This is a genomic window from Teichococcus globiformis (assembly GCF_042646265.1).
Taxonomy (GTDB): domain Bacteria; phylum Pseudomonadota; class Alphaproteobacteria; order Acetobacterales; family Acetobacteraceae; genus Pseudoroseomonas; species Pseudoroseomonas globiformis.
In genome coordinates this window covers 171,356-223,843 of sequence record NZ_JBHRTN010000003.1, presented here as the reverse complement: position 1 = coordinate 223,843, position 52,488 = coordinate 171,356, and the positions used below count along the sequence as shown (strand labels likewise).

The following is a 52,488-nucleotide window of genomic DNA, read 5'->3' as shown; positions in this document are numbered from 1 at the left end:
CCACCCAGCGGTCAGTGACCAACCAGCGGCGTGGGCGGGCTTATAACCACCACCACACACACCCGTCAAACCTAAACCTTCAATTAAATTGAAAGCGAAACGACGACAGCGGCCGAGCCAGAGCTGCCGCCACCTGAGCCCGGATCTCCGGAACCGCGGTCACCTCCCACAGCAAACCGCGCGTCAGAGGACCGATCGCCACCAGCCCTGGCACCGCCTCTCCCGTCGCTGAAAGCAATTGACCATCTGCCTCCGCCCGCAGGCCCAGGCCCACCGCATCCTCCGCCAGCAAGCCGCTCCGCAGCATACCGGCCACGGGTTCGCTGCCTCGCCAGGAAGAAGCGCCATCCGGGCCCACGCAACGGATAATGCGCGCTACCTGGCGTCGTTCCTCGCCGCCGCCACGCCGGCGGATCACCACCTCGGCGCCCTGGTCCTCCGGGTGCCAGTCGGCCAGGCGGCCAGGCATTACCTCGAAGCGCCCGGCATCGCGCTCGGCGGCAAGAAAGGCGCCGATCTCGGGCGCGACCCGATGGCGGTGCACCGCCCAGGCGGCCCGCAGATGACGCAGCACCCGGCGCTTCTCGGCAACGCTCCAGCCCCGCCACAAGCGCTGCACATGGGGACGCACCCCATCGAGAACGGCCTGCCATGGCACCCCTGACGGTAGCGCCTTGGCCAGTTCGGCACGGACAATGCGCAGCGCGGCCAGCGGTCCAGGTCCTTGCTCCAGCGGCACCGGCCAAGCCGGCGGCGGCGCGCCGGGCCGGTGCGCCAGCGGCGCCCAACCGTGCCGGGAAATGCCCAGCACGGGCCCTCGATGCCCCTGCCCTCGCAGCGACAACAGCATATCCACCGCCGTCAGCCCCAGCCCGACCAGCAGCACCGGTGCCTCGGGGTCGAGGTTCTGCACTGCCGCCGGATCCCAGGGATTACCGAAGAAGGGCGGCGTGGCGGGCTCCGCAACAGCGAAGCCGCCCACGGCCAGGGCGACGTGCGAGGCCAGGTGCTCGCCTGTCGCGGTCTGCAGGACGAAGCCTCCACCCGGGCGAGGCAGCAGCGCGGTCACTGCTTCATCCCGGTGTGTCAGCCCTGAACCGGCCTCCGCCAGCCGGTCGCGCAGATAGCGTCCGTAGAGGCAGCGCGGCGCGAAAACCGGCCCGCCCTCGGCCGGTGACGGCGGGGCGTCGGGCTGCGTCGCCAGCCAGTCGGTGAAGTCCGCCGGTTGATCCGGGAAAAGGCTCATGCTGCCCGCCGGCACGTTCAGCAGATGGCGTGGATCGGGCGTTGCGTAGGCGAGGCCAAGGCCCGGGTTCGCCGGCTCAAACATCACCACGGGCCGCTCGGGCATGGCGGCCAACGCCTGCAAAGCCAAGCAGGTGCCGGAAAAGCCGCCGCCAATAATGGCGAGAAGCGGCGGAGCTTCAGACATGCGGGTCTTCCTTGTGCGGAAAAGGCTCAGGGAGCGGGTCTCGCAGCGCCGTGCCGGGGATCGCGGGACAGGCCGCGCCCGGCCAGCGCCGCTTCGTAGGCCGCCCATCGGACCGACTGCTCACGGCCGAGCTGATAGAGGTAATCCCAGGTGTAGATGCCGGTGTCGTGCAGATCGTCGAAAATCAGGCGGATGGCGTAGTTGCCGATCGGCTCGATCTCCAGAATGCCGACCTCGCGCCGTCCCGACACCAGGCGGCGCGGCGCCTCGCCATGGCCGCGATCCTCGGCGGAGGGGCTTTCCACCCGCAGATACTCGGCTGGCAACGCGAAGGCTGCGCCGTCGTCGAAGCGCAGTTCCAAGACGCGCTCGGCCCGGCGTAGGCGGATGTCGGTGGGGAGCGGCATCAGCCCTCGAGCTGACGCGCCTCGTCGGGCAGCATGATCGGGATGCCGTCGCGGATGGGATAGGCGAGGCCTGCCTTCTCGCTCACCAGTTCACCCTTGTCGCGGTCATAGACCAGAGGGCCCTTGGTGACGGGGCAAACCAAGATCTCCAGCAGGCGGGGATCCACGGCGCCGCCGGCGGGAACGCCGGAGGCCGTGCCGGCAGAAGCAGGAGCAGCGGCCGCGGCGGCGCCGGATGCCTGGGAAGAAGCGGGGGCGGGATCGTTCGGGTTCGTCATTGCGGGCGATTCCTGCGCCGGGCGCGGGCGCGCGTCAACCGGGATGAGGCCCGGACCCTGCCCGCCTCATGCGGGCCTTGTAACGCTCCCCGGCCGCTCGATGCGGTCCCTTCCTGTTCCTCCGCGCCGCTGCGCGCCGGCCCGTGGGATGCCGCCGACCGGCTGCGGCCCAGGCCGTTAACTGGGCCTGCCGCCGGCCGCCGGGCCGGCACTGTCGATGCGCAACAGGGAGATCAGCAGTTCCGCCCGCTTCGCCGCATCGGGCGCGATCAGCAAGGTTTGCTTTTCAGCATCGGAGAACGGACAGATCATGCAAAGGGTGGTCACCAGCGCGTCGGGTGCGGCACGCTCCACCGCCGCCCAGTCCGCCTCGATGCCGTGGCGATGAAAATAGGGCCGCAGCGCCGCCATCAGCGCGGTCCTGTCCGGCTCCGCATGCGCGGGATTTTCATCCAGATCGGCCAGGTAGGGACCATAGCCGGGACGCACCCGCCGCACCTCGCGCGGGGTTTCGGGCAGTTCCTCCAGCAGGTCGAACCGCGCCAGCCCCCGCAATGTGATCAGGTAACGGCCATCCTCCGTTTCGGCGAAGGAAGCGATACGGCCAAGGCAGCCGGTACGATAGGGTATGGAGCGGTTGTTGAGGCGGGGCAGCGCCGGGTCCGGCAGCACCATGCCGATCAGCCGGCCACCAGCCAGCGCCTCCTCCACCATGGCGAGGAAGCGCGGCTCGAAGATGTTGAGCGGCAGTCGCGCACCGGGCAAAAGCAGCGCCCCGGCCAGCGGAAAGATCGGCAGCACCGTTGGCAGGGCATCGGGGCGGGGCCTGAACGGGTCCATCTCCGGCAGGCTCCCTCCCTGCCGCGTCAACGAAACAAGAAGGTGGAAAGGCCACGCCGGGCTTTCACCGTGGCCGGGTCCATCGGCCCCCAGGCCTCGAAGAACTTCAGAAGCTGCTTGCGGGCGGCTTCGTCGTTCCAGGCGCGGTCGCGCTTGATCGCCTCCAGCAGCGCGCTGGCGGCGCCGTCACGGTCCTCCATGGCGTTCAGCGCCACGGCCAGATCGATGCGCGCCTGGTGGTCGTCCGGGTCGGCGGCCAGGCGGCTCTCGAACTCGGCCGTGCGCTCGCGTGCGCGGCGGCCTTCGGCTGCCAGCTCCAGGGTCGAGCGCACGGCGGTGATCTCGGCGTGGTTGCGGATCTTCTCCGGCGCATTCTCGATCACGGCGAGCGCCTGGTCTTCCTGCTCCAGCGCGATCAGGCAACGGGCGAGCCCGGCCAGGGCCTCGGCATTCTCGGGCTCTGCCTGGGCCAGGGCGGCGAACAGTTCCAGCGCGCCCTGGTGGTCGCCTTCCTCCACCGCGGCCTTGGCCTCGGCCAGCAGGTCGGCGGCAGGCATCTGGCCACCGGCCACCTTGAGCAGCGCCTCGATGAACTTCTTCAGCTCGGATTCCGGCAGTGCTCCCTGGAACAGGTCGGCGATCTGGCCCTGCCAGAAGGCCACCACGGTGGGCACGGATTGCAGCGGCAGGCCCATCTGGCTGAGCTGCTGCACCAGGGCGCGGTTCTGGTCGATGTCGATCTTCACCAGCCGCACCCGGCCCTGCGCGGCAGTGACCACCTTCTCCAGCGCGGGGGTGAGCTGCTTGCAGGGGCCGCACCACGTGGCCCAGAAATCGACCAGGACGGGAACCTCGCGGCTCGCCTCCACCACATCCTTCATGAAGGATTTGGAGTCGCCGTCCTTGATGATGGCGGCGCCGCCACCGGCGGGCGCCTGCTTGTTCGGGTCGAGGATGGTTTCCATGAGATCTAAAGCACCGGTTCCGGGAATTCCTGCCTGCATAGATGCGTGCCGGACGCCGGTGCGCAAGGCGGTTTCCGCCGATGCTGTGGGGTCAGGCCGTCGCGGCCGGATCGAAAACCTCCGGCGCATGGCCGAGATCGCCCAGGAAGCGCAGCAGGTCAGCCGGCGCAATGCCGGTGCTGGCGGTGTTGGTCAGCGGGTGGAACCAGGCCGTCCCGGCCTCGGCCAGGTTGCGGTCGATGGCGACGCGAACCCGTCCGGGCAGGGTGTTCACCAGGGCGAAGGGTGTCACGGTGCCGGGCCACAGGCCGAGCTCGGCGAACATCTCGTGAGGTTCGGCGAACTGGCCTCGCCCGGCGCCCAGCAGCCGCGTCATGGCATTCACCGAAACCTGCCGCCCCTGTTCCAGGACCAGCAACAGAAAGGGTGCCGGGCCGGGATTGCGCAGCTTCAGGAACAGGTTCTTGGAATGGGCGCCGGGCATGGTGGCGCGCACCTCCCGCCCGTCGGCGGCGGTGAAATGCGCCGCATGCCCTACCGTGCGCGTCCCAATCCCGGCTGCTTCCATCCGCGCGAGCAGCCCTTCCCGTGTTTCGGGAGGGCGGGCGGCGGTGAGCGGAGGCGGGCTGTCCTGGTCCATGGCGACGTCATAGGCCGAATGGCCGGAAGGTGCACGGGGGGCGGCGAGAGCCTCGCTGCCCGGTATCGCGCGCCGGCCGGCGCGCGCACTTCGCTCAGCGCATCGGCAGGGCGTAGAGCAGCCCGCCATTGGTCCACAATTCGTTTGGGCCGCGCGCCAGGCCGACCGGTGTCTTCAGGCCCATGCTGCGCTCATACATCTCGCCGTAATTGCCCATCTTCCTGATGACGTTGGCGGCCCAGTCGGGGCTCAGTTTCAGTGCCTGGCCCAGTTCCGGCGTCACGCCCAGCAGGCGGCGGGTATTGGGGTTGGCGGCCGTGGCCTTCATCTCGTCCACGTTGGCCGAAGTGATCCCCTGCTCTTCCGCCTCGATCACGGCGTTGACGTACCAGCGCACCGTGTCGAACCATTCATCGTCGCCGCGCCGCACATAGGGCCCGTAGGGCTCCTTCGAGAAGCGCTCGCCCAGCACCGTCCAGTCATTGGGGTTGGGCATGGAGGCGCGTGTGGCGGCAAGCTGCGACGCGTCGGTGCCGAAGCTGTCGCAGCGAGCGGCCTGCAGGGCGGCAGCGGCCTGGTCGGTGCGCTCGAACAGCACGGGGGTGAATTGCAGCTTGTTGCTGCGGAAGTAGTCCGCCGTCACCTGCTCATTGGTGGTGCCCTGGATCAGGCAGATGGTGGCACCCGCCATTTCGGAAGCCTTGGTGACGCCGGAGTTCGCCTTCACCATGAAGCCGTGGCCATCGTAGAAGTAGGGGGTGATGGCGCGCAGGCCGAGCGTCACGTCGCGCAGCATCGTATGCGTCGAGGTGCGGAACAGCACGTCGATCTCGCCCGAGCCCAGCGCGGTGAAGCGGGTCGAGGAGGATAGCGGCTGGAAACGGACCTTCTCCGGGTCGTTGAACAGCGCCACCGCCAGGCCGCGGCACAGATCGACGTCCAGCCCCTGCCAGCGGCCCTGGCTGTCCGGCAGGGCGAAGCCGGCAATGCCGTTGTGGATGCCGCAGACCAGCTGCCCGCGCGCCTTGATGGCGTCGAGCGAAGCGCCGGCCTCGGCCGGACGCGGTGCACCCGCGAGGCTGGCCACCAGAGCGGCAGCAGCGAGGAATCCGTGTTTGATCATTGTTGTGATGCCTTCCCGTCAGCAGGCGGAGCGTGCTGAGGGCGGAGGCTTGGCGTCAACCAGGGAAACGGCTGTCACGCGGTTGGGAAACGCGGGAACAGGCCAAGGCGGAGGCAGAAGGGCGATAGGTTGCACAAGGAGTGCGCGGCTCGCCCGCTGCCTTCGGAGGCGGCCGGGACCGCCCATGTCGGGCTCGGAGATGGTCCGCTGGTTCCGCGATCTTTCATCACGCCATTTTCTTTCTTCAACACAGCCCTGAACATTGCCTTGGTTTCGCGGGAGCGCCCCGCTTGCTAAGGGATGGCGAGACGGAAACACCCAGGACCTGCCCTTATGCCTGCTTATCGCTCCCGCACTTCCACCCATGGCCGCAACATGGCCGGCGCGCGCGGCCTGTGGCGCGCCACCGGCATGAAGGACGGCGACTTCGGCAAGCCGATCATCGCCATTGCCAACTCCTTCACCCAGTTCGTACCGGGCCATGTGCATCTGAAGGATCTTGGGCAGCTGGTCGCCGGGGAGATCGCGGCGGCCGGCGGCGTGGCCAAGGAGTTCAACACCATCGCGGTGGATGACGGCATCGCCATGGGGCATGACGGCATGCTCTACAGCCTGCCCTCGCGCGAGCTGATCGCCGACAGCGTGGAGTACATGGTCAACGCGCACTGCGCCGACGCGCTGATCTGCATCTCCAACTGCGACAAGATCACGCCGGGCATGCTGATGGCCGCCATGCGGCTGAACATCCCGACGATCTTCGTTTCCGGCGGGCCGATGGAGGCGGGCAAGGTGGTGCTCTCCACCGGCGCCAGGAAGGTGGACCTGGTGGATGCCATGATCGCCGCCGCCGACACTCGCATCTCCGAGGCCGATGTCGCGGTGATCGAGCGATCGGCGTGCCCGACCTGCGGATCCTGCTCCGGCATGTTCACCGCCAATTCCATGAACTGCCTGACCGAGGCGATGGGGTTGGCGCTGCCGGGCAACGGCTCGATGCTGGCGACGCATGCCGACCGCGAGGGACTGTTCCGCGAGGCCGGGCGCCGCATCGTGGCACTCGCCAAGCAGTACTACGAAGGGGACGACGCCTCGGTGCTGCCGCGCTCCATTGGCAACTTCCAAGGCTTCGAGAACGCGATGACCTGCGACATCGCCATGGGCGGCTCCACCAACACGGTGCTGCACCTACTGGCGGCGGCGCAGGAGGCGGAGGTGGATTTCACCATGGCCGACATCGACCGGCTGTCGCGCCGCGTGCCCTGCCTGTGCAAGGTCGCGCCCAACACCGCCAACGTCCACATGGAGGACGTGCACCGCGCCGGCGGCATCATGGCCATCCTGGGCGAGCTGGACCGCGCCGGGTTGATCCACACCGGCCTGCCGACCGTGCACAGCGAAACCATCGGGGCCGCGCTGGACCAGTGGGACATCGCGCGCTCGCCCAGCGAGGCGGTGCGGGAGTTCTACCGCGCCGGGCCGGGCGGCGTCCCGACCCAAACGGCGTTCAGCCAGGATGCGCGCTACGACACGCTGGATACCGACCGCGATACCGGCTGCCTGCGCAGCGCCGCGCACGCATTCAGCAAGGATGGCGGGTTGGCCGTGCTGTACGGCAACCTGGCCGAGCAGGGCTGCATCGTGAAGACGGCCGGGGTGGACGAGAACATCCTGAAGTTCAACGGCACGGCACGGGTGTTCGAGAGCCAGGATGCCGCCGTGTCGGGCATCCTCGGCGGCGCGGTGGAGCCGGGCGACATCGTGCTGATCCGCTACGAGGGGCCGAAGGGTGGGCCGGGCATGCAGGAGATGCTTTACCCGACCAGCTACCTGAAGTCGAAGGGGCTGGGGAAGGTCTGCGCGCTGGTCACCGATGGGCGGTTTTCCGGCGGGTCGTCGGGGCTGTCGATCGGCCATGTCTCGCCCGAGGCGGCGGAAGGCGGGCTGATCGGGCTGGTGGAGAATGGCGACCGCATCGAGATCGACATTCCGGCACGCACCATCCACCTCGCCGTCGATCCGGCGGAGCTGGCCCGCCGGGCCGAGGCGATGGAGAAGAGCGACACGCCATTCCAACCTTCCGGCCGCAAGCGGCGGGTTTCGGCGGCGCTGCAGGCCTATGCGGCGCTGACCACCTCGGCGGCACGCGGTGCGGTGCGCGACGTGACGCAGGTGCAGCGCCGGCGGTGAAGGCGTCCGAGGGAGGGACGGAGCCCCCCTAACCCGCACCAGAGGATAGTGATGAATATCACCCCCCGCCTTTCCGCCCCGGCTGCCTTGCGCAACCGCGGCCCGATCCTGGACGTGCTGCGGCGTGTTCTGCCCGAGGCGGGGCTGGTGCTGGAGGTTGCCAGCGGCACAGGTGAGCATGTGGCGCATTTCGCCGCCGCCCTGCCCGGGCTGGACTGGCAGCCCACGGAGCCCACGCCCGAGGGCCGGGCCAGCATCGATTCCTGGGCCGAGGGCCTGCCCAATCTGCGCCGGGCCCTGCCGCTGGATGCCGCCGCGCCGGGCTGGCCCGTGGAACGCGCCGATGCCGTGCTGTGCAGCAACATGATCCATATCGCGCCCTGGGCTGCGGCCGAGGGGCTGTTTGCCGGCGCGGCGCGGCTGCTGCCGACGGGCGGGCTGCTGGCGCTCTACGGGCCGTTCCGCTTCGCCGGGCACGTGCTGGAGCGGGGCAATGCGGACTTCGACGCCAGCCTGCGGGCGAGAAACCCGGAATGGGGGCTCAGGCTGGCGGAGGATGTGGCGGCGCTGGGTGCACGGTGCGGCTTCGGCGCGCCGGAGGTTGTCGCCATGCCGGCCAGCAACCGCATGCTACTGTTCCGTCGCGCGCCCTGAACGGGGGTGGTCCAGGAGACCTTGTAAAGTAAAACGATCGCTTTACATGATCGCTATGGACAAGCGCAGCGACATGATCGCCGGGGCGATGCTCGCCTTCGAGGCGGAGGGCTTCAGAGGCATCGGGGTGGACGCAGTGCTTGCCGCCTCCGGCGCCTCGACGCGCACCCTCTACAAGCATTTCGGCTCACGCGACGGGCTGGTGCTCGCGGTGCTGGAACACCGGCACCGCATCTTCATGGACTGCATCGCGGGCAGTGTGGCCGATCCGGTCGGTGCCCTGTTCGAGACGCTGGAACAATGGCTCACCGAGCGCGGGGCACGGGGCTGCATGCTGCTGCGCGCCCGCAGCGAGTATGCCGGCGCCAATGCCGAAGTGGTCGCCCTGGTGCGGCGGCAGAAGGAGGAGTTCGGGGCCGAGATCGCACGGCGGGTCGCGGCGGCACTGGGCCGCGCCGACGCCGCCCTTGCAACCCAGATCTGGCTCTTGTTCGAGGGTGCGACGGCTGCGGCCAGCGTGTCGGGGATGTCGGCCGTGGACGCCGCCCGGGCTGCCGCCGCCACCCTTCTGGCCGCCGCGCGGGGGTCGGCGGCATGAGCAGGCGGATCAACCTCGTCGCGGCCGCCTTCGCGCTGACCGCGCTGACCTACGGTCTGGCGCGCTTTGCCTTCGGCCTCCTGCTGCCCGCCATCCGGGAGGAGCTTTCCCTGCCGGCCACGGCGGCGGGCTGGATCGGCGGCGGCGCCTTCGCGGCCTATTGCATCGGCATCGTGTTCGCCTTCACCGCCGGGGAATGGCTCGGCGAGCGCCGCACCACCCTGGCCGCCGGTGCTGCGGCGAGCTGTGGCTTGGCTCTGGCGGCCCTGGCATCCTCGGGCTGGGGGCTGGGCCTCGCGATGGCCCTGGCCGGGCTGAGCACGGGCCTGACCTCGCCCCCCCTGGCCGCCGTAGTGGCGCGCTGCCTCGACGGATCAGCGCGGGCCAAGGCAAACGGGGCCATCAATGCCGGCACGGCCGCCGGCATCATCCTGTCCGGCATCGCCGTCATGGTCTTTGCTGACGGCTGGCGCGTGCTGTACGGACTGTTCGCCATCACGGGCGCGGCGGTGACATTGTGGGTGTGGCTCGCCGTGCCGCCGAGCACCCGGCGGGATGCGCCCGGCGCGCTGCGCCTGGCCGATCTGGCCCGCCCCGGCGCCCTGGGGCTCTGCGCCAGTGGCTGGCTGATGGGCGCAGCCAGCACGGCGATCTGGACCTTCGGAGCCAACATCATGCGCGAGGAGCTGGGGGCCGGAGAGGGGCGGATCGCCCTCGCCTGGATCGTTCTGGGCCTGGCTGGCATCGCAGGCGCCGCGACCGGCCTCCTCACCACCCGCTTCGGGACCGGCGCGGTGCACCGCGCCGCCCTGCTGGCCATGGCCGCCGCCCTGATCGGATTCGCCGCCGCGAAGCTGGCGCCGGCAGCCACCCTTCCGGTGATGGCACTGTTCGGCCTGGCCTACATCGTGTCCAGTGGGGTCCTGCTGCTGTGGGGCATTGAGTTGTTCCCCGACCGGCCCGATGCCGGGCTTGGCCTGCCCTTTCTGATGGTTGCGCTGGGGCAGACAGCGGGCGCGCCCTTCTTCGGCTTCGCTTGGGAAGCAGCGGGCAGCACGGCGGCGCTCGGCTGTTTCGCCGCCCTGCTGGCAGGCGCCGCGGGATGGGGTCCGGCGACCGCGCCGGAACAGGCAGGCGGCGTCGCCTCAGGACCGGGCTGCGGCTCGGCGCCGCAGCAGGTCTGATGGCGGCTGGCATTCGCCGTGGCATGGCTACGCTTGCGGCCTTTCCTTGTGCCCGGCTTCCGCACTATATGCTTCATATACGGATCGTATAGTATGGAGCTTGCCATGGGCATCGTGAACATCGAGGATGAGCTGCACGAGCAGCTTCGCCGGGCCAGCCGCGCGTCCTGCCGGTCGATCAACGCCCAGGCGGCGTTCTGGATCAGGATCGGCATGCTGTGCGAGCTGAACCCAGGCCTCAGCTTCCAGGAACTCGTGGCGCGCGAGTTGCGGGAAGCCGGTGTCGAGCCCCGCGCCTTGACGGCCACGGCGGCATGACCAAGACACCGGCCGAGCTTGATCTGATGGCGGAGGCGGGGCGCCTGCTGGCATCGGTGTTCGCCCACCTGGACGGGCTCCCGCTCGCCGGGATGAGCACCTTGCAGGTGAACGACCTGGTGGAGGCCTTCATCGTGGACCGCTTGGGGGCACGGCCCGCCAGCAAGGGCCAGTACGGCTTTGGCTTCGTGTTGAACAGTTCGCGCAACGAGGTGGTCTGCCATGGCGTGCCGTCGAAAGACGACATCCTGCGGGATGGCGACATCGTCAATCTGGACATCACGCTCGAGAAGGGCGGCTTCATCGCCGATTCCAGCAAGACCTTCCTGATCGGCAACGTGCCCCCCGCCGCGCAGAGGCTGGTCCGCACGGCCTATGAGGCCTTGTGGAAGGGCATCCATGCCGTGCGTCCGGGAACAAGGCTGGGCGATATCGGCTTCGCCATCGAGCGGCACGCCAGGCGAAACGGTTATTCCGTGGTGCGGGAATTCTGCGGCCACGGGATCGGGCGCGAAATGCACGAGGCGCCGCAGGTGCTGCATTTCGGCAGGCCGGGAACGGGCCTCAGGTTGCGGGAAGGCATGGTCTTCACCATCGAGCCCATGCTGAACCAGGGCCACCGGGCGGTGCGGACGGAAGATGACGGCTGGACCGTGGTCACGGCCGACCGCAAGCTGTCCGCGCAGTTCGAGCACACCGTCGCGGTCACCGGCAACGGGGTGCGGGTATTGACGCTGCGTCCGGACGAGGCAGGGTGGGTGCCCGGCGCCTAGCACCCGCCGCGGGTGCTTGGCCGGTAGCCTCCCCGGAATGCGGGGCCGCCTCAGCCGAAGGGCAGGCGCAGCCCAGCCTCCTGCCAGGGCATCTGCGCCAGCTTCCCGGTGGAGGACAGGGTGATCCAGGCCGTGCGCAGGTCTGGCCCACCGAAGCAGATGTTGGTGGGCCACGGATCGGGCATGGTCACCACATCCAGGATCTCGCCTTCGGGCGAAACGGTGGTGATCTCGCCCGCCACCAGCGTGGCCACCACGATGTTGCCTGAGGCGGCGATGGCCAGGCTGTCGAGCCTCCGGTAGCCGGGAAACTGGCAGAGCATGCGGCCGCCATGCGGGCTGGGCCAGGGCGCCTTGCGCAACGTGCCGCTGCCGGTGACATCCCAGGCCCAAAGGCGGCCGGTCTCGGTTTCGGCCACGTAGACGGTGCGGCCATCGGGCGAAACGCCGACGCCGTTGGCCCCGCCGGGAATAGGGTGCGCCGCCTCCACGATGCGGGAGCCATCTGCGGCGGCCCAGTACAGCCCGCCATGGTCGCGGTCACGGGGGCGGGACTTGCCAAGATCGCTGAACCAGAAGCCTTCCTGGCCATCGAACATCAGGTCGTTGGGGCCCTTCAGCGGGTGGTCGCCGACACGGTCGTAGAGGCGACGGACCTGGCCGCTGTGCGGGTCCAGTGTTTCGATGCGGCCCGTCTGGTAGTCGGCGGCCTGGCCGGTCGGGCGGAGAAAGCCGCCATCCTCGGTGAAGGCGAAGCCGCCATTGTTGCAAAGGAAGAACAGCCCGTCCGGCCCGAGGGCCAGCCCGTTGGGCCCACCGGGCACGGTGGCGATGGTGGAACGCCCGCCATCGGGGCCGATGCGAGTGACGCGGCGTGCCTCGATCTCCACGAGGGCGACGCTGCCGTCAGGCAGGGCCACGGGGCCTTCGGGGAAGCGCAGGTCCTCTGCCAGGATCACCAGGCGGCTCTCGTCCATGCGGGTATTCCCTCGGTGTTCTCGCTGATTGCCGCATGAAAACGCTGCCGGCTCAAGCGGCGGCTATCGGCCTGGCGCCAGGCCGATCAGCCGAGCCGCCTCCATGGCGGCGCCGCGGGTGGGAGGCAGGATGGCCTCGGCCCGCACCGTCATCAGCACCACGCTGACCACCTGGGCGATCCATTCCACATGCATCTCGCGCGCGAACCAGAAGGGTTCATCGGGCTGGCCTGCGGCGACGGCAGCGGCGGCGCGGGCCTCGGCCAGCAATGCGCGCATGGCGGCCGCCATGCCGTCGCCGCGTAGCGCCTCGCGGCATTCCTCCACGGCACGCTCGGCTCCCGCGAAGGCCAGTGCGCCACCGCCGCGCGCCTGGCGTAGCCGCGCTTCTTCCAGCGTGTCGTCGAGAAGGATGTTGAGGAAGTCGCGAATCAGCATGGGCCTCGCCTCCATCCAGTGGGGACGAGGCTGGACCCGGGCCGGTGCGGAAGGCAAGCCTTCCGCACCGGCCCGGGGCCGGATCAACCCAGCGTGGCGCTCAGGCTGATCTCGGCATTCAGCACCTTGGAGACGGGGCAGCCGGCCTTGGCGGCGGCGGCGATCTCCTGGAACTTCGCGTCGTCGATGCCAGGCACGGTGGCCTTCAGCGTCAGCTTCGAACTGGTGATGGCGAAGCCGCCATCCTTCTGCTCCAGCGACACCTCCGCCGAGCTATCGAGCTTCTCGGCGGTGAAACCGGCATCGCCCAGCGCCTTCGAAAGCGCCATGCTGAAGCAGGCGGCATGGGCGGCGGCGATCAGCTCCTCCGGGTTAGTGCCGGGCTTGCCTTCGAAGCGGGTGCCGAAGCCATAGGCCTGATCCTTGAGCACGCCGCTCTTGGTCGAGATGGCGCCCTTGCCGTCCTTGATGCCGCCCTGCCAGACGGCGCTGCCGGTGCTCTTCATGCGTCTTCTCCTCCATGGGGGGCCATCGCGGCCCGGAAGGGGAGAATGCCCGAGGATGCCCGGGGTTGTCAGCCGCTGGACCCTCGCAAGATCAGCCGGCCCCGCAGGGCGATGGTTTCGTCCGGTGCAACGGCGCCGGCGATGCGGGCCTGCAGCAGGTCCAATGCTCGGCCGATCATTGCTGGCAGCGGCTGTTCGACCGTGGTGAGGTCATAGATCGGCCAAGCCGCCTGGGGCAGGCCGTCGAAGCCCACCACCGCCACCTCCCCCGGCACGGCGATGCCGGCCAGCCGCAGCGCGTCCAGCAGTCCCATCGCCATGATGTCGCTGACAGAGAAGACGGCACCCGGGCGCTCCGCCACCGGCAAGGCTGCCAGGGCGCGCCCGGCCTCGAAGCCGCCTTCGTAGGTGGAGCGACCGTCAAACAGCAGCGGCGGCTCGATCCCCGCCGCGGCCAGTCGCTGTGCGAAGCCGCGATGCCGCTCCTCCCCCGTGGAAGAGGAGGCGGAGGTTCGCATCAGGGCGAAGCGGCGGTGGCCGCGCGCCAGCAGCAGCTCGGCCAGTTCGGCGGCGCCGGCGATGTTGTCGGCAGTGACGGCCGAAGAGTGCATGCGCGGCCGCCGGTTGACCATGACCACCGGCACACCGTTGGCTCGGCAGATCTCCGCCACATGCGAGGGCAGCTCGACCGAGGTCATCAGGCAGCCATCCACCTGGTACTGCAGGAGGGCGTGGGCGGTGCTGTCCTCGACCGGTCCGGCGCCGGCATGGATCACCAGCAGCCGCATGCCACGTGGCGCCACCTGCCGCGCCGCCTCGTGCAGCAGCTCCGTGTAGAAGGGGTTGGCGGAGGCGCCGACCACGATGCCGATCAGTCCGGAGCGACCGGAGGAGAGGGTGCGGGCGGACGCGTGCGGCGTGTAGCCCAGCTCCTTGGCCAGCCGGGCGATGCGCGCGCGCGTCTCCGACGAGATGCGCGGATCACCCTTCAGCGCACGGGAAATGGTGGACGGCGCGACGCCGGCCACGCGCGACAGGGTCACGATGGTGGCGCGGCGCGGGGCCGCCAGCAGCTCGGACTCGCTCATGCAAACATTATAGCATGAAAATGGATGCGCAAATGTTTGCGCTAAATTGCAGCCGGGTTGGCGATCCCACACTTCAGTGAGAGGCAGCTTCCAGCTTGACACACCGCGGGAGAACTGCGCTAGATCGGATCAGGAAGCGCCAACGTTTGCGCATCTAGCAGATGGCGCCCGAGGAAACACAGGCCAGCCCCGCCCCGCATCCGCCTCACGCGGCGGGCGGCGCCGTGCCCAGAGAAAGGTCAGCCCCATGAGCGGCACCCAACGCCAGATGAAGATGGTGGGCTTTCTGCAGGCGCAGAACTGCTCCATCGCGCCCGGCTCCTGGCGCCACCCCGCCAACCCGATGGACTTCACCACCGCGAAGTATTTCCAGCGGATCGGCCGCGCGCTGGAGGACGGCAAGTTCCACCTCGCCTTCTTCGACGACCGGCTGGCGATGCCCGACATCTACAAGAATGACCATCGCGACGCGGTGGAGAACGGCGTGCGGGTCGTGAAGATGGACCCGGCCACCATCATCACCGCCATCGGCATGGCGACAGAGAAGCTCGGCCTCGGCGTCACCTACTCCACGACCTACTACGAGCCGTTCCACGTGGCGCGGCTGTTCGGCACGCTGGACCTGATGAGCGGCGGGCGCGCGGCCTGGAACGTCGTCACCTCGCTGAACTCATCCGAGGCCGCCAATTTCGGCCGCACCGAGCACCTGGCGCACGACCTGCGCTACGAGCGCGCCGACGAGTTCATGGAAGTGGTGATGGGGCTGTGGGACAGCTGGGAGGATGGCGCCATCATCGGCGACAAGGCTTCCGGCCGCTTCGCCGACGGCACCAAGGTCCACAAGCTGAACCACCAGGGGAAGTACTTCTCCTCCGCCGGGCCACTGCCGGTGCCGCGCTCGCCGCAGGGCCACCCGGTGCTGATCCAGGCCGGGCAAAGCGGGCGCGGGCGGCAGTTCGCCGGCCGCTGGGGCGAGCTGATCTTCGTGGTCTACCCGAACATGGCGATGGGCCAGAAGCAGTATGGCGAGCTGAAGGCCGCCGTCGCCGCTGAGGGGCGCGACCCCGACAGCGTCGCCGTCTGCCCCGCCTGCTACGTCTGTGTCGGCGAAACCCAGGCCATCGCCGAGGAGAAGCGCGAATACATCCGGGCGCTCGCCAAGCCGATCGACGCCATGGTGCTGCTGTCCGAGGCGCTGAACTTCGATTTCGGCTCCAAGGACCCAGACAGCGAGTTCACCGACGAGGAGCTGAAGAAGATCTCCTGGACCGGCTTCAAGGAGCGCGTGGTCAACCTGTCCGGCAAGCCGAACCCGACCGTGCGCGACTTCGTGCATTTCTCCGGCCGCGGCACCATCGGCGAGTTCCCCATCTTCTGCGGCACGCCCACGCAGGTTGCCGATCAGATGGAGGAATGGTTCAGCGCCCGTGCCTGCGACGGCTTCGTGCTGGCGGCGACGCACATGTCCGGCGCGTTCGAGGAGTTCAGCCGCTACGTGGTGCCCGAGCTGCAGCGGCGCGGCCTGTACCACAAGGATTACGCCGGCAGCACGCTGCGCGAGAACCTTGGCCTGCAGCGCCCCGAGGTCGGCGCTTGGCGCAAGGGCGCGATGCGCCAGGCCTCCTGAGAAGCCCGCTCACCCGAAAAAACGTCCAGGGAACAACCAGATCATGCTCACCACCCGCCGCGTTTTGCTGGGCGCTGCCCTTGCTGCCCCTGCCCTGCGCCCGGCCCGGGCGCAGGACAAGTGGCCGAGCCGCCCGGTGCGCATCGTCGTGCCCTACGCGCCCGGCGGCGGCACGGATGTGACCACGCGCGCCATCGCCGACATCCTGTCCAAGAAGCTCGGCCAGAACTTCGTGATCGAGAACCGCGCCGGAGCCAACGGCATTGTCGGGACCGAGGGGGTCGCGCGGGAACGGCCGGATGGCTACAGCTTCGTGGCCGCCACCAGCACCCATGTGATGAACCGTCACATCATGCCGAGCCTGCCTTACCACCCGATCAACGATTTCACCCCCATCGCCATGCTGGCGCGCTACCCGCTGGTGCTGATGACCGGCAAGGACAGCAAGTACCATACGCTGGCCGAACTGATCGCCGACGCCAAGGCGCAGAAGGGGCAGATCGCGCAGGGAACCTCGGACGCGCAGTCTTCCTTTGCTGCCAACAACTTCGCCCGGCAGGCCGGCGTGGAGCTGGTGGAGGTGCCCTATCGTGGCTCCGGCGCCTATCTGGCCGAGCTGACGGGCGGGCACCTGCCGGTCGCCTGGGGCAGCACGGCGACGGCCATGCCGCTGCTCGCCTCCGGCACGGTCCGGGTGCTCGCCGTCAGCTCGCCGGAGCGGTCGCGCTTCCTGCCCGACATCCCGACCCTGCAGGAAGGCGGCGTTTCCGGTGCCGAGATGATCGGCTGGTTCGGGCTGTTCGCGCCCGCCAAGCTGCCGGACGGCATCGCCGACCGGCTCAACACGGCGATCAACGAGGCCTTCGATGAACCGGTGCTGAAGCAGCGCATGCAGACCCTGGCGGTGGACCCGGCGCCTACCCCGCGCGCCGAACTGTCCGCGCTGATGTTGCGCGAGGACCAGCGCTGGGAAGACGCGGCGCGCAACAACCTGCTGCCGCGCGGCTGAGCACCGTCCAGCACCGCCTCCATCGGGCATGGCGCATTGACGCGCCGTGCCGTCCCGATCCCCTCCAGCCCGGGCGCGAGCCGCCCAGGAGCGAGCCTTGAACGAATACCGGATGCTCTCGACCAGCGGCATTCTCGGCTATGGATACGCCGAGGAGTCGCTCAAGATCGGCATGTCGTGGGAGCCGCATCTGATCGGCTGTGACGGCGGCAGCACCGATCCTGGACCGTATTACCTCGGTGCGGGCAAGTCCTTCGTTTCGCGCCTGTCGGCCAAGCGCGACCTGCGGCTGATGCTGATGGCAGCCGTGGCGGCGAAGATTCCGTGCATCATCGGCACCTCCGGCGGGGCCGGGGGCGAGCCGCACCTGCAGGACACCGCCGCCCTGGTGCGCGAGATCGCCCGCGAGGAAGGCCTGTCCTTCAAGATGGCGCTGATCCATTCGGAGCAGAGCAAGCCATCGCTGATCGAGCGGGTTCGCGCCGGGCAAACCCGACCGCTGGGCAAAATGCCGCCGCTGGACGAGGCCCGCATCGAGCGCGCCGAGCGCATTGTCGGCATGATGGGGCCCGAGCCCTTCCAGAAGGCACTGGATGGCGGCGCGCAGGTGATCCTGGCTGGCCGGTCGAGCGACCCGGCGCAATGGGCCGGTCCCGCCATGCGGGCCGGCATCCCGCCCGCCCCGGCTTGGTATGCGGGCAAGATGCTGGAATGCGGTGCCGAGCCTTCTGTGCCGAAGGAGCCGGACAACATCTTCCTGCGGGTGCGCGACGATCACCTGATCTGCGAGCCGCCGAATCCGATCCGCCGCTCCACGCCGTTGGCGGTGGCGAACTTCGCGCTGCACGAGAATTCCAGCCCGATCCACCATACCGAGCCGGGCGGGCTGCTGGACACCAGCGACTGCGTGTTCGAGGCGATCAGCGACCGCGCCGTCAAAGTCAGCGGCATGAGCTGGACCGCGGCCGAGCAGTATACGGTCAAGCTGGAGGGGGTGGAACGCGCCGGCTACCGCGCCATCACCATCTGCGGCACGCGCGACCCGGTGCTGATCGGCCAGATCGACAGCTACCTGGCGACGCACCGCGAGAAGGTGGCGGCCAAAGCCGCGTCCTTCGGCGTCCCGCCGGAGGACTACACCATGGTCGTCCGCACCTATGGCAAGGACGGCGTCATGGCAGGGTGGGAGCCGGTGAAGCAGATCATGTCCCACGAGCTTGGCTTCGTGGTGGAGATCGTGGCCCGCACACAGGACATCGCCAACGCCGTGGTGGCCATGGCACGCACCTCGATGCTGCATGCCGACTTCCCTGGGCGCCTGTGCAAGGAGGGCAACATGGCCTTTCCGTTCAGCCCGTCCGACATCGAGCTGGGCCCGATGTTCCGCTTCAGCATCTTTCACGTGGTCGCACCGAACGATCCGTACGAGATGTTCCCGATCGAATACGAGACCGTGTGAGGACCCCGCCATGCCCCGCATCCGCGACATCGCGCAGATCTGCAAGAGCAAGAATGCCGGCCCCTTCATGGTCACCATCGACGTGTTGTTCGAGGACCATGATGTCTACCGGCAGGTCAAGGCGACGGGGGTGCTGAACGCCGCCCTGTTCGCACGCCTCTACGGCGTCGAGGAGCAGGACGTGCTCTTCACTCCCTACGACACGGCGGCCGCCTTCAAGGCCACCCTGCCGCGCCTGGTGCCGGCGGGCGACATCGGTGACACGGATGTGTACGGCGCGCAGCAGCACGCACCGCTGCTGGATGTGGAGATCCCGGTCAACATCGTGCCACGGTGATCGAGCCAGCCAGGGCGCAGCCGGCGGGTTCCATCGGCCCGTAGCGTCCTGGTTGAGAAAACATCGAAAACTCTCTCCCGATCACGTCTTCGCGTTCCAGTCCGTGAGACGAAGGCATTTGCGGCGGTCTTCATCTTTTCGTGCTGGAATACTCTCGCTGTTTGTGAAGCTTCCGCTGTTGTCAGCGCGTTTGACGACAGAGGAAAGACCGATGGCGGGACCAGGATGATGACAAGGCCAAGCTCGGAGCGACTGGACTGGCTGGCCGATGCCGGCTGGACCATTGGTGAACGCCATCCGCTGCGCCGCCAGGGCGAGCCGGGCGCCTTCATGGCCCTGGCGCCGGATGGCCGTTGGTGCGTGGTGGGCGACGACCTTGCGCCCTTGGTCGAACAGGCCTGGGACCACCAGTATCCCGCGCCGCGTCCGCATGCCCCGCGACCTGCCCGGCCTTCCCTGCTGGGAGACCTGCTTTCGGGTCTGCTGCGCCGGGCTTGAGCTGACGCTTCCGGTCAGGCTGAAAGCCCGGCCGGATACTTTTGGCCCTTGATCGGGGCCGGATGCCTCTCGGCGATCCGGCCGCCTCTCTCCGAAAGCAGCGGTGTCGAGACTCAGCCCGGAGGCGTCGCGAGGCCTGCCGGAACACGCCAGATTTCTTCCGCATAGTCGCGGATGGTGCGGTCTGAGGAGAACCAGCCCACATTGGCCGTGTTCAGCACCGCGCTGCGCCACCAGTCGGCAGGGTGCTGCCAGCGGGAGGCCACCTGGCGCTGGGTGCGCAGATAGCTGTCGAAGTCAGCGGTGACCAGGAAGTCGTCCCGCGCCAGCAATGCCTCGACCAAGCCCTTGTAGCGGTCCGGCTCCTCCGGCGAGAAGACGCCGGAGGCGATGGCATCCAGCGCCGCATCGAGCTCGTCGGAGGCGGCAACGGCGGCGCGGGCGTCGAAGCCGTCACGCCGCAGCGGCACCGCCACCGAGGCATCGAGGCCGAAGATGAAGATGTTCTCCAGCCCGACCCGCTCGCTGATCTCGATGTTGGCGCCGTCCATGGTGCCGATGGTCAGGGCGCCATTGAGGGCGAACTTCATGTTGCCAGTGCCGGACGCCTCCAGCCCGGCGGTGGAGATCTGCTCGGACAGGTCCGCGGCGGGGATGATGTTCTCGGCCAGGGTGACGTTGTAGTTCGGCAGGAACACCACCTTCAGCAGGTTGCGCACCGTGGGATCGCGGTTGACCACGCGCGCCACGTCATTGGCGAGGCGGATGATCAGCTTGGCGCGGTGGTAGCTGGGCGCCGCCTTGCCGGCGAAGAGCTTGACCCGCGGCACCCAATTGCCCATGGGCTGGGCGCGCATGGCGTTGTACAGCGCGACCGTGTGCAGGATGTTCAGCAGCTGCCGCTTATACTCGTGGATGCGCTTGATCTGGACGTCGAACAATGCGTGTGGATCGATCTGCACGCCGGTGCGCAGGTGCACGATGCGCGCCAGGTTCTGCTTGGCCTCCAGGCGCTGGCGCGCAAAGGATTCCTGAAAGCCGGCGTCGCGGGCATGGGGAATGAGGTCGGCCAAACGCTCGGGATCGTCCAGCACGCGGGGGCCGATGGTGTCGGTGATGAGGCGCGTCAGCGGCGCATTGGCTCTCAGCAGCCAGCGGCGGAAGGTGATGCCGTTGGTCTTGTTGGTGATGCGGCCGGGACAGACACGATCTAGCTCGGCGAAGACGGTGGATTTCATCAGCCCGGTGTGCAGGGCCGAAACACCGTTCACCTTGTGCGAGCCGATAAAGGCCAGATGTCCCATGCGCACGCGACGGCCATGGTGCTCGTCGATCAGCGAGGCGGCGGAAAGCAGGCTGTCGCTGGCTCCGGCGGCGCGCGCCGCCTCCAGGTGGCGGGCGTTGATCATGTAGATGATCTGCATGTTGCGCGGCAGCAGGCGCTCCATCAGCGAGACCGGCCAGCTTTCCAGCGCCTCGGGCATCAGGGTGTGGTTGGTGTAGGAGAAGGTGGCGCGGCCGATCTCCCAGGCCTCGTCCCAATCCATGCCATGCACATCGACCAGCAGCCGCATCAGCTCCGCCACGCCGATGGCCGGATGGGTGTCATTGAGCTGGACGGAGTACTTCTCGGGCAGCGTCGAAAGGTCGCCATGGAGCCGCAGGTGCCGCCGGATCAGGTCCTGCAGCGAGGCGGAGGCGAAGAAGTATTCCTGCCGCAGCCGCAGCTCCTGGCCCGCCGGGCTCTCGTCGCCGGGATAGAGCACGCGGGAGATGGCCTCGGCCTTGACCCGCCCGGCCAGCGCGCCGACATGGTCGCCGCTGTTGAAGGCGTCGAGCCGCAGCGGGTCGGTGGCACGGGCCGACCACAGCCGCAACGTGTTGACCCACCGGCCGCGCCAGCCGACCACTGGGATGTCGTAGGCGATGGCCCGCACCACCTCGCCAGGCTGCCAGATCATGCGCTCATCCGGCCCGACGGTGACATGACCACCGAAGCCGATGTCATAGGTGATGCCGGAACGCTCGAACTCCCACGGGTTACCGAGCGACAGCCAGTCCTCCGGCACTTCCTGCTGCTGCCCGTCGCGGATCAACTGGCGGAACAGGCCGTTCTCGTAGCGGATGCCGTAGCCGATGGCGGGAACGGACAGGCTGGCCATGCTTTCCATGAAGCAGGCGGCGAGCCGCCCCAGGCCGCCATTGCCCAGCGCCGCGTCCGGCTCCTGCGCGAAGACTTCTTCCAGATCGGCGCCAAGGCCATGCAACACGCGCCGCATCTGCTCGGTCATGCCGAGATTGCCCAGCGCGTCGGACAGCAGGCGGCCGATCAGGAACTCCAGGGAAAGGTAGCAGACCTGCTTTCGGCCGCTGCTCGCCACCTCGTTGTTGGAGCGGCGCCAGCGATCAACGATGCCGTCGCGGGCGGCAAGCGTTGAGGCCAGGAACCAGTCGCGCGGCGAGGCGCGCTCCTCCCGCCCGCCAACATCGTAGATCATCTTGGACAGGATGGCGTCGCGCAGTGCGGCATCGTCCTGGGCCGGAGCGGGGGTGCAGTCTTGGTTCAAGCGGCGGGCCCTTCCAGTCGGTGGGGAAGCGCCACGGACGATAGAAGACGCCGCACCGCAACGCCAAGTTGTCTTTCTGCCCGGAGGCCGGAAACCGCCCCCTCCCCGGAACAAGAAAACCCCGGAGCGGTATCCTGTGCCTCTCCAAGCCGGAGGGCCGCGTGCTCAGCGGCCTGACAGGATCTCGCGGTAGAGGGTAGCGTAGTGCGCGGCCGGGCGGTTCCAGGACACGTCGCTGTGCATGGCGTTGCTCTGGATCAGGGTCCAGGCGGCCCGATCGCGCCAAAGCGATGCGAGCCGGCGAAGGGCCGCCACCAGGGCGTCCGGCGTCGCGGCAGCGAATTGCACGCCAGTGGCGCAGCCTGCCGCCACCGCCATTTCATTGGCGTCGATCACCGTGTCGGCCAGCCCCCCCACTCGTGCCACCACCGGCACAGCGCCGTAACGCAGCGCGCAGAGTTGGGTCAGGCCGCAGGGCTCGAAGCGGGATGGCACCAGCAGCGCATCGGCGCCGCCCTGGATCAGGTGGGCCAGCCCCTCGTCATAGCCCAGATGCAGGCCGATGCGGCCGGGATGCATCCCGGCAGCGGCCTCCAGCCCGTTCTCGATGGCGCGATCTCCCGTGCCAAGCACCACCAGCCGCATGTTCAGGTCGATCAGCGCGGGCATGGCGGCGAGCAGGGCGTCCATGCCTTTCTGCCAGGACAGGCGGCTGACGACGCCGACGGTGAGGGCTTCCGGGTCGTCCTGCAATCCGAAGTGATCGCGCAGGGCGCGGCGGCTATTTTCCCGCGCCCGGAGGTCGGCTACGGAGAAAGGCGACGGCAGGTTGGGATCGTTCGCCGGGTTCCACACTGCGGTGTCGATGCCGTTGAGAATGCCGGAAAGTTCGGCTGCGCGGTCGCGCAGCAGCCCGGCCAGACCCATGCCGCCCTCCTCCGTGCGGATCTCGGCGGCGTAGGTGGGGGACACGGTGGTGATGCGATCGGCCAGCTTCAACCCGGCCTTCAGAAAACCGATGGCGCCGTAATACTCGACCCCGTGAATCGACCAGGCTTCCCCAGGCAGGCCCAGCTCGGCCAGCAGGGACGCGTCGCACTGGCCCTGGAAGGCCAGGTTGTGGACCGTGAACACGGTGCCCGGGCGGGGTGCGCCGGAATAATGCAGGTAGGCGGGCACGAGCCCGGCCTGCCAGTCATGCGCATGGACGATGTCGGGGCGAAAGCCCGGCAAGGCGCCCTGCCCGATGCGCGCCGCCACCTGGGCCAGAGCCGCGAAGCGCTGCGGATTGTCGGGCCAGTCGCCATCCGGCCCGGCATAGGGATTGCCTTCCCGGCCATAAAGGTGCGGCGCCTCGATCACGAACAGGTCCAACCCGGCGGCGCGGCCCGCCAGCAGCCGCGCCAGCCCGCCGAAGATCGTGCCAAGATCGAGCACCGGCTCGGCATCCTGCATTTGCCGCAGCACGGCCGGGTAGCCCGGCAGCAGGCTGCGCACGGCAATCCCCTGCTCTGCCAGGGCGGCGGGCAGCGCGCCCGCCACATCGGCCAGCCCCCCCGTCTTGATCAGCGGGTACAATTCGGAGGCGACGGAGAGAACCGTCAGGGGCTGCTGGTATTCGGCGGGCATCGGGGACTCGGGGCAGATGGCAGGGCCAATCAGGTGGGCAGGGCGTCGAGCATCGCCTGGGTGATCAGGGTGACGCCCTTCTCGGTCCGGCGGAAGCGACGCGCATCCTCGGCCGCATCCTCGCCCACCACAAGGCCCGGCGGCAGCTCGACGCCGCTATCCACCACCACGTTGCGCAGGCGGGAGTTGCGATTGACCGCCGCCCCGGGCAGCAGCACGGCGCCGCTCAGTTGGCAGAACGAATGCACCCGGACGTTGGTGCAGAGCACGGAGCGGTTGACGGAGGAACCCGAGACGATGCAGCCGCCGGACACCAGGCTGTCCACCGCAGAGCCGCGCCGGCCATCGTCGTTGAACACGAACTTCGCCGGCGGGGTGATCTCGCTATAGGTCCAGATGGGCCAGTTATGGTCGTAGAGATCGAGGGCGGGCACCACGTCGGTCAGGTCGATATTGGCCTGCCAGTAGGCATCCACCGTGCCGACATCGCGCCAGTAATGCTCGGCCTCGGCACCGGATGTGACGCAGCTCTCGGTGAAGCGATGCGCCATCGCCTTGCCCTGGGCGACCAGATGGGGAACGATGTTCTTGCCGAAATCATGCTCCGATTCCGGGTCGGCGGCGTCGCGCCGCAGTTCCTGTGCCAGCAACCTGGTGTCGAAGATGTAGATGCCCATGCTGGCCAGTGCCACATCCGGCCGGCCCGGCATGGCTGGCGGGTCCTTGGGCTTTTCCAGAAAGGCACTGATGCGGCCGTCGGCGTCGGTGTGCATGACGCCGAAGCCGGTGGCCTCCATGCGCGGCACCTCGATGCAGCCCACGGTGACATCGGCACCCGAGGCCTCATGCTGCTGCAGCATGACCTCGTAGTCCATCTTGTACACGTGGTCGCCGGCCAGGATGACCATGTAGCGCGGAGCATAAGCCTCGATGATGTCGAGGTTCTGGTACACCGCGTCCGCCGTGCCGGAATACCAGCCCGCACCTTCCACCCGCTGGCTGGCGGGCAGGATGTCGAAGCTCTCATTGCGCTCGGGGCGGAGGAAGTTCCAGCCGCGCTGCATGTGGCGGATCAGGCTGTGCGCCTTGTACTGGGTGGCGACGCCGATGCGGCGGATGCCGGAATTGATCGCGTTGGACAGGGCGAAGTCGATGATGCGCGACTTGGCGCCAAAGAACACGGCCGGCTTCACGCGCCGCTCGGTCAGCTCCATCAGGCGGGTGCCGCGACCGCCGGCCAGAACATAGGCCATGGCGTGGCGCGCCAGTGGCGCATTGGCAAGCGGACTCATCGGGCGGAGCCCGGATTCGGGCAGGCCTGCAGGCTGAATGACACGTCGTTTCCTCCCCACGGGCCCCTCAGCCACGCGGAATGTGGCGGGCGGAACCGGATCGGAACCACCCTAGTTCAGAGACGATGGGAAATGGCGGAAAGTTGCGGCGCCGAGGCATGCCGGCCGCAGATGTGATCGGCCAAGCTCGCGCCCGGCCCAGATCCGCCCCTCTGGCACCGATTTCGTATCGACTTAAAAACGGACTAGACGGGGCGGCGTGGCGCTGCCGAGATGGTGGGCAGAGGCGGCGAGCCTCCCCGGCGGCGTTCGCGCCTCGTCCGGAGAACAGGGAAGAGATGAAGTCCATGCAGAATGCAGGCAGGCTGATGGGCCTGGGCCTTGGATGCGCACTGGCGCTGGCAGGCGCGGCGCGGGCGGAGATCGCCGTCTCGGGCAACGACAACAAGCGTGCGCTGGTGAACGGCGTGAACACGGTGGTGCGCGATCCCCGGCCCGACACGCTGGCGGTGATCGACCTGTCGGGCGCCGAGCCGCGAATCACCGGCACCGTCCAGGCGCCGCATTCGGTGGTCGGCCCGCCCAATTCCATTGCGGTGACGCCGGATGAGGGCTTGGCGCTGGCCAGCTCGGCCGAAAAGATCGATCCCAACGACCCGACCAAGACCGTGCCCGACAACCGGGTGTCGGTGGTCGACCTGAAGAGCACGCCGCCGCGCGTTGTCGCGACGCTGGAGGTGGGTGCCGGGCCGTCGGGCATCTCGATCAACCCGGAGGGCACGCTGGCGCTGGTGGCCAACCGGAATGCCGGCACCGTTTCCGTGTTGCGCATCGCGGGCGGTCAGGTGAGCGTCGCCGGCGCGGTCACAATCGGCGCCGCCAATACGGGGCCGAGCCATGCGCAGTTCACGCCCGACGGGCGCCACGCCCTGGTGACGCGCGACAATGACAGCATCGTTTCCGTGCTGCGGGTGGAAGGACAGAACGTCACCAAGCTGGAACGCGACATGACGGCGGGAGTGCGGCCTTATTCCGTCAGCGTCTCGCCCGGTGGCTGGGCGGTGGTGGGCAATGTCGGGCGTAGCGCCAACAACACCGGCGACATGGATACGGTGACCCTGATCGACCTGTCGCGCGAGCCGTTCCGCACATTGGACACAGTGACGGTAGGGCCGACGCCCGAGGGCGTGATGGCCAGCCCGGACGGGGTGCATGCCGTGGTGGTGGTGCATAACGGATCGAGCCGCGCCCCCGGCGACCCGTTGCGCGACCGCGCCATGGTGAAGCTGTTGAAGGTGGAGGCCGGGCGCCTCAGCGTCGTGGCCGAGGCGCCGGCGGGCGACTGGGTGCAGGGCATGGCGTTTTCCCGCGACGGGCGGACCCTGCTGATCGGCAACATGGCGGATCGGCAAATCGGACTTTACCGTGTGGAGGGTGACACGCTGACGGCAACGGGACGCAACCTGCCGGTCGATGGCGGACCCGCGGCACTGGGCATGGCACCGGTGGTGCAGGCGGCGCAGCGGCCCTGATCATAAGGCCAATGGTCAAGCCAAAGCGATTCGAAGTTGCCGCCGCCAGATCCATCTCCGATTCGCATTAGGCTTATCTTGATGTTTCCGCCTGATGATCGTGGCCTCCGAAGAACCTTGGACGGTCAGGATGGCTGCGATCTTCTCGCCTGCGGCGCTGTGCCGGCCGCGTGGCCTGCGTGCGCATCTGGCGGCGCTGGCCTCGTTGATCATGATCCCCGCCCTGGGCACGGGCCTGGTGGGGGTCTGGCTGGCCATGGACAATCATCGCGGCGCCACGGAAGCCCGGCTGCGTGAGGCAGCGCGCATCGTCGCATTGCTGGTGAACCGGGAGATCGGCACGCATCTGGCAGCGCTGGAGGCGCTTGCCGCCTCCCCCTTGTTGGACGAACCGGAACACCAGACCTCCGGGTTGCGGCTCCACCTGATACGCGCCGCCAACACTCTGGGCACGCCGCTGTGGCTGTTCGGCGCCGACCTTGTGCCGCTTCTCGATACCGGCTCAACGCCGCAGAGCGGTTTGGCCCGCGAAGATGCTGCCCGTGCTGCCGTGGCCGGTGGCCATCCGGCGCTGGGTCCACTGGAGGGCAGCCCGCAGGCGGCGCCAAGCGGGATCGCGATCGCGGTTCCGGTGCGGCGTGGCGGCCGGAGCCGCGCCATGCTGGCGCTTCACCTTCCGCCTGAACGCATCTCCGGCCTGCTGGCCGCGCCCGAGCTGTTCAACGACACGGTGATCGCGATCGCGAATGGCGCCGGACAGCTTGTCGCCCAATCGCGGGAAGCGGAAGGATCTTTGGGAAGCACCATCCCCGCCTGGGCCGCGACGGCGCACGCAGGCCATCGAAGCGGCCTGGTTTCAGGTCATGGCCCGGAGCGGGTGCGGGTGACAATGGCCTTTCACGCGATCGACGGCACGGCCACCGCCGGGAGCCAAGCCTGGAGCGTCATGGTGATGCAGCCGGCCGGCGGGCACGCCGCCGTCTGGTGGCGGGCCGTCGGGGTTCTGGGCGGCGGCGGGCTGGTTGCGCTGGCCGCGGCACTGGCCCTCGCCTTCTGGTTTGGCAACCGAATCCTGGCGCCACTGGGCCAGCTGAAGCGCGAAGCCGAGGCAGTGGCTTTGGCCGCCGGGGAATTTGCCGAGCCGCCCCAGGTGCCGCCCCCCTCCTCTGGCCCGCTGATCCGGGAGTTCGAGATGCTGCGCCGCGTGCTGGAGCAGGCGCTTTCGGTGCTGAGGACGAGCGAGCGTCGCTACAGCGCGCTGGCCGAGGCGGGCGCCGCCGGCCTGTGGTGGGCGACCGCCCGCGGGTCGATCCTGCGCAGCCGGGGATGGGAGTTGCTCACCGGGCAGGCGGAGGCGGAGATGCGGGGCAATGGCTGGCTGCGTGCCCTTCATCCTGAGGATGTGGCGCCAACCATGACCGCATGGCGCGGTGCCATGGAGGACCGGCGGCCAGTGGATGTGGAATACCGCGTGCGCCTGCGCAGCGGCGCCTGGCGCTGGCACCGGGCTCGTGGCGTGCCGATCCTGGACGGTGCGGGGCAGATTTCCGAATGGTTCGGGGTGGTGGAGGATATCCATGACCGGCGCGCCGCGGAGGCGGAGCTGGCCGCCAGCGAGGCCGGGCTGCGCGCCCTCGTGGAAGCCGCCCCCGACGCCATCGTCGTGATGGATGAGGACAGCATCATCCGCGCCTTCAACCAGGGCGCCGAGAGGATCTTCGGCTATGCCGCCGCCGAGGTGATAGGGCACGACATCGCTGTGCTGATGCCCGGGCCGCTGGCGGCACGCCATGCCGCAGGCATGCGGCGCTTTCTGCAAACTGGCGAGCGGCGGGTGATCGGCGTGGGCGCCGAATTGGAAGGGCTGCACCGCGACGGCCACGCCGTGCCGCTGGAGGCCTCGATCGGCGAATGGCGGGATGCGGGCGGAGCACGCTTCTTTACCGGAGTGCTGCGCGACATCACCGAACGCCGCGCCGCCGAGGAGCGGCAGGTGCTGCTGGCGCGCGAGGTCGATCATCGCGCCAAGAACGCGTTGGCCGTGGTGCAATCGGTGCTGCGTCTCACCCCCATGGAAGAGCCACGCGCGTTTGTGGCAGCGGTGGAGGCGCGGATCGGGGCGCTCGCTCGCGCGCATTCGCTGCTGGCCCAGCAGGGCTGGATGGCTGCCGACCTGGCCGGCGTCGCCGCGCGTGAACTGGCGCCTTACGGCCGTGACGAAGCCGGCGTGCGACAAGGCGTAGTGCTGGAAGGCCCTTGCCTGTCGCTCGCCCCCTCCGCGGTGCAGGCGGTGGCCATGGCTCTGCACGAGTTGGCTACTAACGCGGCCAAGCATGGCGGCTTCTCGGTTCCAGGCGGTCAGGTGACGCTGCGCTGGACGGTGGAGCAGGATGTGCTGCGCATCATCTGGACCGAAAGTGGCGGGCCGCCGGTGCAGCCACCGACGCGCAGTGGCTTCGGCTCGCGGCTCATCCGGACGACATTGCGAGGCCAGCTTGGCGGTTCGGTGGACTGGGACTGGCGACCGGAGGGCATGGTCTGCAGCATGACCCTGCCATTGTCCCGCATCTCGCCACGGCCGCCCCCCGCGGCATCCTTGGGTTCACCGGACGTGGAAACCAGCCAGGCCGGTTGCATACCCCAGGCCATGCCGACGCCGAACCTGGCGGCACAGCAGGCCTGACAGGCTGGCCAAGTGCTGCGTCTCCTGCAAGGCGAACGGGAAGCCTGAAAAAGAAAGCCCCGGGGATCGCTCCCCGGGGCTCACATTGTCTGGTGGCGCTTCCGCAGCCTCAAACCAGGACGGTCGTGGTCGTCGAGGCGGTCCAGCTGGCGGCATGCACCTGAAGCAAACAATGAGACACTGGATCACCTCCTTTCGGTTGTTGCACCTGTCCTGAGCATGGCCGAGGGACAGTGCTGATTGCAAGGGAAATGCGCGTCACGGATGCGGGTCGCGCCGGCAACAGCCGCGTCCAGCAGCAGCAGCACGGGTTCAGGGTAACGGCCGGCGCACAGCGCCGCCTGCAGAACATTGTTCACCTCAGTGGCCTTGGAGTGCCGGCACCTCGCTCGGCTACCTCGTCTATCCAGGACGAGCACCATTATCCGGCACCCAGACGCGCTTGTCGGAATGTTCGATGCCCAGCGCACCGAGACGGTTCGCTCCGCTTTGAAGATGTCCGTGAGTGCGGCGAAGGGCGAGTCCGCGGCCGAATGGCCCCTGCCAGTGGTCGCCTCGGCGCGTCAGGAAGCGAAAACGAGAAGGGAGTTTGGGACGGGAACGGGTTCCACAAGCAGGAAGAACCAGATCCGGCCCCGTTGCGGCACACCTTTTTCTTCCGGGATGGAAAATTTCCAGCGCCTTCAAAGGCAGCATAGGCCGCAGCCGTCCCGTTCGCGGCACCCTCCCATCCGCATCCCCAGGAACGGCGCTCATCCGAGCCCTAAGCTTCGCGAAGGAAGATGCAGGCGTTCAGCAAGCGGAAGGCTCCGCAACCTGATCACCTCGCTCGATCATCTCAAATTCGGGACAATTCTTTTGCGTCGGGCAGAGCTTTTCGTCGAAGGCTGCAGAGAATGGCACCGCTTGCCCGAATTCAATCTCAAGTTGCTGTTTCTCCTGACGAATCTTCGCACATGCGTAAAAGCAGCGCTTCAGCAAGCCGCTGCTGCGAAGGATCCGATCCAGCGGAATCGGCAAGCGGAAACTTTGCTGAACAGCTGGAAGAATTCTCCGAGCTGGCAGTTGCCGCACAAAGAAGCTGCTTGGTGCGCTCCCGAATCGAAGACGGGATTGTTTGGCAATAATTGCACTGCGAGAGGCTTAGCAAACGATACAAATGCGCGGGTGCCGGATACCCCGGCCGATCCCGTCTCTATTATTGAATCCAGGAGAAATTGGCATGAAAATTGCCGCCATTCCGTCCCCTCGCGAGACGAACTTCCAGTCTGTGCGCATGGATCCACGCTCGGAAATGGCCGCGCGCCTGCCTGCCTGGCTGCAGCCATTCCTGACCTGGGTGACCGCGAAACCCGCACCGGGGGAAGAAGTGCGCGAAGTGCCACCCCTGCGGTTCGTTGTCGGCGGCATTGCAGCCATGACCGGAGGTTGCATGTTGAGCGCCGCGGCCGTGCTGGTTGCCATGCCCTGGATGTTGGCCGGGTTGCTGCTGTTCACCGGGCTTCTGGCCACCAGCTCAGGTCTTGGGCTGTATCAGGTGGTGATCTTCCATCACTGCTCGCATGGCACCGTGTTCCGTTCGCGCGAACGAAATCGGCAGGTCGGACGTCTGGTTTCCGCGCTGCTGCTGTTCACGCGATTCGAGAAGTACCAGCATGACCACATGTTGCATCACTCGGCCAACAAGCTGCTGACGGAGGAGGATGAATTCACCGACTTCGTGTTCGGCGTCTGCGGGCTGGAGCCAGGGCTAGAGAAGCGCGAGCTGTGGCGACGGATCATCGTCAAGCTGATCTCGCCCGCCTTCCACGCCACGTTCTTCTATCGGCGCATGAAGGCCGCCATGTTCAGCGGAGACCGGCAGCATGACTGGATGGCCCGTGCCGGTTTCGCTCTCCCCCTGGCCGCGGCGGCCGCGACCGGTGGCTGGGCCGTCTACCTTCTGGCCTGGCTGCTGCCGCTGTCGATCCTGCTGCAGGTGGCCACCGTGTTCCGCATCCTGTGCGAGCACCGCTTCCCCGAGGTTCATCTGATCGAAGCTCGCGGCAAGGCTTTTGTGTGTGCCTCGACCGTCGGCGTTTTTCTGGGCGCCATGCCGCCCGACGCCAGCGCCCGCAGCCCGCGTGGCATCCTGGCCTGGACCGGCTGGTGGGCCGTGATGCTGACCGGTGCGCTGTTCGCCCGTGTCTTCGTGATGGTGGGCGACGCACCCTGCCATGATTTCCACCATCGTCGGCCGGCCACCCGCAAATGGACCGACTATTCCCGTGCGCGTCAGCATGACCAGGATGCGGGATCGCCAGGCTTTCCGGCCAACTACACCGAGAACTGGGGCCTGATCCACGCGGTGGACGCCAATCTCGCGACCCTGTCGGCAACCCCGCCGGGCGTTGTGGCCTGATGACCGGACGGAGGTGAAGATCGGCACAGCGCGTGTTTTCGCTGGTGCTTCCGCCGCTGGAACCCCCAACCTCCAGCATGCCTGTTCTGTCCGGCCTCGCCCTGAGCTGAGACCGGCATGCCTGCCCAGCCGGCCCGAAAAAACACGGGCCGTAAGGCTCTCTCCCTCCCCGCACCCCACGCTGTGTCGAGGATCCTGCCCGAGGGCCGCTCCTCAGCCGGCGGGATTGCCCCCCGGTGGCGCGCCACCCTGATGCACGGCTTCCCCCGGCAGGGTGACGATGGCGGAGGTGCCGACATTCGGCTCGCTTTCCACCACCAGGCTTCCGCCATGGGCCAGTGCCAGGCCGCGGGAGATCGGCAGGCCAAGCCCGGTGCCGGAGGAAGAGCGGCTAAGCCGGTTGTCGATCTGCTGGAAGGGCTCCAACGCGCGGGGGATGTCCTCCGGACGCATGCCGATGCCGGTGTCGCGGATCTCGATCCGGAGACCGCCACCTTGTTCCACCGACACATGGATCGCCACCTCACCGCCGGAATCGGTGAAGCGGATGGCGTTGCTGAGCAGGTTGTCGACGATCTGCCGGAAGCGCGTTCGATCCACGCGGATCCAGACCGGCCCAGGCGGAGGCACGATGGCCAGCCGCACGCCGCGTTCCGTTGCCGTGGCGGAGGCGGCACCGAAGCTGGCCGACACCAACTCCATGGCACCGGTCCAGCGCAGCGTCAGCGGCACCCGGCCGCGCGCCAGCGAGGAGTAATCCAGGATCTCGTTGATCAGCGACAGCAGGTGGCTGGCCGAGGTGTGGACATGGGTGTTGTACTCGCCCACCTGATGCGGCGTCAGCTCATAGCGAGAGCCGGTGGCCATCATCTCCGAAAAGCCGATGATGGCGTTGAGGGGCGTGCGGAGCTCATGCGTCAGCGTTGCCAGGAAGCGCGAGCGGGTGGAGCTGGCCTCCTCGGCCAGGATGCGGGCCTCCCGCATCTCCATCTCGGCCCGCTTGCGCAGCAGGATGTCGATGTAGACCGAGAGCGCGCCTTCCACGACCTCCTGGTCGGCCGTCTCAAAGGGGCGGCTGACATTGCTTTCAGACTGGTTGCCGATGATCAGCGCCGTGCCGCAGGTCTCGTCATAGGCCCAGAGGATATAGGGCACGCGGAGGATGGCGGTGAGCTGGTAGGCCGGCGGCTCGATGCGGGTGCGCGAGGTGGTGAAGAAGAAGGGTGGCACCACGGGCAGCTGCACCGGGCCTGGCGGATCACCGGGCAGGCCGATGCAGTGGGTCACCAAGAAGTTGCCGCTGCCGCGAGGGTGTTCCTGCAGCAGGGCGGCGCGGTCGTGCAGGGTGTTGTCGAGCAGGGTGGCCAGCATGGGCCGGCCCAATTCCTCGGGCGAGCCGCTCTGGTCGATCAGGCGATAGGCTTCGCGGATCAGCTTGGCCACGGTGCGCGAACGGCGCGCCTCGCGGAAGGCCTGGCTCTGCTCCTCCTGCAGCCGCAACAGGGCTGCACCGAGCACGTTGCATTCCCGCCGGTAATAGGCGAGCTCGCGCTCCATCTGACCGTCGCTGCTGACGGCCGGCATGATCTGGGTGTGGTTCATGCGCGGCGCCGCCGCCGCAGCACGGCAAGCACGCCGGTCCAGTCCAGCGGACGGGAATAGCCTTGGAAGGGCGCGATCTCGACACCTGAATAGAAGCCCGCGAAGGGCATGGTCGGGGTGAACCCTTGCAGGACCATCTCGGCCTCCTCCGTCAGTGCGCCGCTGCGGGCACTGGCACGGCCGGCACAGTCGATATACAGCGCCAGCAGGTTGTCGCCGCCTTCCACAAGCCCATTAAGACGCGCCACGCCGTTGCGGGCGGAGTCCAGCATCAGGGCATTGTCGCGCGCCATGATCTGCACCCGGGCGCCCAGGAAGAAGTCGGGCTCGAACAGGGTGACGGAGCCGGTGTCGGGCGAGGCGCGCAGGATCAGCCGGTTCACGTAGGCGTTCTCGTCATAGGGGGCGAAGGGATCGCCCTGCTTCTGCCCCAGCGTCGCGATCAACGACAACTCCTGCCGCTCGGTCTGGCCCAGCGGCAGGCCCAGCATGCGCTCGATCACGGTAAGCGCGGGCTCGCCGTCCAGCTCATACACCTCCATCCCGTCGATGCGGGTGATCTCCATGAAGGTGCTGATCGGGCGGCAGCCATGCAGGATGGCTGTCTCGGCCTCCATGCCCGGCGGGAACACCAGCGCCACGGCCATGTGGTGGCGGATGTCTCGCCCATCGAAGACGAAGCTGTCGGATAGGTTCATGTCGGTCAGCATGCCGCCGCCGAGCAGGGTGACGCGGTGGCCGTTCAGCCCCTTGTGGAACCCCTCGACGATGCGGCTCGCGGGATGCAGGCGCAGCGGCATCTGGCTCGCCACGCTGTCGAACAGCAACAGCACCACGGCGCCCTCGGTCGCGACCTCCCGCACCCGGGCACCGAGCGCCTCACCGCCGCCGACATCGCCGGGCGAAAGATCGCCGAGCACCACCTGTGGCACCACCTCGGCGCCGCTGAAGCCCACCGTGACCAATTCCAGCCCGCTATAGCCGTGGCCGGCACGGGTGATTCCTCCGGCCGAGGCGCCGCCCACCACGGTCACCTCGCCCAGCTCTTGCCGCAGCGTACCCATCACCGTTTCCGGCTGCAGCTTGCCACCGCAAAACGCCAGGATCAGATCCGGCTTCCCGTTGGCGCCGACGGCGCGGGCGCAGGCGCGTGCCGCCATGGCCGCGTCCACGTCACGGGCGTATCCAACTTCGATCAAGGCGCGCGTTTCCAGGGCGAGGGTCATTCAGGCACAACCATACGGCAGCCGAGCAGGGATGACGCAACGCTGTTCTGGCGAAAAGCAGGGATAACGCGTTCGTGTGGCCGCCGCGCCGCAGCGGGCGGCCGGGGCATGCCTGGCTTGCCGTGCAAGGGGGGGTCCGCAGTGATCAGGTTGGCGCCAAGTCCGGTGGCCCGTGGCCGGGAACCGATGGGGTCAGGAGCCGAGGCGGTAGAAGCGGGCGGCGTTCCCACCCAGCACCGCTTCACGTTCGGCGGCACCGAGGCCATCCAGCATGTCCAGGCTGGCCTCTCGCCAGGCGTTGTAGCCCCCTGCAAGATCAACCACTGGCCAGTCGCTGCCCCACAGCACGCGGCCTGGCCCGAAGCAGTCAAGAAGATGGGCGACCCAGGGGCGCAGCACGGCCGTCGTCCAGCCCGGTGCGGCTTCCGTGACCAGCCCGGACATTTTCACATGGATGCGCGGACCGAGAGCGGCGGCGAGCGCCAGATCATCGGCCCAGGGCTGCCAGCTCCCCTCCCGGATGGGCGGCTTGGCGCCGTGGTCGATCACCATCCGGAGGGCGGGATGGCGGGCCGCCAGTTCCGGCACCAGCGGAAGTTGATGCGCCAGGATCAGCAGATCGAGCGGCAGATCCAGCCGCTCCATGGCCGCCAGGGCAGGCGCTACCTCCGGCCTGAGGATCCAGCGCGGGTCCGGCAGATCCTGCAGCATCGGCCGCAATCCGACGAGGCCAGGCGTGCTGGCGCGGGTGGCGATGCGGGCAGATGCGTCCGGCGCCGCCAGATCCACCCAGCCCACCACGCCGAGCACCAGTCCGGCCGAGCCCGCCGCCACTTCCAGCATGAAATCCGTTTCGGCCTCGGTGGCATCCGCCTGCACCAGCACGGTGCCGCCGACCCCGTCCAGCAGTGGCCGCAGGTCATCCAAACCGTAGTCGTGGTGGATCGTCATGTCCGGCGTCATCCAGCCATAGCCGCCGCGGGCGAGTTGCCAGACATGGTGGTGTGCGTCGATCATCACGGGCGGATCACCCCTTTGGTCAGGATGAGGTTGCCGTAGAGGCGGCGCTCGCCGGTCTGCACGATGGCGAAGGCGCGGGCCGCCTCGGCATAAAAGGCGAAGCGGTCCAGCGGAGCCGGCGCGGGTAGCCCGCGGGAGGCCAGAATGGCGGTGAAGGCGGCCACCGCCTCGGGCGGCGGAGCATCCGGCGCGGCATCCACTACCGCCATGCAGCGGATCGGCGCCTCGATGAAGTCGTCGATGGGCAGCAAGGTCAACACCGCCTCAAGCACCGCATCGGCAGCAAGCCCCGCGAGGCGCAGCACTGGACGTGTGCCGGCCGATGAAGCAGCCAGGGCGGCCGCGGGGAAATTGGCGTCCGCCAGGACCAGTGTGTCGCCGTGGCCCATCTCGGCCATGCTGCGAAGCAGATCAGGCGTCAGGAAGGGGTGGATGCCCTTCAACATGGCACGGCTCCTCCGTCAGCCTCTGTGGTGGCCTCGTTGCGCCGGGCGCAGCATGCGCGGGCGGAGAGCGACACCGCAAGGCTGGCAGCGGCGCTTCGATCCGCCCGCGGAAAGATTCGACTTTTTTTGGAACGCCCCACTTCAGGGGACTTGCGAAGGCGCCGACGCCGTGACATATCGCCGCCCACGCCGAACGGAGCGCGGGCGTAGCTCAGGGGTAGAGCACAACCTTGCCAAGGTTGGGGTCGAGGGTTCGAATCCCTTCGCCCGCTCCAGTTTCTTCAACGCAATGCCGTTGCGGGAAACAAGCAGAGGCTCAAGCAGCCTTCTTTAGGCACCATCCCGCCGCAGCCATGGTACAATCTTCTAGCGGGCGCAGTCACGCGCAGGCCTCGTCGGCTCTCGGTTTGCGCCGCCCGCTGTCAGATGCTCCGTCGAGTGCGATCAGGCCGTAGGCGGTGTGACTTCTCGCGATCTGGGCCGGCGAAGAGTTGCCGCCAGCCTGACCACTGCATGAAGCCCCTGCCCTGGCGCCATGATCCGGGCCCTAGCCTTGAGCAATCCGGATAGGCGAGGATCAGGCATGGACCCTATCCTGCGCCTCACCTTCTTCATGTCCCGTCTGTGGCGCAACCCGCCTTCGCGCCGTACGGCGCTGGTCATGCTCCTGGCACTGGGCGTATCGGTCATCCTGGTGCTGGTGGAGCACTGGGGATGGTGGCCGGAAGGCTGGCGGGTGAACCCGCGCGTCACGCAGCCGGGCCTGAGCCGGATGTAGGACGCGGCGCTCCCAGCCGGCAGCGCGACAGATGCAGCGGCGGTCAGAACCGCGTTGCACCAAGCAAGGCGCCCGTGCCGGCAGGACATTCCCCGCCTTCTTCCCGTTCCCGCCCCGATCCGCGCCGCAATGGTGTGCCGCACTGGTGCGCCGCACCGGGCCGCAGCACAATACCCCCGGCGGGCTCCCCCAGCCCGGAACACGGGAGAAAGCGATGCTGCTCGAACAACGCCCCTTCGGCCCCGAAGGCCATTCCGTTTCCCAGCTCGGTTTCGGCTGCGGCGGCGTCGGCGGCCTCATGGTACGCGGAGCGCGTCAGGATCAGGAGCGCGCAATTGCCCTCGCACTCGAAGCCGGCATCACCTATTTCGACACCGCCGTTCAATATGGCAACGGCGCGTCGGAAGAAAATCTGGGTGCGGTGCTGCGCAGGCTCGCCGCGAAGGATGCGCTGGTCGGCACCAAGGTACGCCTGCATTCCAGTGAGTTCGGCAACATCCGCCAGGCGGTCACCGCCTCGCTGGACGGCAGCCTGAAGCGACTGCAGCGCGACCGGGCCGACATCTTCTACCTGCACAACGAGGTCACGCTGGAAGGCGGCGGCGAGGATCTCAGCCTGCGTCAGGTGCTGGAGGAAGTGGTGCCGGCCTTCGAGGCGCTGCGGGCCGCGGGCAAGTTCCGCCTGCCCGCCTTCACCGCGGTGGGCGAGACGGCCGCGCTGCATGGCGTGATCGATGCCGGTTTCTTCAGCGGAGCGCAGGTCATCTACAACATGCTGAACCCTTCGGCCGGCGCGCCGCCGCCGTCCGGCCATGCGGCACAGGATTATGGGCTGCTGCTGGACCGGATGCGGGCTGCCCGCATGGGTGCGGTCGGCATCCGCGTGCTGGCAGGGGGAGCCCTCAGCGGCTCGGCCGAGCGGCATCCCGTGGCCAGCCCCGCCCCAGCGCCGATGGGCTCCGGCACCTCCTACGACGCGGATCTGGCGCAGGCGCGGAAGCTGATGCCGCTGGTCCGGGAAGGCTTCGCCGCTTCCTTGCCGGAAGCCGCCATCCGCTTCGCCATGGCGCATCCGGGCATGAGCACGATCCTGGTAGGCATGGCCAGCGTCGAGGAGTTCGAGGGCTCGCTGGCAGCCGTGCTGAAGGGTCCGCTGCCCGAAGCGGCATTGCGCCGGGTGGCGGAACTGGCAGCGGGCGGCTGAGTCTTGCTTGTCGCAGCTGCCTAGCCCGTCAGCAGGACCATCAGCGGGCTGGACAACAATGCCAGCCCGCCCAGCGCCAGCGAAAGGCGTGGCGCGTAGGTGAGCAGCAGGGCGACCGTCAGTGCCGCGGCATGCAGCGCGCCCGCCCACAGAACCAGCCCGAAGCCCCATCCCAAGGCATTCACCAGCGCCACGGCCGAAGCGCCGAGCAGCAGCCAGCCCGCGATGCCGCAAAGGCGCCGCCGCAGCGGCGGGATGCGCCTGGTGCCGAGGAGCTGCTCATGATGGCGCTCCATGGCCAGCGACAGGGCCAGGAACCCGGCATAGGCCAGGGCAAAGCCGGGCAAGGTCACAGCGCCTTCCCCCCCGTCGCCCGGTCCCCGGGCAGGGCCGGCCTGGCGGGTTGCCGCTCGGCCGGGCGCCGCGCCAGCTTCCACGCAATGGTGCCCAGCAGAGCGGCGCAGCCCAGCAGACCGAGGTCGAAGCCGGCGCGCAGCATGTCGCCCGCGGCAAGGCTGTTGCCAAGGTGTCGCCCGGTCAATGCGCCATCCAGCAGCGGCAGCAGGGCAAACAGGGCCGCCCCGGTGGCAAACTGATCCACCCAGGCGCGTCGCCCCCGACGCAGCAGCGGATGCAGCAGGCAGGCGCCCCAGGCGATGAAGAAGGCGTGCACCTCCCATTCCGCCCGGCTCGCCATCTCCAGCGGCAGCAGGCGGTTGGCCCAGAAAAAAACGGCCATGGCGAGCGGCAGGCCTGCGATGGCGGCAATGTTGAGGTGCTCCACCAGATGCGTGCCAAGGCCGACGTGCCCGCGCCTGGACGCCTGCTGGCGTTGCTTCACCGCCCAGTGGATGCAGCCCGTGGCGATCATGGCGGTGCCGGCGAGCCCGGCCAGGATCAACAGCGCCCGCAGCAGCGGTCCCGCGAAGCGGCCGATATGCAGACCATAAAGCACTCCACGCGTTTCCGACGCGCCGCCTCCCGGGCCGCGCGCCGAGATCACCTGGCCGGTCTGGCCGTCAAAGACGATGCTTTGCGGGTCGTAGGAGATGCGCTCGGCCTCGGCGCGGACGATCTGCACGGTGGCCGCCGCGTCCCCGGGATTGTTGACGGTGAGCCGCCCCGCGCGGCCGCCCTGCCATTGCCGCCCCGCCTCCTCTAGCATCGGCCCAACGGAAGCGAGCGGTGCCTTCCGCCCGGAGGCCGGGCGTGTCGGGGCGGTGCCGAAGACCTCCTGGTTGAAGGCGGCGCGCCCCTCCGGGTAAGCGCGGTCGATGCCCCAGGGCATCAGCATCACCATCAGCAGCACGAGCCCCGTATAGGTGATCATCAGGTGGAAAGGCAGCGCGAGAACGGCGGAAAGGTTGTGTGCGTCGAGCCAGGAGCGCTGTCCCTTGGCGGGCCGGAAGGTGAAGAAATCGGCGAAGATGCGGCGGTGGGTGATGACACCGCTGAGAATCGCCACCAGCATGAACATCGTGCAGATGCTGACGATCCAGCGCCCCCACAGCACGCTGACGTAGTGCAGTTGGAAGTGGAAGCGGTAGAAGAATTCGCCGCCGCGCGTGGCGCGGGCAGTGAGCGGCTCCCCCGTGAGAGGGTCAAGCACCGCGTCGCGGAACCGCCGCCCGCCCGCCCCGGCCTCGCGCCAGAAGACGCGGATGGTTGGCTCGCGCGCATCCGGCAGGGTGATGAACCAGACCGGCGATTCCGGTGCCAGGCGGCTCATGGCCGCGACCGCCACCTCGGCATCCCGCGGTGCGGGCGCCGTCACCGGCAGTTCGGGCCGCATCCAGGCGGAAATCTCGGGGCGCAAATAGGCCGCCGTGCCGGTCAGGAAGATGGCATAGAGCATCCAGCCGACCAGCAGGCCCGACCAGGTATGCAACCAGGCCATGCTCTGGCGCAGGCCATCCTTCATCGGGTGTGCCCGCCTGCCAGCAGGATGATGCCGAGCGTCAGTGCCGGCAGCGCGATGCCGGCCCAGGCGCGCAGCACGGTGCGGGTGCCAAACGCCCAGAGGATCGCCGTGGCATGCACGGCAAAGCTCGCCATGGTCGCGGTGAGCACCGCCTCGGCCCGCGGCAAGGGCAGCAGCGGCGGCAGCGCGGCGGCGAACAGCGCGGCGAGGCCATAGCCACCCCCTGCCCCGGCCAGCAGCCGGAGCAGGATAGACGCCACCCGGCGGAACTCGGCGCCGGAAGGCCGGACGGCGCGCAGGAAGACCCCGCCCACCATGCCGCTCAGAACCGGTAGCGCAGGCCGCCGGTCACGGTGCGGCCATAGCCGTACCAGCACCAGGCGTAGGAGTAGCAGCTGGCGACGTAACGCGTGTCGGCCAGGTTGTTGATGTTGAGCGTCGCCTGCATGCCCTCGAAATTCTGGCCGAGCTGGCCAAGGTCGTAGCGCAGGGCGGCATCGAACAGCGTGGCAGAGCCGACCTTCAGGGTGTTGGCGTCGTCACCCCAGGAAGAGCCGATGTAGCGCACGCCGCCGGCGATGCCCAGGCCGGCCATCGGCCCCTTGGCCGGACTGTAGTCCAGCCAGGCGGAGGCGGCATGGCGCGGGATGGCATAGGGGGTCTTGCCCTGCAGCGGCACGTCGGGGCCGGTCGCGGCGCCCTCGATGCCGGGATCGAAGCGGGTGACGTTGTTGCTCTTGCTGTACTCCACGTCGAGATAGGTATAGGCGGCGGTCAGGCTCAGCCCATCGGCCAGGGTTGCCTTGGCTTCCAGTTCGACGCCGCGCGTATGCGTCTCGCCCGCCTGGATGCTGAACTGGCGGTTGACCGGGTCGGTGGTCAGCACGTTCTGTCGCAGCAGGTCGAAGACCGCCGCGCTGAGCAGCAGGTTGGTGCCGGGTGGCTGGAAGCGCAGACCAGCTTCGTACTGGCGCCCCGTGGTCGGGTCGAAGGGGCTAAGGAAGCGGTCGGTGCCGCTCTGCGGCTCGAAGCTCTCGCTGTAGCTGACATAGGGCGCCAAGCCGTTGTCGAAGAGGTAGACGGCACCGACCCGGCCGGTGAAGGCGTGGGCGGTGTTGCGGGGCGTGCCGGTTGGCGTGAAATCGCCGGCGCGGCGGTTCTCAGTGGTGTTGTCGTACCAGTCGAGGCGTCCGCCGGCGAGCAGCACAAGCCCGCCGAACCTGGCCTGCTCCTGGAAGTAAACGCCGGTCTGGTTGGTGCGCTGGCTGCTGTAGGTGCTGAAGCCCGGCCATGTCGTGCCCTGGTTCGCGTAGTGCGGGCGGAACAGGCTCTGGCGCAGGTTCGACCGTCCGATGGGCGAGGTGTTGAGTGCCGAGCCGGTGTAGGTGTCGGTCAAGGTGCGGGTGTAGTCGAGACCTACCAGCACGGTGTGGCTGACCGGACCGGTGGTGAAGTTGGCCTGTGCCTGGTTGTCCACCGTGAAGACGTCAAAATCGGCGTCGGTGCCGTAGATCGAGCGGACGCTGTCCTGCAGGTTGGCGGAAATGATCGAGTGATAGAAGCTGCGGTACTCGCCTTGCGTGTGCAGGTAGCGGAAGTTCTGCCGCAGGGTCAGCCAGCTGGTCGCCCGATGCTCGGCGGCATAGCCGATCATGTAGTGTTCGCGATCCAGCTTCTCGAAATTGGCGTCGCCGTCGAACCAGCGCATGCCGATGCGGCCGTTAGGGTTGTTCAGCACCGATCCCCAGGCGGGCACCGCGCCGTAGGAGCCTGCTTCCGGATCGCGCTGATAGTGGCCAAGCAGAGTGATGCTGGTGTCCGCGCTGGGCCGCCAGGTCAGCGAGGGCGAGATGAAGTAGCGACGCTGCCGCACTTCATCCAGCTCACCGTCGCTTTCCCAGTAGGAGCCGACGACGCGGCCGAGCCATTGGCCGTTCTCGTCGAGCCGGCCGCTGAAATCCCCTGCCGCCCGGTAATGCGCGCGGGTGCCGGCTTCCAGCAGTACCTCGCGGATACGCTCCTGCGTCGGGCGCTTGCTGACGGCGTTGATGAGGCCGCCGGGCGGGGACGAGCCGTAGAGGACCGAGGCCGGGCCGCGCAGCACCTCGACCCGCTCCAGCCGGTAGGCGTCGAGGCTGGGGTTGGCGTCGCGGCCGCCGGCCAGGCGCATGCCGTCGAGATACTGGGCGGGCGAGTAGCCGCGAATGGTCATCTGGTCCAGGCGGACCGCGGCGGCGCCGCGGGATTCGGGGATGACTCCGGGCGTGTAGCGCAGGATCTGGTTGAGGTTCTGCGCGCTGCGCGCGGCGATCTCGTCGGCGGTGACAATGGAAATCGATTGCGGTGTCTCGATGATTGGCGTGTCGGTCTTGGTGCCGGCAGCACTGACCCCCGCGACGAAGCCCTGCACCGGGCTGTGGCCACGGATGGCGCCGGCCTGCACGCTTACCTCGGGCAGCTGCACCGCGCCGGCCGACGCCTCCTGGGCCTGGGCGGCACCCGTGGCAAACATTCCGGGGGTCGCCGCCACCGCCGCCGTGAGCGCGGCCATGAGGCCGGCTCTGCGCTGTGCGGGGCTCAGTCGTCTCGACATACGCGTATCCATCCTGAGGTGCTAATGCGAAGCGTTCGCATATTGCCTTTCGCAGGATGGCTCAAGCCGCGAAGTGACCTTGCAAGCAGAATTCCTGGCGCAGCGTCGCGGATTTCTGCCCTGCCGCGCCGGAGATCGTTAGGCCTGAATGGCGGTGCCGAGGCCGCGCAGCGCCGCGAGGAGCAGCCCCAGATCGGCCGCATCCTGCATGCGCGCGACGAGGCCGGGGATAGCCTCCGCCCCCAACCGCCCGGCGGCGGCATCCAGGAACTTCGCATGGAGGTCGCGGGCACCTCGCACCCTGGTCGCGGTGCGGCCGATCTCGCGCCCGTCGCGCAGGCGCAGATCCACCCGGGCGAAGCGCTTCTGCGGCGCCTCGGACACCGAGGGCGCATCCATGTCGTGCCGGCGGTGCATGCGCGGCAGCAGGGCCGCGATATCCGCGCGCACCGGCCTGTCGGCAAAGGTGGCAATGCCGAGCCGCCCGTCCGTCAGTGCGGCGGCCACCACGTATTCCACGCTGAATCGCCCGTCGAGGCCGGTGGCCGGCTGCTGCACCACCAGCGCCGCGTCACCGCCGCGGGGAAAGGTGATCGTCGCACTGTCCACATCCGCCGCCGTCAGCCCGTGTTCGGCACGGAGGTCGAGCACCGTGTCGGCCGCCAGGTGCGCCGCGTGGCAGCAGGCATATTCCTTGAACATGAGGCCGGGGCTCAGGATCTCCCAGGGAGTGCCCCACCCTTCCACGGCAAGGGCGGGACGCGCCTGGCCCTGGGCAAACGCGGCGAGAAAGCTGGTTGCGCCATCCAGAAAACGTTCGCTGCCTTCCAGCCCCGCCTCGGCCAGGGTCACCGCCAGGAGGCCGGACCGCGCCGCGAGGCCGGCATGCAGCGGCTTGATCTCCGAGCCGAATTGCAGCCGCAGCCCGGCGGACTGGGTCGCGGCAATGCCCAGCGCCTGGGCGGTGCGGCCGGCATCCAACCCGCGCAGCCGCGCCACCGCCGCAGCGGCGCCGATCGGTCCCAGCGTCGCGGTGTTGTGGAAGCCCGCCTCGTAATGCCCGTGTCCCATGGCCCGTCCCAGTCGCGCCATGGCCTCGACCCCCACCACATAGGCGTCGAGCAGCGCCGTGGCGGTGCCGCCATCAGCCTCGGCCGCGGCCAGAAGGGCGGGCAGGATCACCGTGCTCGGGTGGCCACGGACACCGGCCTGCACGTCGTCGTAATCCAGCGCATGGCCCAGGTAGCCATTCAGAACGGCCGCATGCGGCGCATCGATGCGCGCTTCCTCGCCGATGATGGTGGCGACGGCGGCGCCAAAGGCAGGCGCCAGGGCCTGGCGCAGCTTGCGATAGCCGCCATCCTCCAGACCGCCGATGGCGCAGGCCAGGAAATCCAGCACCCCGTCCCGCGCCGCCGCACGCGTCGCCTCGTCCGGGCGGCTGTCCACAACAAGAGCTGCGAAGACCCGGCTCAGCGGGGTATCGGCACCGTTCATCGCGCTTTCCTCTCCGGCAGCCTCTTGGCGCAGGGCACGGGTCCAGAATGACCGGGCCGGCGCATCGGTCAATGGTGCCGTGCCGCACCCCTTTTTCAATGCGCAGTTGACCGTTGACTTGAGAGGCATTTGGCCGTCATCGAAAGGCATGCCGAACCGTTCTGTGCCGATCCTACCCCTCACCCCGGAGATGGAGGAAAGCCTGGCGAGGCTGCTGGCCGAGGGCGTCCACAACAGCGCGGCGGAGGCTGTTGCCGCGGGGCTTCATGCCTTGCGCCGCCAGGGCCATGCGGACCGACCGGCAGAATGGCCGCCGGGCGGCGGCGAGTGCGGCGCGCTGATCCGCGCCCATGACTGGGCGTCGACCCCTCTCGGTTCCGTCACGGGCTGGTCGAATGCGCTGCGCATCACGGTGTGCAACGTGGTGAACTCGCCGATCCCCAAGGTGCTGATGTGGGGGCCGGACCACATCATGCTCTACAATGATGCCTACCGCGAGATCGCTGGCGGCTACCATCCCCGCGCCATGGGCGGCACCGTGCCGGGCATCTGGCCGGAGATCTGGGAGTGGAACCGCGTCATCCTGGAACGCGGCTTCCGCGGCGAGGTGATCTCCTACCGCGACCAGCCAATGACGCTGCGGCGCCATGGCCGGCCCGAGGAGGTCATGTTCGACCTGTTCTACACTCCGGTCTACGAGGCGGATGGGTGCATCGGCGGCGTGATGTGCACCGTGCTGGAAAACACCGAGAAGGTGGAAGCGCAGCGGGCACTCGCCGCGCGGGAAGCAGAGCTGCGGGCGCTTGCGGATGCGTTGCCCATACTGGTCAGCAAGCTGGACCGCGATCACGTCTACCGCTTCGTCAACGGCCTCTACGAGGAATGGTTCGGCGTGCCGGCGGAGGCCATTGTCGGCCGGCCGATGCGGGAAGTCACCGGCGACGCCTTCTACCAGGAGCGCCGTCCCTTTATCGAGCGTGCTCTGGCAGGCGAGCCCTGTGCGGCGGAGGTGGACATCCCGCGCGCCGACGGCACGCGGCGCCGCTGCGAGATCCGCTACCTGCCGAGCCGTGACGGGCGCGGTGCGGTGGACGGCATCCAGGTCCTGGCTATCGACGTGGATGCGCGGGCACGGCGCGAGCTGGCGCAGCACACCGACAACCGCCGCTTCCGCGCCGCCATGGACGCGGTGCATGGCGTGCTCTGGACCATTGGACCGGATGGCCGGATGCGCGGCGAGCAGCCGGGCTGGGCGGCGCTGACCGGCCAGGGCATGGCCGAGTACCAGGATTTCGGCTGGACCCGTGCCGTGCATCCCCGGGATGTACGGGGCACCATGCTGGCCTGGGAACAGGCGGTGGCGAGCGGGTCCATGTTCGTCTTCGAGCATCGGTTGCGGCATCGCGGCGGCGACTGGCGCAGCTTCGCCATTCGCGCCCTGCCGATCGCCGGGTCGGATGGCACGGTGGAGGAATGGGTCGGCGTGCATACCGACATCACCGAGCAGCGCGCCGCCGAGGCTGCCTTGCGGCGGCAGGCCGATGATCTGGCCGCGCAGATGCGCCACCGCGAGCGTGCGGAAGCGCAGCTCCGCGCGCTGAACGAGACGCTGGAAGCGCGCGTTGTTGCCGAGATCGAGGAGCGGCGGCAGGCTGAGGCGAAGCTTGTTCAGGCGCAGAAGATGGAGACCGTGGGCCAGCTCACGGGCGGGGTCGCGCATGACTTCAACAACCTGCTGCAAGTCGTCTCCGGCAGCCTGCAATTGCTGGGCCGTGACATCGCCGGCAACCCGCGCGCCGAGCGCCATGTCACGAATGCCATGGCCGGCGTCGCCCGCGGCACGCGGCTGGCGGCGCAGCTTCTGGCCTTCGGGCGGCGGCAGGCGCTGGAGCCGCGGGTGGTGAACGCGGCGCGCCTGCTGCGCGGCATGGACGACCTGCTGCACCGCGCCCTGGGCGAGGCCGTCGAGGTGGAAACCGTGCTGGGCGGCGGGTTGTGGAACACCTTTATCGACCCGACGCAGCTGGAGAACGCGCTGCTCAACCTCGCCATCAATGCGCGCGACGCCATGGGCGGCCGTGGGCGGCTGACAATCGAACTGGCCAACGCGCATCTGGACGACGATTATGCCCGCACGCATGAGGAGGTGACGCCCGGCCAGTACGTGATGCTGGCGGTGACCGATACGGGGATCGGCATGTCGCCCGAGGTCATGGCGCGGGTCTTCGAGCCCTTCTTCTCCACCAAGGAGGAAGGCAAGGGAACCGGGCTCGGCCTGTCCATGGTCTACGGCTTCGTCAAGCAGTCGGGCGGGCATGTGAAGCTGTATTCGGAGCCCGGCCATGGCAGCACGGTGCGGCTTTACCTGCCGCGCGCCATGCAGGCGGAGGATGTGGCGGTGCAAATGGCGGCCGGTCCAGTGGTGGGGGGCAGCGAAACCATCCTGGTGGTCGAGGACGACGCCGCTGTGCGCGAAGTGGTGGTCGAAATGCTCACCGACCTCGGCTACCGCGTGCTGAAGGCGGTGGACGCGGCCAGCGCGCTGATCGTGATCGAGAGCGGCGTTCCGGTGGACCTGCTGTTCACCGATGTGGTGATGCCGGGCCCGCTGAAGAGCCCCGAGCTGGCGCGCAAGGCGCAGCAAAGGCTGCCCGACCTGGCTGTGCTGTTCACCTCCGGCTACACGGAAAACTCCATCGTGCATGGCGGCAGACTGGATGCGGGCGTCGAGCTGTTGTCCAAGCCCTATCCGCGCGAGGCGCTGGCCCGCAAGGTGCGGCATGTGCTGGCCAACCGGGCGCAGCGCAGCGCCGCGCGGCACGAGCAGGAGCGGTCGGCGGATACGCCGGCGCCGCCGTCGGACACGGCATCCTCCGCCGGCGCGACCACGGTGCTGCTGGTGGAGGACGATCCGCTGATCCGTGCCAACGCGGTGGAGATGCTGATCGATGCCGGCTTCACGGTGCTGGACGCCCCCAGCGCCGAAGCAGCCACCGAATTGCTGCAACAGCATCCTGTGCATGTGCTGGTGACGGATGTGAACCTGCCCGGTGCCTCCGGCCTTACCCTTGCCGTGAACGCCCCGGCGCTGCGGCCGGGGATCGGCGTGGTGCTGGCCAGCGGCGATGCGGCGCTGATGCTGCGGGCCGAGCCCGCCGGCACGGTGGCGCTGCCCAAGCCCTACTCCGCCCGCGCTCTGGAAGCCGCCATTCGCACCGCTCTGCGGCAGCCGGTCTGAACAAGAACCGTTCGGTGGCGATCCTGCGCGATCCTGGCCCGCCCGCCGCCGTGGACGGGGTCCGGGCCGGTTCCCTTCAGCCTGCGGCGGGATGCGGCGGGCGAAACAGGCCCAGATTTTCCCGCAGCGTCCGGCCCGCGTAATTCTCCCGCATCAGGCCGCGTCGCTGCAGTTCCGGCACAACGCTGTCGACAAAGCCCTTGAGGTCGCGTGGCAGGAGGTTGAACATCAGCATGAAGCCGTCGCAGGCGCCGCCTGTGAACCATTCCTCCATGATGTCGGCCACGGTGGTGGGAGTGCCCCGCACCGTGCGGTTGCCGCGCTCGTAGCGCATATAGAGCTGCCGCAGCGTCAGCCGCTCGTTCCGAATCATGCCGACGATGTGGTCGAAATAGGCCTGGTGGAAGCGCGCCTTCTGCGGGATGCGCTCTTCCGGCACGGGTGCGTCGAGGTCGAGGCCGGACAAATCGGCCTCCAGATCCATCGACAGCCGGGCTACCCCGACCTCGGGGTGGATCAGCGCCTGCAGCTCGGCATGCATGTCTTCCGCCTCCTGCGCCGATTCCGCCACAAGCACCGGCATGCCGGCGAGGATCTTCAGGCTGTCCGGGTCGCGGTTGTGGCGCTCCATGCGGCCTTTCAGATCCGTGTAGAAGCGCCGTCCATCCCCCGGTGACGTTTCGGAAGCAAAAACCACCTCGGCTGTTTGGGCCGCGAAATCCCGCCCTGTTTCGGAGGCACCGGCCTGGATGATCACTGGATGGCCTTGCGGAGGGCGGGCGATGTTCAGGGCGCCCTGCAGGCGGAAATGCGTACCCTCGTGATGCACCGCATGCTGTTTCGCAGGGTCGAAGAACAACCCGGCGGCACGGTCGCGGATAAAGGCGTCGTCCTCCCAGCTGTTCCACAGCCGCTTCACCAGATCGACGCATTCGCGGGCGCGGGCATAGCGCTCCGCATGCGGAGGCAGGCGGTCCAGGCCGAAGTTGCGAGCTGCATAATCATTGGCGGAGGTGACGACGTTCCAGGCCGCCCGGCCTCCGCTCAGATGGTCAAGCGAGGCGAATTGCCGGGCCATGGTGTAAGGCTCGCCGAAGCTGGTGCTGGCGGTGCCCCCGAGGCCGATATGCCGCGTCATGCCCGACAGGGCAGAAAGCAGCGTCAATGGCTCGAACACATTCATGAACAATGGCATGCGGCTGAAGGCAGTGAGGTTTTCCGTGCGCGCGGCCGGCGTGTCGGCGACAAAGAACAGGTCAAACAATCCGCGCTCGGCCAGGCGCGCAATGCCGGCGTAGTGCTCGATGCTGGTGCTGGCCTGGGCATTGGCCTGCGGGTGCAGCCAGGAGGCCGTGTGGTAGCCGGTCGGGTGCACCAGCGTCGCCAGCGCCATGGGGCGTGCCATGTCAGCCATCCTCCAGCAGAAAGGGTGCGCCGCTTTCGCTGCAAACCGCCCGGATCTCCTCAACCAGCGCCGGCAACAGGGGAATGCCGGTGCGCCGGCGGCGGTGCACGGCATCGTGCTCCGGATCCCCGGGAACAAGAACGGGCTGGGCCGGGTCGGATGGGCGGTTGGCGCGCATCCGCGCCGCAAGCGCCTCCAGATCGGCCTCGAATGCCTGTGTGTCGCGGAAGAAGCCGGGGTCAATAGCCAGGAAGAAGTGCCCGGTCTCGTCGCCGGGACGCGCGCCGGTCAGGGTGGCGCAGAGGATTTCCACCATCAGCGCCAGGCCGTAGCCCTTGTGCCCGCCATGCACCCGGTCGCCGCCCAGAGGCGCGAGAGCGCGCGCCTCGGCGGCCACGGCGGCATTGGTTTCCGGTCCGCCATCGGCGGCGATGGCCCAGCCCGGCGGCAGCGGCTTGCCGGCGCGGCGGGCGATGGCAACCTTGCCATAGGCGACCGTGGTGGTCGCCATGTCGAGCAGCACCGGGCGGCGCGGATCGGCGCCAGGGGCGGCGAAGCCGATCGGGTTGGTGCCAAGTGCGCGCTCGGTGCCGAAGACCGGCACGAGGAACGGCGTCGGCGCGTTCGTCAGCGACAGGCCAACGCAGCCCTGCTCCGCCGCCATGCGCGCATACCACCCGGCAGCGCCGTAATGGTTGGAGCCGGTCACGGCGACGATGCCGATGCTGCCTTCCCGCGCCTTGCGGATCGCCAGCGACATGGCGGCCTCGGCCGCCACATGGCCGATTCCATGGCGCGAATCGATCAGGGCCGCGGCGGGTGTGTCGCGCAGAATGGCGGGCTCGGCCCGGGGGTCAAGCCGACCTTCGGCGAAGCCGCGCTGGTAGTGCGGCAGCATCCCGACGCCATGCGAGTCGATGCCGGCCAGATCGGTTTCCACCATGATGCGCGCGGCGGTGGCGGCATGGGCGGCAGACATGCCCCAGCGGGCGAAGACCTCGGTGATCTGCCGGTACAACAGGTCGGCACTGACGGTGAAGACACCGCCATCGTTGTTGGTGTTGCCCATGCCGACCTTTCCTTTCCGCCCGGTGCCATGCCGGCGTTGCGGGGATGGATGGGGGTGTCCCGCTCGGGCATCGGGAAGTGTTTCAGCCGCGACGGACGCTGTCCAGCCACGGCGTCCCCTTGCCGCAGCGGAGGGGAAGCCCAGAATGCGATTCCGCGCCTGTTCTGCAGACCGGCGCCTCACCGCCCGGAGTTATCCGACCCGCATGACCTTCTCCCTGCTTGGCCGCTGCGCCCGAACCGGACAGATCGGCGCCGTGGTCACCACCTCGGCCCCCTGCGTCGGCGCGCGCGTGCCCCATCTGGCGGCCGGGATTGGCGGTGTGCTGACCCAGCACCGCACCGATCCCCGCCTTGGACCGCGCGGGCTCGCGCTGATGCGCTCAGGCTGCACAGCGGCGGAAGCGGTGGCGGCGCTGGCAGCCTCGACACCGGATCATGGCTGGCGGCAATTCGCCGCCCTGGACGCGTCGGGGGGAAAGGCGGCCTTCAGCGGCGCGCGGAACAAGCCCGTGGTGGGCGTCGCCGAGGCTACGGACTGCATCGCCATCGGCAACATCCTGGCGCATGACCAGGTGCCGCCGGCCATGGCGCAGGCCTTTGCCGCCGATGCCGGTCTCACCCTCGATGAAAGACTGCTGCAGGCACTGGAGGCCGGGGAAGAGGCTGGCGGCGAGGGCCGGCCGCTGCGCTCGGCGGCGCTGGTGGTTGTGGCCGGGGCCAGCTTTCCGCTGATGGACCTCAGGATCGATGCCGCGGACCGGCCCCTGCCCGCACTGCGCGCGCTGTGGGAGGAGTACCGGCCCTTGGCCGAAGACTATCTGCGTCGTGCTCTCGACCCGGACAGTCTCGGCCCCTGACGGCGACGCTGTCAGCCCGGGATAGGGAAGCTTTCCACGGGCTTGCCAGCGAACTTGCCGTAGCATTCCTCGAGCCCCACCTCGCGGCCGATCAGCAGCCCGTCGCTGTGACGACCCACGGTGGGGTCCAGCAGGCGACGGAGCAGCGGCGTATCGGGCCCGTTCAGCGTGTAGTTCTGGTAGCCATAGAGGCGGAAGTTCAGCAGCACGGCGGGCTTGTCGCCGGCGGCGAACCAATGAGCGTTGTTGCGGGTCTCCGTGGTACGCATCCCCTCGCCCGGCTGAAACCAGCGATCGGTCGTCAGGCGCAGCAGCAGTTCGTCCGGGCTGAGGCGGGCCAGCACGTCGTACTCGCGGATGTAGATCGGCGCGTTCAGCACCACCTGCTTGGAGATGATGTTGTGGTGGGTGTGGGGCGGATGCACCTCATGCGGGTCGAGGTAGACCATCTGCATCGCCTCGTTGATGCCGGGCCGCGCATAGCGGTAGAGCACCTGCATCTTCTTCTCGGCCAGGGCCTTCTCGGTCCATGGCTTCAGCAGCGCCTCGACATCCAGCTGGTCGTACAGCTCGGTCACCGCCTGCTCGAAGCCGAGCGGGGTCAGTTCTCCACCACGCAGCTTCAGCACCAGGTCCATCGAAGCGGCAACCAGGGGATTGTCCACCGGATCAACATCGGCCTCGGTGCCGAGGCGGGTGTTCATCTTGACGGCGGGGGCGGCGAGATCCTGCGGCATGGCATCCAGTCCGGGCAATTAAGATCGGGCGGCTGATTACAGCCGGAGACGCCGGCACCCAAGGGGCGATCGAGGCGCCTCGTGCCGGTGGCCGAGACCTGCCGCACGAGCTTGCGGCAGTCGCTGCCTGCTTATTGGGCAGGCTCCGGCTCAGGCCGCGCCGACGGCTTCCGCCACCGTGGTGGTGTCCACCAGGCGAAGAAATTCAGCCGCCGGCATGGGCCGCCCGAAGAGGTAGCCTTGCACTTCCTCACAGCCCTCCGCGCAGAGCAGTTCGGCCTGTTCCCGCAATTCAACCCCTTCAGCATTCGCGCGCACGCCCAGCGCATGACTCATCCCCACCACAGCGCGCACGATGGCGCCGGCGCTGGCATCCTGGCCAAGCCGCTGGATGAAGCTGCGATCGATCTTGACCTTGTCGAAAGGGAATTTCTGAAGATAGCCGAGGCTGGAATAGCCGGTGCCGAAATCATCCACGGCGATCCGTACGCCGCGCCGACGCAGGCGTTGCAGCATGTCCAGCGTTTCCTCCGTGTCGTGCATCAGCACGCCCTCGGTGATCTCCAGCTCCAGACGGCTGGCGGCAAGACCACTCCGGGCGAGCGCCGCTTCGACCGCTTCCTCAAGCCCGCCCTGGCGGAATTGCGCGGGGGAAACATTGACGGCGATGCCGAGTTCGCCGGGCCAAGCCACGGCGCAGCGGCAAGCCTCCTCCAGCACCCAGGCGCCGATCGGGGCGATCAGCCCCGTTTCTTCAGCGAGGGGAATGAACTGGTCGGGCGGCATGTTGCCATGGCCAGGCCGGGTCCACCGCAACAGGGCCTCGGCGCCGCTGACACGCTGTTGTTCCAGGCTGTACTGCGGCTGGAAGGCCAGGCGGAACTCGCCGCGCTCCACTGCCTGCCGCAGATCGATCTCAAGCGAGCGTTTCTCCCGCAGCCTGTGGTTCATTTCAGGGTCGAAGAAGCACGGCGCGCCGCGACTGCCCTGCTTGGACTGGCAGAGCGCCAGATGGGCATTCTGCATCAGCACGGCGGGATCGTACGCCGGCCCACACTCCGCGCTGCCGGCAGGCGTGGCCAGGGCGATGCCGATGCTGAGGCCGACCACCGCCTGCCCGCCGCTCAGCACCACCGGCTCCGCCACAGCGGCCATCAGCCGACGCGCCAACGCATCGGCCGCCTGCGGCTGGACTGCGGGCATCTGCAGAACGGCAAACTCGTTCCCACCAAGCCGGGCCAGCATGTCGTCACGGCCGAGACAGGCCTCCAGGCGGCGGGAAATCTCCTTCAACAGATCATCGCCCGCCGCATGGCCCAGCGTGTCGTTGACGGATTTGAACCGCTTGAGGTCGAGGCAGAGCACGGCGGCGGCGCCGTTCTGCCGGCGCGCCCGGGCCATGGCACGATCCAGCCGGTCGGCAAAATGGACGCGGTTGGGCAGGCCGGTCA

The 52,488-nt window shown here is 68.5% G+C and carries 46 protein-coding genes and 1 tRNA gene (1 of these 47 running past the window's edge); 19 read left to right on the top strand and 28 right to left on the bottom strand.

Annotation, left to right across the window (positions count from 1 at the left end):
• Positions 1-79: 79 nt before the first annotated feature.
• The 7 genes from ACFOD4_RS01795 to ACFOD4_RS01765 all read right to left on the bottom strand — a co-directional run bounded on the left by ACFOD4_RS01795 (position 80) and on the right by ACFOD4_RS01765 (position 5,685).
• Positions 80-1,432 (bottom strand): FAD/NAD(P)-binding protein, encoded by a 1,353-nt coding sequence (locus tag ACFOD4_RS01795; RefSeq protein ID WP_379592991.1) that lies wholly within the window; start codon positions 1,430-1,432, stop codon positions 80-82.
• Positions 1,433-1,458: 26 nt separating this feature from the next.
• Positions 1,459-1,839 carry a gamma-butyrobetaine hydroxylase-like domain-containing protein gene (locus tag ACFOD4_RS01790; protein ID WP_379592989.1) on the bottom strand — a complete coding sequence of 127 codons (381 nt, stop codon included), beginning with the start codon at positions 1,837-1,839 and terminating at the stop codon, positions 1,459-1,461.
• Positions 1,839-2,006, bottom strand: coding sequence for a Trm112 family protein (locus tag ACFOD4_RS01785; RefSeq protein WP_379593003.1), 168 nt, complete (start codon positions 2,004-2,006; stop codon positions 1,839-1,841). The genes ACFOD4_RS01790 and ACFOD4_RS01785 overlap by 1 nt, the downstream gene beginning before the upstream one ends.
• Positions 2,007-2,294: 288 nt before the next feature.
• Complete coding sequence (locus tag ACFOD4_RS01780) at positions 2,295-2,957, bottom strand: LON peptidase substrate-binding domain-containing protein (protein ID WP_379592987.1); 663 nt, start codon at positions 2,955-2,957, stop codon at positions 2,295-2,297.
• A 26-nt stretch (positions 2,958-2,983) separates the two neighbouring features.
• Positions 2,984-3,922, bottom strand: a complete 939-nt coding sequence (locus tag ACFOD4_RS01775) for a tetratricopeptide repeat protein (protein WP_379592985.1) — start codon at positions 3,920-3,922, stop codon at positions 2,984-2,986.
• Positions 3,923-4,013: 91 nt separating this feature from the next.
• The gene (locus ACFOD4_RS01770) at positions 4,014-4,562 is read right to left on the bottom strand and encodes a YbaK/EbsC family protein (RefSeq protein ID WP_379592983.1); all 549 of its coding nucleotides are present in this window, start codon (positions 4,560-4,562) and stop codon (positions 4,014-4,016) included.
• A 94-nt stretch (positions 4,563-4,656) separates the two neighbouring features.
• Entirely contained in the window at positions 4,657-5,685 is a 1,029-nt protein-coding gene (locus tag ACFOD4_RS01765; protein WP_379592981.1) for an amino acid ABC transporter substrate-binding protein, read from the bottom strand.
• A gap of 333 nt (positions 5,686-6,018) precedes the next feature.
• Here ACFOD4_RS01765 and ilvD point away from each other — a divergent pair, with 333 nt between their 5' ends.
• The 6 genes from ilvD (at position 6,019) to map (ending at position 11,399) form a co-directional block, all read left to right on the top strand.
• Positions 6,019-7,872, top strand: coding sequence for a dihydroxy-acid dehydratase (gene ilvD, locus ACFOD4_RS01760; RefSeq protein ID WP_379592979.1), 1,854 nt, complete (start codon positions 6,019-6,021; stop codon positions 7,870-7,872).
• Between the two features lie 51 nt (positions 7,873-7,923).
• Positions 7,924-8,526, top strand: coding sequence for a DUF938 domain-containing protein (locus ACFOD4_RS01755; protein ID WP_379592977.1), 603 nt, complete (start codon positions 7,924-7,926; stop codon positions 8,524-8,526).
• A 46-nt stretch (positions 8,527-8,572) separates the two neighbouring features.
• Positions 8,573-9,124 carry a TetR/AcrR family transcriptional regulator gene (locus ACFOD4_RS01750; RefSeq protein ID WP_379592975.1) on the top strand — a complete coding sequence of 184 codons (552 nt, stop codon included), beginning with the start codon at positions 8,573-8,575 and terminating at the stop codon, positions 9,122-9,124.
• Positions 9,121-10,308 carry an MFS transporter gene (locus tag ACFOD4_RS01745; RefSeq protein WP_379592973.1) on the top strand — a complete coding sequence of 396 codons (1,188 nt, stop codon included), beginning with the start codon at positions 9,121-9,123 and terminating at the stop codon, positions 10,306-10,308. The genes ACFOD4_RS01750 and ACFOD4_RS01745 overlap by 4 nt, the downstream gene beginning before the upstream one ends.
• A gap of 105 nt (positions 10,309-10,413) precedes the next feature.
• Positions 10,414-10,626, top strand: a complete 213-nt coding sequence (locus ACFOD4_RS01740) for a ParD-like family protein (protein ID WP_379592971.1) — start codon at positions 10,414-10,416, stop codon at positions 10,624-10,626.
• On the top strand, positions 10,623-11,399 hold the full coding sequence (map, locus tag ACFOD4_RS01735) for a type I methionyl aminopeptidase (protein WP_379592969.1): 777 nt from the start codon (positions 10,623-10,625) through the stop codon (positions 11,397-11,399). Before ACFOD4_RS01740 ends, map begins: the two co-directional genes overlap by 4 nt.
• Before the next feature lie 50 nt (positions 11,400-11,449).
• On the opposite strand, the gene ACFOD4_RS01730 is transcribed toward map, so the two are convergent.
• From ACFOD4_RS01730 to ACFOD4_RS01715, 4 genes are all read right to left on the bottom strand, one after another.
• A complete protein-coding gene (locus ACFOD4_RS01730; protein ID WP_379592967.1) occupies positions 11,450-12,376 on the bottom strand; it encodes an SMP-30/gluconolactonase/LRE family protein in 927 nt (308 codons plus the stop codon).
• Between the two features lie 63 nt (positions 12,377-12,439).
• A complete protein-coding gene (locus tag ACFOD4_RS01725; protein ID WP_379592965.1) occupies positions 12,440-12,814 on the bottom strand; it encodes a hypothetical protein in 375 nt (124 codons plus the stop codon).
• An 83-nt stretch (positions 12,815-12,897) separates the two neighbouring features.
• Entirely contained in the window at positions 12,898-13,320 is a 423-nt protein-coding gene (locus tag ACFOD4_RS01720; protein WP_379592963.1) for an OsmC family protein, read from the bottom strand.
• A 68-nt stretch (positions 13,321-13,388) separates the two neighbouring features.
• Positions 13,389-14,408, bottom strand: a complete 1,020-nt coding sequence (locus ACFOD4_RS01715) for a LacI family DNA-binding transcriptional regulator (RefSeq protein WP_379592961.1) — start codon at positions 14,406-14,408, stop codon at positions 13,389-13,391.
• Between the two features lie 247 nt (positions 14,409-14,655).
• Here ACFOD4_RS01715 and ACFOD4_RS01710 point away from each other — a divergent pair, with 247 nt between their 5' ends.
• The 5 genes from ACFOD4_RS01710 to ACFOD4_RS01690 all read left to right on the top strand — a co-directional run bounded on the left by ACFOD4_RS01710 (position 14,656) and on the right by ACFOD4_RS01690 (position 19,338).
• Positions 14,656-16,035 carry an LLM class flavin-dependent oxidoreductase gene (locus ACFOD4_RS01710; RefSeq protein WP_379592959.1) on the top strand — a complete coding sequence of 460 codons (1,380 nt, stop codon included), beginning with the start codon at positions 14,656-14,658 and terminating at the stop codon, positions 16,033-16,035.
• Positions 16,036-16,078: 43 nt separating this feature from the next.
• Positions 16,079-17,044, top strand: a complete 966-nt coding sequence (locus ACFOD4_RS01705) for a Bug family tripartite tricarboxylate transporter substrate binding protein (RefSeq protein ID WP_379592957.1) — start codon at positions 16,079-16,081, stop codon at positions 17,042-17,044.
• A gap of 97 nt (positions 17,045-17,141) precedes the next feature.
• Positions 17,142-18,503: an acyclic terpene utilization AtuA family protein gene (locus tag ACFOD4_RS01700; RefSeq protein WP_379592955.1), complete on the top strand. Its 1,362-nt coding sequence runs from the start codon at positions 17,142-17,144 to the stop codon at positions 18,501-18,503.
• Positions 18,504-18,513: 10 nt separating this feature from the next.
• Positions 18,514-18,840, top strand: coding sequence for a DUF4387 domain-containing protein (locus tag ACFOD4_RS01695; RefSeq protein WP_379592953.1), 327 nt, complete (start codon positions 18,514-18,516; stop codon positions 18,838-18,840).
• Positions 18,841-19,068: 228 nt separating this feature from the next.
• Positions 19,069-19,338, top strand: a complete 270-nt coding sequence (locus ACFOD4_RS01690) for a hypothetical protein (protein WP_379592951.1) — start codon at positions 19,069-19,071, stop codon at positions 19,336-19,338.
• A gap of 113 nt (positions 19,339-19,451) precedes the next feature.
• On the opposite strand, the gene ACFOD4_RS01685 is transcribed toward ACFOD4_RS01690, so the two are convergent.
• The 3 genes from ACFOD4_RS01685 to glgC all read right to left on the bottom strand — a co-directional run bounded on the left by ACFOD4_RS01685 (position 19,452) and on the right by glgC (position 24,826).
• Positions 19,452-21,905, bottom strand: coding sequence for a glycogen/starch/alpha-glucan phosphorylase (locus ACFOD4_RS01685; RefSeq protein WP_379592949.1), 2,454 nt, complete (start codon positions 21,903-21,905; stop codon positions 19,452-19,454).
• A 165-nt stretch (positions 21,906-22,070) separates the two neighbouring features.
• The gene (gene glgA / locus ACFOD4_RS01680) at positions 22,071-23,510 is read right to left on the bottom strand and encodes a glycogen synthase GlgA (RefSeq protein WP_379593001.1); all 1,440 of its coding nucleotides are present in this window, start codon (positions 23,508-23,510) and stop codon (positions 22,071-22,073) included.
• A gap of 53 nt (positions 23,511-23,563) precedes the next feature.
• The gene (glgC, locus tag ACFOD4_RS01675; RefSeq protein ID WP_379592947.1) at positions 23,564-24,826 is read right to left on the bottom strand and encodes a glucose-1-phosphate adenylyltransferase; all 1,263 of its coding nucleotides are present in this window, start codon (positions 24,824-24,826) and stop codon (positions 23,564-23,566) included.
• A 338-nt stretch (positions 24,827-25,164) separates the two neighbouring features.
• On the opposite strand from glgC, the gene ACFOD4_RS01670 reads away from it, so the two are divergent.
• A complete protein-coding gene (locus ACFOD4_RS01670) occupies positions 25,165-26,358 on the top strand; it encodes a lactonase family protein (RefSeq protein ID WP_379592945.1) in 1,194 nt (397 codons plus the stop codon).
• 130 nt (positions 26,359-26,488) lie between these two features.
• Complete coding sequence (locus ACFOD4_RS01665; protein WP_379592943.1) at positions 26,489-29,041, top strand: sensor histidine kinase; 2,553 nt, start codon at positions 26,489-26,491, stop codon at positions 29,039-29,041.
• Between the two features lie 792 nt (positions 29,042-29,833).
• Here ACFOD4_RS01665 and ACFOD4_RS01660 read toward each other — a convergent pair.
• A complete protein-coding gene (locus ACFOD4_RS01660) occupies positions 29,834-30,061 on the bottom strand; it encodes a hypothetical protein (protein WP_379592941.1) in 228 nt (75 codons plus the stop codon).
• A gap of 202 nt (positions 30,062-30,263) precedes the next feature.
• On the opposite strand from ACFOD4_RS01660, the gene ACFOD4_RS01655 reads away from it, so the two are divergent.
• Positions 30,264-31,442 (top strand): fatty acid desaturase, encoded by a 1,179-nt coding sequence (locus tag ACFOD4_RS01655; RefSeq protein WP_379592939.1) that lies wholly within the window; start codon positions 30,264-30,266, stop codon positions 31,440-31,442.
• Between the two features lie 213 nt (positions 31,443-31,655).
• Here ACFOD4_RS01655 and ACFOD4_RS01650 read toward each other — a convergent pair whose 3' ends face one another.
• The 4 genes from ACFOD4_RS01650 to ACFOD4_RS01635 form a co-directional block, all read right to left on the bottom strand.
• Positions 31,656-33,044: a sensor histidine kinase gene (locus tag ACFOD4_RS01650; RefSeq protein ID WP_379592937.1), complete on the bottom strand. Its 1,389-nt coding sequence runs from the start codon at positions 33,042-33,044 to the stop codon at positions 31,656-31,658.
• Positions 33,041-34,270 (bottom strand): FIST signal transduction protein, encoded by a 1,230-nt coding sequence (locus ACFOD4_RS01645; protein WP_379592935.1) that lies wholly within the window; start codon positions 34,268-34,270, stop codon positions 33,041-33,043. The genes ACFOD4_RS01650 and ACFOD4_RS01645 overlap by 4 nt, the downstream gene beginning before the upstream one ends.
• A gap of 192 nt (positions 34,271-34,462) precedes the next feature.
• Complete coding sequence (locus ACFOD4_RS01640) at positions 34,463-35,287, bottom strand: amidohydrolase family protein (RefSeq protein WP_379592933.1); 825 nt, start codon at positions 35,285-35,287, stop codon at positions 34,463-34,465.
• Positions 35,287-35,736 (bottom strand): RbsD/FucU family protein, encoded by a 450-nt coding sequence (locus tag ACFOD4_RS01635; RefSeq protein ID WP_379592931.1) that lies wholly within the window; start codon positions 35,734-35,736, stop codon positions 35,287-35,289. Before ACFOD4_RS01635 ends, ACFOD4_RS01640 begins: the two co-directional genes overlap by 1 nt.
• Before the next feature lie 200 nt (positions 35,737-35,936).
• On the opposite strand from ACFOD4_RS01635, the gene ACFOD4_RS01630 reads away from it, so the two are divergent.
• The 3 genes from ACFOD4_RS01630 to ACFOD4_RS01620 all read left to right on the top strand — a co-directional run bounded on the left by ACFOD4_RS01630 (position 35,937) and on the right by ACFOD4_RS01620 (position 37,718).
• Positions 35,937-36,011: transfer RNA gene (locus ACFOD4_RS01630), tRNA-Gly, on the top strand.
• 308 nt (positions 36,012-36,319) lie between these two features.
• Positions 36,320-36,514, top strand: coding sequence for a hypothetical protein (locus ACFOD4_RS01625; RefSeq protein ID WP_379592929.1), 195 nt, complete (start codon positions 36,320-36,322; stop codon positions 36,512-36,514).
• Positions 36,515-36,728: 214 nt separating this feature from the next.
• A complete protein-coding gene (locus ACFOD4_RS01620) occupies positions 36,729-37,718 on the top strand; it encodes an aldo/keto reductase (protein ID WP_379592927.1) in 990 nt (329 codons plus the stop codon).
• A gap of 20 nt (positions 37,719-37,738) precedes the next feature.
• Here ACFOD4_RS01620 and ACFOD4_RS01615 read toward each other — a convergent pair whose 3' ends face one another.
• From ACFOD4_RS01615 to ACFOD4_RS01595, 5 genes are all read right to left on the bottom strand, one after another.
• Positions 37,739-38,071, bottom strand: coding sequence for a DUF3325 domain-containing protein (locus ACFOD4_RS01615; RefSeq protein ID WP_379592925.1), 333 nt, complete (start codon positions 38,069-38,071; stop codon positions 37,739-37,741).
• Positions 38,068-39,615: a PepSY-associated TM helix domain-containing protein gene (locus tag ACFOD4_RS01610; RefSeq protein ID WP_379592923.1), complete on the bottom strand. Its 1,548-nt coding sequence runs from the start codon at positions 39,613-39,615 to the stop codon at positions 38,068-38,070. The genes ACFOD4_RS01615 and ACFOD4_RS01610 overlap by 4 nt, the downstream gene beginning before the upstream one ends.
• Before the next feature lie 20 nt (positions 39,616-39,635).
• On the bottom strand, positions 39,636-39,956 hold the full coding sequence (locus tag ACFOD4_RS01605) for a DUF3649 domain-containing protein (RefSeq protein ID WP_379592921.1): 321 nt from the start codon (positions 39,954-39,956) through the stop codon (positions 39,636-39,638).
• Positions 39,957-39,961: 5 nt separating this feature from the next.
• The gene (locus tag ACFOD4_RS01600; protein ID WP_379592919.1) at positions 39,962-42,190 is read right to left on the bottom strand and encodes a TonB-dependent siderophore receptor; all 2,229 of its coding nucleotides are present in this window, start codon (positions 42,188-42,190) and stop codon (positions 39,962-39,964) included.
• A gap of 180 nt (positions 42,191-42,370) precedes the next feature.
• The gene (locus ACFOD4_RS01595) at positions 42,371-43,729 is read right to left on the bottom strand and encodes an MmgE/PrpD family protein (RefSeq protein ID WP_379592917.1); all 1,359 of its coding nucleotides are present in this window, start codon (positions 43,727-43,729) and stop codon (positions 42,371-42,373) included.
• 148 nt (positions 43,730-43,877) lie between these two features.
• Here ACFOD4_RS01595 and ACFOD4_RS01590 point away from each other — a divergent pair, with 148 nt between their 5' ends.
• Positions 43,878-46,967 carry a PAS domain-containing protein gene (locus ACFOD4_RS01590; RefSeq protein ID WP_379592915.1) on the top strand — a complete coding sequence of 1,030 codons (3,090 nt, stop codon included), beginning with the start codon at positions 43,878-43,880 and terminating at the stop codon, positions 46,965-46,967.
• 76 nt (positions 46,968-47,043) lie between these two features.
• Here ACFOD4_RS01590 and ACFOD4_RS01585 read toward each other — a convergent pair whose 3' ends face one another.
• Together ACFOD4_RS01585 and ACFOD4_RS01580 are read right to left on the bottom strand one after the other, a co-directional pair.
• Positions 47,044-48,372, bottom strand: coding sequence for an LLM class flavin-dependent oxidoreductase (locus ACFOD4_RS01585; protein WP_379592913.1), 1,329 nt, complete (start codon positions 48,370-48,372; stop codon positions 47,044-47,046).
• Between the two features lies 1 nt (position 48,373).
• On the bottom strand, positions 48,374-49,441 hold the full coding sequence (locus ACFOD4_RS01580; protein ID WP_379592911.1) for an Ldh family oxidoreductase: 1,068 nt from the start codon (positions 49,439-49,441) through the stop codon (positions 48,374-48,376).
• Between the two features lie 205 nt (positions 49,442-49,646).
• On the opposite strand from ACFOD4_RS01580, the gene ACFOD4_RS01575 reads away from it, so the two are divergent.
• Positions 49,647-50,300 carry a DUF1028 domain-containing protein gene (locus ACFOD4_RS01575; protein ID WP_379592909.1) on the top strand — a complete coding sequence of 218 codons (654 nt, stop codon included), beginning with the start codon at positions 49,647-49,649 and terminating at the stop codon, positions 50,298-50,300.
• 11 nt (positions 50,301-50,311) lie between these two features.
• On the opposite strand, the gene ACFOD4_RS01570 is transcribed toward ACFOD4_RS01575, so the two are convergent.
• Both ACFOD4_RS01570 and ACFOD4_RS01565 read right to left on the bottom strand, forming a co-directional pair.
• Complete coding sequence (locus ACFOD4_RS01570; protein ID WP_379592907.1) at positions 50,312-51,037, bottom strand: hypothetical protein; 726 nt, start codon at positions 51,035-51,037, stop codon at positions 50,312-50,314.
• Positions 51,038-51,187: 150 nt separating this feature from the next.
• Positions 51,188-52,488 carry the 3' portion of a putative bifunctional diguanylate cyclase/phosphodiesterase gene (locus ACFOD4_RS01565; protein WP_379592905.1) on the bottom strand. 619 nt of this gene lie beyond the right edge of the window, so 1,301 of the gene's 1,920 nt are visible here — the last part of the coding sequence; the start codon falls outside the window, past its right edge; it ends in the stop codon at positions 51,188-51,190.

What these genes read in the sequence shown, in the direction of transcription:
- ACFOD4_RS01795 (WP_379592991.1), bottom strand. Translation starts at nt 1,432, where the DNA reads ATGTCTGAAGCTCCGCCGCTTCTCGCCATTATTGGCGGCGGCTTTTCC.
- ACFOD4_RS01790 (WP_379592989.1), bottom strand. Translation starts at nt 1,839, where the DNA reads ATGCCGCTCCCCACCGACATCCGCCTACGCCGGGCCGAGCGCGTCTTG.
- ACFOD4_RS01780 (WP_379592987.1), bottom strand. Translation starts at nt 2,957, where the DNA reads ATGGACCCGTTCAGGCCCCGCCCCGATGCCCTGCCAACGGTGCTGCCG.
- ACFOD4_RS01775 (WP_379592985.1), bottom strand. Translation starts at nt 3,922, where the DNA reads ATGGAAACCATCCTCGACCCGAACAAGCAGGCGCCCGCCGGTGGCGGC.
- ACFOD4_RS01770 (WP_379592983.1), bottom strand. Translation starts at nt 4,562, where the DNA reads ATGGACCAGGACAGCCCGCCTCCGCTCACCGCCGCCCGCCCTCCCGAA.
- ACFOD4_RS01765 (WP_379592981.1), bottom strand. Translation starts at nt 5,685, where the DNA reads ATGATCAAACACGGATTCCTCGCTGCTGCCGCTCTGGTGGCCAGCCTC.
- ilvD (WP_379592979.1), top strand. Translation starts at nt 6,019, where the DNA reads ATGCCTGCTTATCGCTCCCGCACTTCCACCCATGGCCGCAACATGGCC.
- ACFOD4_RS01755 (WP_379592977.1), top strand. Translation starts at nt 7,924, where the DNA reads ATGAATATCACCCCCCGCCTTTCCGCCCCGGCTGCCTTGCGCAACCGC.
- ACFOD4_RS01750 (WP_379592975.1), top strand. Translation starts at nt 8,573, where the DNA reads ATGATCGCTATGGACAAGCGCAGCGACATGATCGCCGGGGCGATGCTC.
- ACFOD4_RS01745 (WP_379592973.1), top strand. Translation starts at nt 9,121, where the DNA reads ATGAGCAGGCGGATCAACCTCGTCGCGGCCGCCTTCGCGCTGACCGCG.
- ACFOD4_RS01740 (WP_379592971.1), top strand. Translation starts at nt 10,414, where the DNA reads ATGGGCATCGTGAACATCGAGGATGAGCTGCACGAGCAGCTTCGCCGG.
- map (WP_379592969.1), top strand. Translation starts at nt 10,623, where the DNA reads ATGACCAAGACACCGGCCGAGCTTGATCTGATGGCGGAGGCGGGGCGC.
- ACFOD4_RS01730 (WP_379592967.1), bottom strand. Translation starts at nt 12,376, where the DNA reads ATGGACGAGAGCCGCCTGGTGATCCTGGCAGAGGACCTGCGCTTCCCC.
- ACFOD4_RS01725 (WP_379592965.1), bottom strand. Translation starts at nt 12,814, where the DNA reads ATGCTGATTCGCGACTTCCTCAACATCCTTCTCGACGACACGCTGGAA.
- ACFOD4_RS01720 (WP_379592963.1), bottom strand. Translation starts at nt 13,320, where the DNA reads ATGAAGAGCACCGGCAGCGCCGTCTGGCAGGGCGGCATCAAGGACGGC.
- ACFOD4_RS01715 (WP_379592961.1), bottom strand. Translation starts at nt 14,408, where the DNA reads ATGAGCGAGTCCGAGCTGCTGGCGGCCCCGCGCCGCGCCACCATCGTG.
- ACFOD4_RS01710 (WP_379592959.1), top strand. Translation starts at nt 14,656, where the DNA reads ATGAGCGGCACCCAACGCCAGATGAAGATGGTGGGCTTTCTGCAGGCG.
- ACFOD4_RS01705 (WP_379592957.1), top strand. Translation starts at nt 16,079, where the DNA reads ATGCTCACCACCCGCCGCGTTTTGCTGGGCGCTGCCCTTGCTGCCCCT.
- ACFOD4_RS01695 (WP_379592953.1), top strand. Translation starts at nt 18,514, where the DNA reads ATGCCCCGCATCCGCGACATCGCGCAGATCTGCAAGAGCAAGAATGCC.
- ACFOD4_RS01690 (WP_379592951.1), top strand. Translation starts at nt 19,069, where the DNA reads ATGACAAGGCCAAGCTCGGAGCGACTGGACTGGCTGGCCGATGCCGGC.
- glgC (WP_379592947.1), bottom strand. Translation starts at nt 24,826, where the DNA reads ATGAGTCCGCTTGCCAATGCGCCACTGGCGCGCCACGCCATGGCCTAT.
- ACFOD4_RS01670 (WP_379592945.1), top strand. Translation starts at nt 25,165, where the DNA reads ATGAAGTCCATGCAGAATGCAGGCAGGCTGATGGGCCTGGGCCTTGGA.
- ACFOD4_RS01665 (WP_379592943.1), top strand. Translation starts at nt 26,489, where the DNA reads ATGGCTGCGATCTTCTCGCCTGCGGCGCTGTGCCGGCCGCGTGGCCTG.
- ACFOD4_RS01655 (WP_379592939.1), top strand. Translation starts at nt 30,264, where the DNA reads ATGAAAATTGCCGCCATTCCGTCCCCTCGCGAGACGAACTTCCAGTCT.
- ACFOD4_RS01650 (WP_379592937.1), bottom strand. Translation starts at nt 33,044, where the DNA reads ATGAACCACACCCAGATCATGCCGGCCGTCAGCAGCGACGGTCAGATG.
- ACFOD4_RS01645 (WP_379592935.1), bottom strand. Translation starts at nt 34,270, where the DNA reads ATGACCCTCGCCCTGGAAACGCGCGCCTTGATCGAAGTTGGATACGCC.
- ACFOD4_RS01640 (WP_379592933.1), bottom strand. Translation starts at nt 35,287, where the DNA reads ATGATCGACGCACACCACCATGTCTGGCAACTCGCCCGCGGCGGCTAT.
- ACFOD4_RS01635 (WP_379592931.1), bottom strand. Translation starts at nt 35,736, where the DNA reads ATGTTGAAGGGCATCCACCCCTTCCTGACGCCTGATCTGCTTCGCAGC.
- ACFOD4_RS01625 (WP_379592929.1), top strand. Translation starts at nt 36,320, where the DNA reads ATGGACCCTATCCTGCGCCTCACCTTCTTCATGTCCCGTCTGTGGCGC.
- ACFOD4_RS01620 (WP_379592927.1), top strand. Translation starts at nt 36,729, where the DNA reads ATGCTGCTCGAACAACGCCCCTTCGGCCCCGAAGGCCATTCCGTTTCC.
- ACFOD4_RS01610 (WP_379592923.1), bottom strand. Translation starts at nt 39,615, where the DNA reads ATGGCCTGGTTGCATACCTGGTCGGGCCTGCTGGTCGGCTGGATGCTC.
- ACFOD4_RS01605 (WP_379592921.1), bottom strand. Translation starts at nt 39,956, where the DNA reads ATGGTGGGCGGGGTCTTCCTGCGCGCCGTCCGGCCTTCCGGCGCCGAG.
- ACFOD4_RS01600 (WP_379592919.1), bottom strand. Translation starts at nt 42,190, where the DNA reads ATGGCCGCGCTCACGGCGGCGGTGGCGGCGACCCCCGGAATGTTTGCC.
- ACFOD4_RS01595 (WP_379592917.1), bottom strand. Translation starts at nt 43,729, where the DNA reads ATGAACGGTGCCGATACCCCGCTGAGCCGGGTCTTCGCAGCTCTTGTT.
- ACFOD4_RS01590 (WP_379592915.1), top strand. Translation starts at nt 43,878, where the DNA reads ATGCCGAACCGTTCTGTGCCGATCCTACCCCTCACCCCGGAGATGGAG.
- ACFOD4_RS01585 (WP_379592913.1), bottom strand. Translation starts at nt 48,372, where the DNA reads ATGGCACGCCCCATGGCGCTGGCGACGCTGGTGCACCCGACCGGCTAC.
- ACFOD4_RS01580 (WP_379592911.1), bottom strand. Translation starts at nt 49,441, where the DNA reads ATGGGCAACACCAACAACGATGGCGGTGTCTTCACCGTCAGTGCCGAC.
- ACFOD4_RS01575 (WP_379592909.1), top strand. Translation starts at nt 49,647, where the DNA reads ATGACCTTCTCCCTGCTTGGCCGCTGCGCCCGAACCGGACAGATCGGC.
- ACFOD4_RS01570 (WP_379592907.1), bottom strand. Translation starts at nt 51,037, where the DNA reads ATGCCGCAGGATCTCGCCGCCCCCGCCGTCAAGATGAACACCCGCCTC.